Genomic DNA, 57,671 nt, shown 5'->3' with positions numbered 1-57,671 from the left:
CGGTGGTCTTGCTTTTATGGTATTGCACAATGGATTGGTGGGAGAGAATAATCTACACATCTACGATGCCGATGGGAACAAGCTTACGACGACGGGTCTCAATGGAATTCTTTCGAATAATGAAATGCAGGTAGTGAAGGTTCCGGGTAAGCAAGATGAGTGGTACGTCATCTATACCAAGTATAGAAGCGGTGCAGGGTGTCCTGATGGCAATGCTGTGTACTGTGCTGCCGACGTAGTCTATTCCAGGATACAGTTAAATACCGATACGCGGCAGTTAACCATCCTTGAAAAGGATAGGTTGCTTGGGTCTGGATACATTCAGGGCAAAGCCGTGTCTCGAACGGTGAATGGAGATGTATCCAAACATTATCTGTACCTGGTGAAGCGCGTGCTGACATTTGGCTATCAAACTGACGCAAATGCAAAAATTCAGATTCACCGTTATACCGTCAGTGAGTCGGGAATTACATTGGGTAGCGAGGGTGTAACCGGAGAGATTAGTCTTCCTTTTTGGAGCTTGTCAATAGCCTCATCTGGAGTTGAGCTTAGTCCGGACGAGACAACGCTTTGTATTTCCAACCGTAACCAGAATAGTAATTTTTACAAGGATATTGTAATTTTTAATCTTGGTGAATTTTCAAGCCCATCTCCCAATCCCAAATTCATTGACCTCACGCAGTTGATGGTCCAACCTGATGGAGCCCTTTTGAATCAAGCGGTTCGTTTACAGGATTTGTATACCCTGAGTGGTTATAAAGATAGGTTTAGTTGCTTCGAGTTTCTCAAGAACAAAATCAGTTTGGTGGAGTTCAGTCCATCGGGACGCTTTTTGTATGCAATAGGAGGAGGATTTCAAGTTGGTCAGGCGAATAACAGATCGTACAATGAATATCTTTTGCAGATCGACCTTGATTCCGATGCAGATGGTACGGAATATAACGTCAGTATTCGTATTCAAAAAGGTTTTGGCGTTGAATCCAGTTGTGTTGGAGGGTCGGTAAGCGACAGCAATCATCATCCGTTTGGCGACATCGAAGCGAGCTACGATGGCAACATCTACTTTACAAAGGGAAATGAAAAACGTCTCTTTGTAATTCCCCATCCGAACGAGATCATGCAACCTGATTTGACACCAAAGCAGGTTGACTTGTCTACCGCCGACGTGCCGAACATCCCGATGCAAGAGAACGCCATCGTCACCACCCTTCCTGAGAACATCGACGGCCTCGACTATATACCGGATGTCAATCTTCCCAATCCATCGTTTGCTTTTTTATCGACAACTGCTGGAACGGGCTCACCGACCACGCTTTTGCTATCGGGCCACAACGCGGGTAATACCTACCAGGTGGCATGGGGCGATGGCACGTTCGACAACCTGAGCACGCAACGGATAGCGCACACATACACAACACCGGGCACATACACCGTTGTGATGAGTGCCACCAATGCGCTGGGTTGTAATCTGAAATCGAATAAGCAACTGGTGGTGGAGGAGCGATGCCCAACCATTGGCACTATGGACTTCTCGGCGTCGACAATACTTTGCTCCACCACCTTTGAGCCATCGGTACAATTTCCAAACACTTGCGTGCCGGTGTCGTATACCTGGAACTTTGGCGACGGCGGCACATCGACACGGCAGTCTCCGCTGCATAGCTTTCGCAATGAGGGCACGTACAACGTCACGCTTAAGCTGCGATACCAATGCGGTGCGTGTAAAGACAGTGTGTCGGTAACAAAGCAGATTACCGTACGCCGTGCCATTGCGCTCATTGATTCGCTGATCACGGTTACCACTGAGTTAAAGACGAACGTCATTCAGACGCAAGCGTCTACCTTTTTTGATGCATGGCCGCTGGACTACACCAACACCGGGTTGTCAAACCTGTCGGGCTATCTCAACGGAAGCGCTGGTGTGTGGCGAAACAATGCCTCCTATGTGTATGATGTGCCGCGGTCACAATCCGACCCTGTCACCATTGCCACCGATGGAACTTTCACTTTGGAGATGTTCAACTGGGAAAGCGCCCAGGCACAGCTTATTCCCCATTGGATCAATGCCACCATCATGACGCGCTATAGCCCTTACAGCTACGAGCTCGAAAATAAAGATGTGCTCGACGTTTATTCTGCCGCACTGTATGACTACGGGGGGCACTTGCCGTCGGCCAATGGCGTGAACATGCGCAACAACGAAATGGCATACACCGGTTTTGAAGGGCCAGGCAAGCGTGCCAGTGGGAACTGGATGCTGAGCAACGATGCCGAACCTACTTACTTGCCGGTGACCGTAACCTACTCAAAGAAAAACATCGCCATTGCGAAGGCGCCGGTTGAAATCTTCGACGGTGTGGAGGCGGTGGACGTTCTGGCGCACCGGTTGTGGTGGCGAATATTTTTCAGGCCTACGATGCTCAGTAAATATATGAGCCAGGTGCCGGTGCTGTGTGTGCAGCAGCATCCGACCGACCGCAATCAGACCATCGTGGTGTTGGAAGACTATCCATTCAAGGACGTATGGTTTGGCATATTGCGCATACGGAACCAGGCGCGTGCAGCCACTGCGGTAACGTTCGACAGCACGATTTATCACACCGGTCGTCGGTCGATCAAGGTAACGACGGCACAAACCTTCGAGCAAAAGTTGCTACGACTCGACTCGGGTAAGAAATATTTTATTAACGCGTGGGCGTTTGTCAGGGATCCACAACGCAAAACGCCTGAGCCTGTGAGCGGTCTTGGCATAGACGGTAGGCTGAAGGCGAAAAACGGAACACTATCCGGCTCGTTTTCCATCGCGCCCAGCGGCCCCGTGATAGAAGGGTGGCAGCAGGTGCGCGGAACCTTTGTGTGTCCTGATGACGGGTTGATGCTGGAAGTCACCTTCAAACCCGGTACAAGCGGGGCGTGGTACGATGACCTGCGATTGCATCCTGACGACGGCAACATGACCAGCTACGTGTACGACTTGCGCGACTACAGGCTTCGTGCCGTGCTGGACGAAGAGAACTTTGCCACGCTCTATTTCTACGACGACGAAGGCAACCTTTACCTCACTAAGAAGGAAACAACCGACGGCATAAAAACTTTAAGCGAAACAGTAAGCTATGTGGTGGAACATTAACAAACGCCGGCTGTGGCTGGTGGTAGCCATTGTGACCTGTTGCTGTGTCCACACGGTGGCACAGGATTTTAAAACGGTGATACGGCAGGTGCATCAACGCTATACTACGCTCGACACCCTGTTTGCCCGCATGCGTCTGGTGACGTATGACAGCGCCGCGACAACGCCACGCACAAGCGAAAAGATCGAGATCAGAAAAGTGGGAAGAAATTTCCTGTACCACTACGGCGACCTGTTGCTGATGCTTAACGGCCAATGCCTGATCGTGATAAATGCCGAGAACAAATTGATACAATATGCGCCGCAGAACAAGGACGCGCTGATGCCCGACATCGCCCGCCAAAACCTGGATAGTCTGCTGAACATGTACGATGAGCCTCTGTTTGTCGATCGCGAAGACGCTGTGGTGCAGTATCGGATTGAACGAAACGCGTCGATCACCATAGACCTGTGGATCGACCTGGAAACGATGTTTATCCGAAGAACGGAGTACCGTTACCCCACGGGTGAACGAGTTACCCTCGCCATTGAGCATTTTGACCCGCATGCATTGCTGGACGCCGGGCTCTTTCGTGAATCGCATTATGTGGTGCGCAATGGAAATGGGTGGAAGCCCGCGCCCGGATACGAAGGATATGAGGTGCAATAGCGCGCCACAACTTGAAAGAGAGATACAAAGTTTGAAAATACAGATTGTGCACTCACGCAATTTTTAAAGACAAATCTATGAAGCGAATATTACCGTTGCTTTTCGCCCTCTTATGCATTGTTTCCCTCCGGACGTGGAGCCATCCGTTTGGCGGTGTCACGTCACAACGCGATACCATTCCAAAAGCAATTCGGGTGAACCCGAATGGAGCCATAGTGTCGGCGCCGTTGGAACTGAGTTACCCGTTGAAAGATCTGGACGCGCAGGAAGTGAATGACGTCTTTCCGTCGCCACCGTGCTTGGAAGGGAAGTACTACGTCGGCTTTCAATTGAACTATGATCTGAGCGATGCGCAAACAGACAAATTGTGGTCGGCCAACGTGTCCGTCAGTCTGCTTGAAGGCAATACGGTGCTTTGGACAAAACCGTTGGTTGTGCGCATGAGTGATCAAACGTTTACCCAAACATTTTTTCATGACGAACCATTGGCGTGTGTGGGTAACTATCGCTTCCGGATTGAGTCAAAGCAAACAACGGCCGATGTGCCGCGCGAAAGCATTTACCTGAAAGTAATTCTCCATCGAAAAACCGAAGACTGGTTTGATCCGGCCATCATGCCAACAGTGCAGGTCACTTCAATAGGAAATCACATGGCAGTTGCCTGGACCGAAATGGGAGAGGGAACCATAGCCTACGATGTGGAGTGGGTGTTTATTGGCGAACACGATGCGTTTGCAGGAACGACCGGCCCCGAGGCATTTGCGTATCGCGAGCCGGCACGTGTTACGGTGAGTGGTTTTTATTTTGAACGGATGGCCTACTATCCCGCGGGCCAACTTTGGTATCGCGTCAGAGCTGTAGGGTTTCATCCCGATCATCCCGGGCATCGCATACCCGGGCAATGGGGATATTCAAGTTCCATCAGGTTGGCAAACAATAGCCCGTCGAAGAACTGGCAAATGCAAACGGTGTATGCTGAAGAAGGCAAGTATAAAACTGTGGTGCAGTACCTCGACCGAACCATGCGGGCACGTCAAAGTGTAACTAATCTCAGCACAACCCAGATGTCGTTGGTGGCCGAGACCTACTATGACTACGAAGGCCGTCAGACGGTAACGACCATGGCGTCGCCGTGGGACAATCCTGCTCTTGACTATAGGCCGAGTTTCAACCGATGGACTGCGATAGACCAAACCGTGCAAACCAACACCGGTACAGCGCGTGAGAAATTTCACTACGACAACGGACGCCTCGAAAACAGCAAACTCTCCGACCAGACCGGCGCCGGCCAATACTATTCGCCCAATGATTTAGTGGGCAAGCTAACGGATCCCTACCGGCCCGATGCCGAAGGATATGCCTACGCCACTACCGAGTATACCAACGACGGTACCGGCCGCATAAGCCGGCAGTCTGGTGTGGGACGCGTGTTTCGTGGCGATAGCACGCTGGCCACGCGGTATTATTATGGAGAAGCTTCACCCACACAGTTGATCCGCCTGTTTGGCCGCAACGTTGGCGAAGCGAGCCACTACAAACGAAACCTCATCGTGGATCCCAATGGCCAGGTGAGCGTAAGTTATCTGGACCAGGAAGGGCGAACCGTAGCCACGGCCCTCGCCGGTATTCCGCCGCAAAACGTGGACATGTTAAAAAGCTACACGGACCTGCCGCGCGATTCAGTGTATGAAAACCTGAATGCTAAAAATAAACAAGCTGCGGGTATTAGTCACACGTCGCACAAGATCATGAATGTGGCGCCCAATGCGGGCTATGCATTTTCGTACGACCTCGCTGCCGTCGCTTCGCAGGTACAGGAGACAGGCTGCGTGGCGTGTGCGTTCGACCTCACCATCACCCTGACCAATCCCGAAGGGAAACGCATGGACCTGGGAGCGATCGCAGGGAACCAGGCCGGTGACCAATTTTCATACGAACGCAAGAACCTGACAGCGACCTTATGCAACACCACGCTGGAAGCATTGCGCATGGTGCGATTCAAGTTGATACTGCCCGAAGTAGGCGACTACACGCTAACCAAAACCCTGGTGCCTCATGAACTTTCGTTTGAAAAACTCGACACACTTGTGCGCGACAAAGCCAGCATACAGCAGGCGATCAACGAAATAAAGATCTCGTATGTGACAGACGCCAGCGTATGCGACTTGTGTGACGAGCAATGCAGCGACGCCAACGACATGATCAATAAAGCTGTGGACGAGATTGCCAGGGAGGATTGCGACAACATACTCCGTCGCATCGAAGCGGACCTGCGCGCGCAACACGATAGCCCCGGCAGCGAGGACGTGTATGAAGTCAGGCAAGAAGACGTGAAGAATCACCGTCTGTATTGTCAGTATCTGTTGTGCCGAAAGAACATCGAGAGCGATAAGTTTGAGAAGAACCTGGGCCGCGTAAAAAATTGGGCTTCGGCCACGGCATACAACACCATTGAAAAAATGTTGACCGCCGACCCGTTTTTTAACGGCGACTCGCTGGCCGGCTTTGGTCACAAAGATGCCATGCGCGATAAGCTCAACGCCATTCAATTGGGTGGCAACGCCAACTATGCCGGCACGCTGTCCGAAGTGACCGATCCAACCAACACCAACTTCTATACGAACTGGGTGAACGACCAATCGAAATCATACCACCTGTTGTATCAGGATCTGATGGACCAACGCTCTACCATGACCGCTACAGAATACGAAGCCAAACTGAGCCATCAGCGTTGGACAATGTACCGCACCCAATACCTGGAAGCAAAACGCAAACTTAAACTGGAGCTCGACGCGATCAAGAGCTGTGCACCCGAACTGGAGCGCCTGCAGCAACAAGACGGCCTGCCCACAATAAAGAACGGGGTCGTCGACAAGGACGGTATTATCAAGCTGGGCGTCGACAACAACCTGATCGATCCGAGCACAACGGCAAGCAATGCCGTGGCTCCATCCATGAGCGACGACGAGCTGAATATGAAACTGCTGATGTTGAGTCGCCATTGCGGTGTGTTTTTCTCCAGGACCGACAGCACACAATTGCGCACCAACCTGGCCGGCTACTTTAACGCAAGCAAGAAAAATTTTCTGCGCGTGTTCCTGCGACATGACTTTGCTGACAACACATTCCTGCAAGCCATCCAAACCACGCTGCGTGCAAACGGCTGTGCCCTTGACGATATGCTGGAGGATGATCCGTTTGTTTGTGAGCGGTCGGTGGAGTCTGTTCAATCGGGCTGCCAGCCCGGCGATCAGCTAAGAAATTTGTTGATGAATCCAACCTTTGAAACTTCAAACCCGGGATGTAATGTAATCTCTGACGATTGTTTTGCGGGTTGGGAAAATGCGAATGGTCAACCGCGTTTACAATCTGGTAGTGTGGCGGCGATGTCTGGCACACGTTGTGGAACGACGAACGATGCTTTGCGCGGAAGTTTTGTTGAAAATCTGAAGCCGGGGAAACAGTATAAACTTTGTTTTTCTTATCGGGTTCTAACGGCCGGAGCACAAGCGAACGCGGCTGTTCCGGTTAGTCCCCAGATCAATTTGGATCGAGACTATTTTTACATGCAGCTTTCTTCTGGAACAGCCTACCGTAATTCAATAGGGTGTTCATTTCCAGGCCCGGTATATGATCGTGTTAAGGTAGATCGCAATGGTAGTATCGTGTCGGATTCCGTCATATGGAAAATTGGTGCGCAGTCTTTCGATACGGAATGGCGCGATGTGTGCGTAACGTTTGCCGCAGAAAGCGCGAGTTCATACTTGTTTCTGTCGATGATGCATACGGGATGGATCAACTACACCACGAATATTTATTATAAAAATTTGGCGATGTGGGAGCTGTGTGATGGTGGAGCGACACCTACTTTCACGCGAGACAACGTTACGGCCTCGTTACTGAACATCAATGACGAACAGCAGTCGCTATTAAAACAGACCCACCGTGAAATGCAGTCGCTGGAAAATGGAATTGTGTCGGAACTTCGTGCCAACGTTCAAAAAAGATCCGGTCATACCACTATACCTACTTCAATGGAGTTTACCGCGTTAATGGATCTGTACGATGCCACGAATGGACCGTCGTGGAAAATGAACCAGGGATGGCGTACGGCAAGTCGAGAACATCCTCAGGACATGTCGTGGTGGACAGGAGTTGTGGTGAATGCAGAAGGTCATGTTGTGGCGCTTCAACTTTCCGACAATGGTCTTAACGGAACGCTTCCGGAAAGTATTGGAGGTCTTTCTGAATTGGAAGTGTTGAATGTTTCCCATAACCAACTGCGTGGATCGTTACCCACTCAGATGTGGCGACTAAGCAGGCTTAAATTTTTGAGCGTATCCGACAATGCCTTAAGCGGTCCAGTTCCCAGTATATTTTTTATGGGCTCTAAACTACAGACCTTTGACGTTAGTAATAACGAACTGAGTGGGGCTATTCCCGACTTGTCCGACGTAGGAACACTTGAAAATGTCTACTTATCCAGCAATAATTTTTCCGGTGAAATACCTTCATCTTTAGGCAGCTTGAGTTTGTTAAAAAATCTCTATCTCAATTCGAATGCGTTAACAGGAAATATTCCCGCCGACTTGGGTAACCTCTCAATGCTCACGACCCTTCATATTTACGACAATCAATTATCAGGCACTATTCCTTCGTCGCTTGCAGGTTTATCAAACCTGAAGCAATTGATGGCGGGAAAGAACGATTTTACTCCGGCACCCATACCGGCTTTTGTTTACAACCTCAATAGATTGAACGTTCTGCACCTGGACGATTGCAACCTCACCGGAAGTATCTCCCCTCAAATTGGCAACCTGCGCGAATTAAATTCCCTCATCCTAAGCCGCAATCAGTTGACAGGGTCGTTGCCAACTGAAATAGGAGATTTAACTAATCTTGTCTCGCTTTGGATAACGACCAACAACCTGGAAGGCGAGATTCCTTCGAGCATCGCGCAACTCTCCAAGCTGGAAAGTCTTGCGCTTTCTGAAAATCAGCTGACCGGCGCGTTTCCTCAAATAGGCTCGCTAACCCGCCTCCAGTCGGTGGACCTTGATAATAATAGAATGTCAGGGGCCATTCCATCATTCCTCTCTAATTTGACTGCCCTGAAGGTATTGTCAGTTAGCGGCAATAAGTTTAGCGGCGAGCTTCCAAATCAGCTTTCGTTGTTGTCTGGAATACAGTTTCTTAGGCTACGGAATAACAAATTTTATGGCAACATTCCGTCGGGACTTCGTGTTTCCAATCAACTTTTGATTGATGGAAATGAGTTTACGTTCACAAATGTATTACCGGCTCGCCCTTCGTTGTCGGGAGTTCTCTTCCTCTATTCACCGCAAGACTCCGTAGGCGTGCGCCAAACTGTTCACGGTACAAAAAATAGATCGCTTACGCTTGAAGCTTCAATAGACTGTAATACAAACCCCGCATCGAAGTTTCAGTGGTTTCGCCGAGACGGTAGTAGTAGAAGCACGCCCTTACAAGCAACCGCCACCGAGGCAGGCTATACCTACCAATTCAACCCGCTCACCGATGCCGCCGCCGGCAATTATTATTACGAGATCACAAACCCCGGCGCAACGTCACTAAAACTTACCAGCCGCATGATCAAGCTGGTTGTGGACAAACCGGCTGACAGCCTATGCATAAAATATGACAGTGCTGCCGCGGCCGTCTTCACGGTGGTGGTTGACCTGGATGCGTACAAACGCGCCTGTCTTAAACGGCTGGAGAAGCAAGATTCCATTATTGTGGCCCATGCCATAGAAGAATTTATTGCATCAGAGATCACGGCGCTGCGTGAGGAATATCAAACAAATTGTCTGAAAAATGTACGCGAAGATTTTTCATATAAACATGTCAATGCCGAATACCACTACACGCTGTATTACTACGACCAAGGCGGCAACCTCGTGCAAACCATACCACCAACCGGTGTAAAGCCGCTGTCAGCTACAGGAGTTACAGCCTTTCTCGCCGGCGACCGTCGGGACCCGCTGCACGAATTGTCGACGCGATATCGTTATTCGTCACTCAATGCTGTTACGTTGCAGCAAAGTCCCGATGCAGGCATCGCGAAAACGTGGTACAACGCCAAAACGCAAGTACGCCTGTCGCAAAGCGCGCAACAGCTTGTGGACAACCTGTACAGCTTTACGCGCTATGACAAATTGGGTCGCGCCGTAGAGGTTGGCGAGATTGACCTGCAAGGCACACTTTCGTTTTCAACTCTACAGGATTCCATTCAAACCCTGAATTTTCCGAATGCCGCGTATTGGATATCACTGCCCGCAACATCGCATAAGCTTATTCTTTCTGATGTGACTCGCACGCACTACGATGCCGCTGCTGCGCCAAATAAACACAACCATGGTTTTACACAAACATATTTGCGCACACGCGTGTCATGGGTTGAAGTGCTGGACAAGAACAGCGCCGACACTACGGCCACATACTACAGCTACGATGTGCACGGCAACGTGCACGCGCTGCTGCAACAACTGCCCGGCTTGTCATCAAAACGTATCGACTACCAGTACGACCTGGTGAGCGGCAAAGTCAACTATGTATTTTATCAATATGGCAAGCACGACCAACTCATCCACCGCTATGCCTACGACAGCGACAACCGGATAACCGACGTGTACACAAGCACCGATGCTTACCTGTGGACTCATGAGGCCGCCTACTTCTATTATTTCCATGGCCCCTTGGCCCGGATAGAGCTTGGGCAACACCGGGTGCAAGGTTTGGATTATTACTACACCCTTCAAGGCTGGATAAAAGGTGTAAACATGCCGGTGGCCGGCGACCCCGGTGCCGACGGCGCGGCAGGTTCACACGTGGCCCACGATGCGTTTGCTTACACACTCGGCTATTTCAAAGGCGACTACAAACCCATCGGCGGCAACGTAATGGCCGACCATCGCGATAAACTATGGGAGCGCACGCGTGAACTGAATGCACACAAGGGGCTCTACAACGGCAACATCTCGTGGATGATAACCGACCTGCCCAAGCTCGGCAACAAACGCGTGCAGGCCATGGTGTACAAATACGATCAGCTGAACCGTATTACGAAAAGCCAAAGCCTTACGGTGTATGACAAAACCATCGGCTTCACCACTCGCAGTCTTACCACGCCCGGCCCGTACGACGAAACCTTTAGCTACGACGCCAATGGAAACCTGTTGACACTAAAACGCTATGACGAAGCCGCCAAGGTGATGGACGACTTTAGCTATAGCTACTACGCAGGTACCAATCGGCTGAAACAGGTGAAGCCCAACACACGAGACACCACGTACACGGGCGTGATCAATTCGTCAGACGCGATCTATCGTAACATAACAGCTCAGGGTGGTGCGAGAGTAGTAAGTGGAGACCCTGTAAATATGGAGGCCACGAATCGCATTCATTTGAAGTCTGCCTTCCAGGGTCGTCAGGGCGTAGCCTATCGCGGTCACATTGTGCCTGACGATGGTAATTATCGCTACGACCGCAATGGGAACCTGATTGCCGATAAGGAACAGGGTTCGGTGATTTTATGGACGCCCTATGGTAAGGTACGCGAAGTGCATACGCATGATACGGTTAGAACGAGGTATCGATATGATGGCATGGGCAACAGGGTGATGAAGACGGTACAGACGGGTAGCGAAGTTATTACAACACGTTATGTGCGTGATGCTTCTCGGAATGTGATGTCGATATACAGTGATACAACGGTTGTAGAGCAAATTCTTTATGGAAGTGTGCGAATTGGAGCGATGAAAAAACATGAACGAGCTGGTCGGCTTATCCTTGGCAAGCGGGAGTATGAACTGAGCAATCATTTGGGTAACGTGCTGGCCACTATTACCGATAATGTGAAAATGACTGCGGACAGTGTGCTGGTCACCGTGGTGGGCATCAATGACTATCATCCCTTTGGGTTAGAAATGAAAGGGCGGTCGTGGTTGGACAAACAGCACCAGCGCGGTAGGTATGGGTTTAATGGGAAGGAGAAAGATAGCGGGTTTGGTAATGTGAACTATGATTATGGGTTTAGAATTTATGACCCGAGGATAGGGAAGTTCTTGAGTGTTGATCCGTTGACTACATCCTATCCGTGGTTGACCCCCTATCAGTTTGCTTCTAACAGGCCCATAATTGCAACTGATATTGATGGATTGGAAAGCAACGATGAATGTGGTCAAATCATAGAGCCGAACATTCCTAATAAGCCCAACCAATCATATAATAAAAGTTTCATAATTCTTCCTGTTACTAAGCAAGTAACAAAAGAGGTAGTCAAGCGGTCAATAGCAAGGGGCATGCTAGGTAATGTTATAAAGTATAGTGGCTGGATTGCAATGGCGTTTTTAATGCAGGGTGATGCGTCACCGAAGCCTTTAACACCTGATGCAGATCAAGAGAAGTATGAGATGGATTTTTATGAAACACGGCTTCAAAAAGATGGTTCGTTATCAGAGTGGGAATCGGATAGATACTTGGACCTGTTAGCCAAACACAAAGGAATATACATGAACAAAAAGGACTTGATGAATCCAGATTTATTTAAATCCCCAGAAGTTCGTGGCGCACTTGAGAATTTCTTTGAGACAAGAGGAGTTAAAAATGTATCTGAGTTTTACGCTTGGGCGGCAAGGCTGAAATTAGAAGAGAAGATTGTTGAATATCGAATTGCTGGGAGTAAATTTGCTGAAGATAATGGGCTGATAATAAACAGTAGGTTGTCAAAACGCTTTAATCGAGATATTTACTCTGACAAAGACGGTAATCTCTACTCGTTGGATACCCGACATGGGGAGTTTGAAGTATTAAATGCGAAAGGACAACATCAAAAAGTTATTGATTTTAGTGGTCGAACAACGAAAAGTGCTGATAAATCGGGTAAACATAATCTTGAAGACTAATGAACTTGGTTAAGTTAGAAGATATTGATAAGGATAGAAAATTTTGGAAAGGTGAACGCTTTCGGGTTCAAGGAGTGGGAATGACTGTGCCGGATAACGGCATGGATTTTTATGATTACATGTTGGTGGACTTGCCTTGGGAATCCTCGTATCTCTTTTTAATTAACGTGACAAGTGGTAACAATAAGGCGGGAAGTCTAATGGCTGCGGTTGAAACTACTGGTGCGTCAGATACTAAATGTATAAACAGAGAAGGCCTTACCAATGCTATCGGAGAGGTTGGGGTTTTTTACATTGAAGAATAGCATGAAAGATATTTTTGTATGTTGTAATACGTAATATTGCACCTTGCTTTTCTATTTCGCTTTGTCGGTCACCCGCCAGTTGGTCGGCAAGGTCAGCTAGTGCGGCGGTGATTACCCTGTTGCCGATCTCTAGTTTCTCCGCTACTTTGCGCATCAGTTTTTCTACCTGGTTGTCATTATAAAGGTTCCAGGTTGTGACGAAGGCTCAAGTGTTCGACTTGCACTTTTAAGGTGACGCGCATTTCTGTCTAAACCTTCCAGACGGATGGCCCAATGAGTGATGAGGACGCCACCGTATTGGTAGCCGATGTGGTCGGCGTTGGTGATGTCAAGGCTACGACTGGTTTGTGGGGTGTCCATCTTGCGCCAAAAGTTTGATGATAAGCTCTTGGTCGTTCACGATGATCTCTACATGCAAACCTATCTTGAACCCCATTGTGTTCAGGCATACCCCACAGAGGCGGATTTCCGGAGCCGTGCCCTGTACTATACATCACACGCGAAGTGGTTGGCCGGTATTTGGGGTGGATCTTTAACTTATGGATTGGTCATAAAAAATGTTCAAGAAATTCTTTTAAAGAACGGAGAAAAGATTATTGTTACGAATGATCTAAAAATTTTTTTACGAGAAAGAAAGGAGTTGGAGGATCAGAGATTTGGTCTACCAGGTCGGGCCGTTGCTGAAGAGATAATGAGACAGTATCCGCAAAATGGATAATACTATTCACGGAATCATCAAAAAAACTAACAACACTTCTCCCTCCGCCACCGGGCTTTTCTTATCTTAGCAAGCCCCTCTTATGCTCTACCAAAAATTCAAACCCACTGCCTCCCTGCATCCGTTTGTGGAATGTTATTTCGTGTGGCAGGGTGAGGCTGCTCAGGGATTGGAGGTGCAGAGTCCTCCCAATTGTTTTTCGGCTGTGGTGTTTAACTATGCCGATCCCTACCTCGCTTCGCAAAACAACCAGGAGTCGATGCCCGTGCCTCGGGCGTTTGTGTCGGGGCAGTTCACGTCTAATTATCAGCTGTCGCTCCGGGGGAACATTGGCATGGTGGGGGTTGTGTTGAAGCCTTGTGCTGTGCATAATTTTTTTGGGGTCACTATGTCGCACCTGGTCAATTCGCGGGCGCCGCTTTCGTATTTGAAGGGGGTGGCGGAGGATGAACTTTGGGAGGCCGTTCGACACGAATATACCGTGGAAGGGCGCATCAAAATTCTGGAGGACTTTATGTTGGCCTACCTGAATCGGGGGAAGGGCAATGTGTCGATCATTGATGAGTCGGTGGAGTATATCGATGAGTGCAGGGGGTGTGTGACGGTGGACGGCGTAGCCGCGCACCTCGGGATCAGCCGACGTTATCTGGAGAAGAAGTTTTTGGAGAAGGTAGGGTTGTCTCCTAAATACTATGCGCGCCTGAAGCGCTTCGCGCAACTGTCGAACAAAATCGCACATAGCGACAAGATCGACTGGCACGAGATTGTGCATGAATACGGCTTCTATGATCAATCGCACTTGGCAAAGGAGTTTTTGGAATTCAACCGCATGAACCCGTCGCAGTATCATTTGCTGCACCGTGAATTGACACGTTTTGTGAAAACGACATAAAGTCGGGCGCATTTTTACAATGCGTGGTGCGTCGGGCCTTTTACTTTTGAGGCATATTTAAAAGTACGACCCCTCATGAACAAGAAAGTATGTTTAATTTTTATGGTGTTTCAGCTGGCCTTTTCGGCGCAGGCCCAGGAAACAAAATTATGGACGGAAGCCGATCGGAAATACTTGCTCGACAATCTTATCCGCTCACGCGACGAACTGGTGAAAGAAACCAAGGGCCTGTCGAAGGCGCAGTGGGAATTTAAGGAATCGCCCGACCGCTGGTCGATCAACCAGATTGTGGAGCACATTGCCATTTGGGAACTGTTGCTGGACCATGACATCAGCAAGCAGCTTGGCAAAGGACCACAGTGGGAATATGTGAAGACGGCAAAGGCCGACAGCGTTGTGCTGGGATTTATTATGGAGGAAGAGAAACACGTGTCTACCGACTACACCAAACCGTTCACCTACACGCTGCCCATGGGACTGAACGATTTGAAGAACAACGTTGCCTGGTTCCTGAAGATGCGAAACGAGTCGGTCGCCTATGTCACGGGCACACAAGACGATTTGCGTGTCTATTTCCAGATTGGCGGAGGCAGCAACATGCACCAGCGCTACATCACCGTGTTTGGACATACGGACCGCCACCTTCGGCAAATCCGTAAGGTGAAACAACATCCTGGCTATCCGAAGTCCTGATCGTTTCTAAATCGAATTCTTATTGTCAACATAAAAACCCTTTTCACATGAATACTTCAGTTCAAAATCAAGAGCACGTGGATGTGCTTGCCAAAAAAGGCACCTGTATCGAATTTTTCTCAGCCTACCAGGACATGGACGTTGAGCGCATGTTGTCGCTCTGCGATGCCAATGGAACGATTGCCTTTGTGCCGCTGGGCAGTGACTATGCCGGAAAGATCGACTCGGTAGGCAAAGCCGTGTGGTCGGCGTTGATGACGGCCTTTCCAAATCTCGACAACACCGTGAAGAGCCAGCGCTACGACGAAGCGTCCGATGCCGTGGTTTGCCAGGTGGTGATTTTTGGAAAACAAGAAAGTGAATTTGCCGGAATGCCCTCCAAGGGAAACGATTTTGACACGGAACACATTTTTATCTTCCGTTTCAACAAAGCTGGAAAAATAGCAGACATCAATGTCAACTGGGATCATCAAAGCTTTGTGGCGCAGTTGACCAAATAGTCAAATCAATAATAGTCTATAGGAGCGCACGTTCAGGTTGGCTGTTCTCCGGAAAGATCCTCTCCATGCCTCATGCAATATTTTTGCATGGGGCTTTTTTATGCCCGCGGAGCGTTAAGCGCTTCCCAGTTTTCGGAGGTGAATGAGATGCGAAACCACGGCCTTATACATGGATGAATATTCGTTATACAACACGTTAGATTCGCGGCAAGCTTCTTTCACGAGGCGGCTGATGGCCGGGTAGTGAATGTGGCTGACGCGGGGGAAGAGGTGATGTTCGATCTGAAAATTTAATCCGCCCAGCAACCAGTAGAGCGACTTGCTTGAGGTGGCAAAGTTTGCCGTGGATGTGATCTGGTGAATGGCCCATTCCTGCTTCTTTGCGTCATCCTGATGCAGGGCCGAATGAAACGAAGTTCCTTCCACCACGTGCGCCAGTTGGAACACAAGGCTGATGGCAAGGCCGCACACAAAGGTGATGATGAAAAAACCAATCAGCCACCACAGCCATCCCACCATGACAATGGGAACCACAACATAGGCCACCACATACATGATTTTTGTAAACCAGAAGATGCCGCGTTCTTTCAGGGCGAGTTTCTTCCGTTCGGAGTTGGTGGATATTTTTCCGCTGAAGTATTTTTGAAAATCCTCATAGAAGATCCATGCGAGATACGACACACCATAGAGCACCACAAAGTAGACGTGTTGAAAGCGATGATAGCCATGTCGAGGTTGGTCGGCATGCAAACGCATGAAAGGTTTCACGTCAATGTCGGAGTCCATGCCTTCGATGTTGGTGTAGGTGTGGTGATTGACGTTGTGTTTTATTTTCCAGTAATAGGTGATGCCGCCGAGTATGTTGAGAAAGTAGGCCGAAGCATTGTTCATCCATGGGATGCGTGAGAAACTCTGATGGCCGCCTTCGTGCATCACGTTGAAGCCGATCACGGCAAGGTTAAGCCCCAGCAGCAGACACAAAAAAATGGAGACCGGCGCCATTGGCGTGAAGAAGACCAGCACGGTGTAGAGGGCCGATGCGGAAACTATCTGGAGAATGCTTTTGAAATAGAGCTTGCGGTTGCCTGCGGGATGAAGTCGGCTTTCTGTAAAATACCGATCAACTTTTTGCTTGAGGGTTCTGAAGAAGAAACTGCCGTCCGTATCGAACGTGTATTTTAGCATGATGAGAAGGGTTCTACGGTATCAACAAATGTGAGAGGCATTCGTTCAAATTAGTAAAATATACTTGGCGAATCCTCATTTCCGCTCTATAAAGGGTATCTTTGGTTGAGACCATAACTGAGTGAACCGGAATTATAGCCTGCCGTTTGTGTCACCCGCCGGGAATTGAATTCTTCCTTGTGAGACTGTTTAATCGTTACCATCCTTTCTTTTTCCCGACGTTCAGCCACCTTCTAAAAAATGTAACGCCGCTGTGTGTGATGCAGCCTTGAAATCACTTTGTATGAATTTACCCATGCTGTCCATTACGAAAATAATCCTGATTGTTGCAGGGGCGCTGGTGCTAGTGGCATTCGTCTTTACGCGGTGGATGGCGCGTCGTGTGAAACGGAAACATCAGGAGCTCGTGCTTCGGAAATTCAAGACGATGGAGTCGATGCTGCAGCGGCTGTCGTCGGGCGAAGATGTTTCCGCTGATGAAACGCTGGCGCTGGCCAGCGACCCCGCCCTGCGCAATGCAGTTTTTAAATCACTCGACGTCTATGGCCGCCGCGATCTTTTTCCGGACGAGTATTTCACGCACGAGAAGGGGGCTGAAAGTTTCCTTGTGGAATGGCTGGAGTTTCCCACCGAACTGGACAAGGCTCCTGACGAGATTGAGTTTGTGACCAAGGTAACGGTGATGGCACCCGATGTGGTTGACTATTTCGTTTTCCAGTACCGAACGTATGCTCCTCATTGGGCCGCCCGGTATCAATGGATGCTGGGCGTGGCTGGTCCATATCAAACCAACAGCGGGCCCTACGATGTTCCGGTGAAGGTGTTCAGCCGCTTCAACGCTGTTGACACCATCACGCCCGAGGCGGAGGTGGCGTGGGTACATGAACATGTTAACCTCCCGTGAACAGCCAGCCTTGACGGAAAATATAAAGTTTACCTGTTCCTAATGGCAGGCCTGCATTCCAATAGGCAACCTGATTTTAGAATTCAATTTTTTATTGCGTACTTGAAATAGCACCAACGGTGGTGTGGTTTATCTTTCGTGTATGCACATCAGATTCCGGAGGTTTATCAATGTGGCCCTGATCATCGGACCGATGACACTCATTATGGCCTTTGTCGGAGTGATCCGGAACCATGGATTTCAATCAGGCTGGGTCGTGAAGTCGGTGATGACCTGGTTTGTTATGTTTCCGATCGCCTATACCTGCGCGTTGTTTATCATTCCCGTGGCCAACAGACTTACGGGCCGGATAAAATTCAGAGAGTAGGGAAGATGCTTTTGTTATCTCTCAAAATGAAGTAGAACGAAAAATGGGAACCGGTTTGGTTCCCATTTCATATACTGTCGGAATGTGTTGTTGCGGATTAGGCACCAACTTTTTTCGCGATGCGCGACAAGAGATCATGGTTGGCTTTGAGCAGTCCGTTGTTGGCTTTTAGCAGCTTGTTGTTTTCGGCGAGGAACTTGGCATTGCTTTTCAGCACCTTGTTGTTTTCGCGGATGTAGGAGCGGTTCTCCTTGATGGAGCCAGCGTTGCCTTTGAGGATGCCGTTGTTCTGTGTTAACAGCTTGTTGTTTCGGACGAGGATCTTGTTGTTTGCCGATACGAGTGTTGTTACTTCTGCCATAGCGTTAAGGGTTTAATTGTTGGATAGAAACTAAATTAAAATTGAAGACAACCGGAGCAACTGTCCGATTCCCTTTCTATATTTCGTTTAGCTAAACTTCTCCCTATTGAAATCTACGCGAAAATTCTTCGGGAACATACCGGTGCTCTATTTTTTATTTTTGACCATCGTGCTGGTATGCTGGTTTCTATATGCCCAGCACATCGATGTGTTTGATCTCTATGCCAGGCGTTGGCCTGCCGCACTCACCATGGTGTTCGGTTCGTTCATAGCCGGCTCAAGCCCTGAGGGTAGCGCCGCCATTGCCTATCCGGTATTCACGTTGCTGCTCGACATACCGCCTCCGGTGGCGCGCAATTTTGCGTTTGCCATCCAAAGCATCGGCATGACCTCCGCCACACTGCTCATCCTGGGCCTGCACATCAAGGTGGAATGGAACTATATCCGGTTTGTGACCTTGGGTGGAGTGTTTGGACTGGTGTTGGGCACCTATGCCGTGGTGCCGCTGGTGTCGCCGGTAATGGCCAAGTTGTTTTTTGTATCGTTGTGGCTCAGCTTTGGCATTGCCCTATGGCTGGAGAACCGCCGCCCCGAGCGACAGGTGTTTGACGAGATCCGGAACTTCAAACGATCCGACAAAATCAACCTTGTGCTGTTCGGGTTCATTGGAGGCATCATCTCGTCATTGTTCGGCACGGGCATCAACATCTTCACCTATTGCATCATGACCATCTATTACCGCGTGTCTGAAAAAGTGGCCACGCCATCGTCGGTCATCATTATGACGATAGAAACCATTCTTGGATTTTTTATCCACGCCCAGGTGCTTCGCGACTTTCAGCCTGCGGCCTTCGAGATGTGGATTGCGTGTGTGCCGGTGGTGGCTTTCTTTGCGCCGCTGGGTGCGTTTGTCATCAGCAAGCTTCCGCGCAAGAGCATCGCGCAGTTTTTGTATTTCATTCTGGTGGTGCAGTTTTTTGGCGCCATGTGGGTCATCAAGCCGTCGCCGTGGCAACTGGCCATGTGCTCTACAGTGTTGGCCGTGGGGCTGGGCACGTTCACATATCTGGCAAGAGTCCGGCGGGCTTCGTCTACTGAGGGTGCTGCCGGGTCGGGAGGGTAGGGCCGCAGACAATCAAAGATGATTTAATTTTGTGTTCGCTACTTCGACTCAATCGTAAACAAAATTAACTTCTCATCCCTTCCTCTCAAACCGTGTTCGCCCAGAGCTTTCCAATTAAGTGGTGCATGTAGCATTTTTGCCAGCGGTTCCGAAACCAGGATGTCAACCTGAAACGTGTTGCACAGACCCTGGATGCGCGCTGTGGTGTTGAGTACATCGCCTGTGAAGATGATTTCTTTTTTGATTACGCCAATTTCTCCCGTTGTCACCTTGCCCACGTGAAGGCCTCCTTTGAATTCAGGTGAAACCCCGAAGTTCTTGAGATAGTTGTCGCGTTGTTTTTGGAGAGCATCTTTCATGGCAAGGAAACAGTTGATGCAATTGTTGTCGTGCAACCCATTCCTGAGCTTCCACGACACCACCACTTCGTCGCCGACATATTGGTAGATTTCTCCTGAGTGTTGAAGTATAGGATCGGTGAGGTCGGCGAAATATTCCCTTAGCATCTGAAAGTATTTCACATGCCCCATGTTTTCGGCGTGGGTGGTAGACGATTTCATGTCGAGAAACATAAAGATCCGTTCTTCCTCAATGGGCGTGTGATACCTTCCGGTGAAAAAATTCAACAGAACACCCTGCCCAAGATTCTCGCTCACTTCCGCATAGAAAAGTGAAACACCAGTCATGGCCGCGATGTATATCACGACACTCCAAAAAGCAAAGCTGGAGAAAAACGCCCACGTATTGGTCCATGCCGCCCGGCTAAACACGGACTGCTGCAATCCGATGGCGTTTGCCAGCACGGTGAGCGTGAAGAGAAAAAAGATAATGATCGCGAGGTATAGAAATGTTTTGTAAAGGATCTTTTGTGTAAATGTTCGTTGTATAAAAAGTTTATTAAGCGACAGCACTTCCACGGTTCCCAGAATCGTTCCGGTCAACAGCGCGATGGCGGGAGTGATGAGAATCGTTCCGGTGAAACTGTAAGGATTTCCCGTGGCGGGATATTGTGTGAGCTCGCCCAGAAGCCCGCGCTCAAGCAGTGTATATACAATGCTGAAGAAAAACCAGATCAGCCCAAAAGGAATGATGCGGGAGATGTTGTTCCGGGTTTTTGGTCTCAGCATTTGATGCGATCAATATCGATTATGTTATAAACAGGAACGGGATCGTTCATGGTGTTGTCGTTGAAATGCTTCCATAAAATACATCGCCGTATCTTCAAAAGCAAAACGCCCTGGATACGAAATATCCCGGGCGTTCTGTTAAGTATGTCTGGTCACTCTATGCAGGACTGCCCTGCGATCAACCTTCCAAAGCATTTTTGTTTTTGTTCCGGAAGGCGATTTTCGTAATGAACACAAAGAGCACCGGCACCACAAAGATGGCCAGCGAACTTGCCGCAAGCATGCCACCCGCCACAGTCCAGCCGATAGTCTTCCGCGCTTCTGCGCCCGCTCCCGAGGAGAAGGCCAGCGGCAACACGCCGAGGATGAAGGCGAGCGACGTCATGATGATAGGACGCAGACGAAGCTGCACCGCTTCAAGTGTGGCGGCCACGACGTCCATGCCACGGTCCACGCGTTCTTTGGCAAACTCCACAATCAGGATGGCGTTCTTTGCCGCAAGCCCGATGAGGGTAATCAACCCGATCTGCGCATAGATGTTGTTGGTGAGGTTGGGCAGCAACGTGAGCGTGAGGATGGAACCAAACGCACCGATGGGCACAGCAAACAACACCGAGAAAGGAATGGACCAGCTTTCATACAAGGCAGCAAGGAACAGGAACACAAACACAATGGAGGCAGCGAAGATCAAGCCTGTGCTGCTGCCGGCTTTGATTTCCTCGCGGCTCATGCCGGAGAAGTCGTAGCTGTAACCAGTAGGCAAGGTTTGGGCGGCCACTTCGCGCAGGGCGTCGATGGCTTGCCCGCTGCTGAAGCCAGGCCTGGCGTTACCGAGAATTTCGGCTGTGCGATACAGGTTGTAGTGCGACACCACGGCGGGTGTTTCCACAACCTTGCTGGTGATGATGGCGCTGAGCGGAACCATGTTGCCGGCGCTGTTGCGCACGCGATAGTTTCCGACGTCGTTGATGTTTCTTCGGTAGAGCGTATCGGCTTGTGCCACCACGCGGAAGTTGCGGCCATACAAATTGAAGTCGTTCACATAGCTGCTGCCCAGCAGCGTAGCCAGTGTGGCGTAGGCATCCGACACGGAGACGCCGAGTTTTTTCGCGCGCTCTTTGTCAACGTCCACCTGGTAGCTTGGTGTGCGCGATGTGAAGAATGAATAGGCCATCGCGATTTCGGGGCGCTGGTTGGCGGCAGCAAGGAACTTGCGCATCACGCCTTCAAACTGCCGGATGTCGTCGGTGCTGGTGGTTTGTTGCAACTCGAAAGTGAACCCCGACGATTGGCCCAGCCCCGGAATGGCCGGAGGGGATAAAGAAATTATGCGGGCTTCTTTGATGTCGGCCGTGCGCTTTTGGATTTCGGCTATCACAGCGGGCACGCTTTCGGTTTTTGGATCGCGTTCGTCCCAATGCTTCAGGTTCACAAACACGGTACCAGCATTCGACTTGTTCGAGAAGTTGAAGATGTTCAGACCGGCCAGACCACCCACCACGTGCACGGCCGGCATGCTGCGCAAACGCGCTTGAATTTCCTGCATCAAGGCAATGCTTCGGGTAGTGGATGTTCCTTCGGGCAATTCGTAGGTCACCAACACGCGCTTTTCGTCTTCCAGAGGAATGAAGCCCGTGGGTTTGTTCTTAAACATCACAAACAATCCAACAAACAAGCACACCATCATCACCAGCACATAGGGTGTCTTCTTGATCCACGAGTTCACGCCGTGCGTATAGCTGGTAGACAAGCGATTGAACCAGGCGTTGAAGCGGTCGAAGAAGTGATCGAGAAAATTTTTCTCGTCCTCTTTTTTGGCAGGTTTTAGTAACAACATCGACAACGCGGGCGTGAGCGACAAGGCCACAAAGGCCGAGATGATCACTGACACGGCGATGGTGATGGCAAACTGCTGATATAATCTTCCTACAATGCCGGGCACAAATCCCACGGGCACAAACACCGCGGCAAGAATGAGGGCGATGGCGATTACAGGACCGGAAATTTCTTTCATGGCTTTCACCGTCGCGTCCTTAGGCGACAACTTTTCGTGGTCCATGTTGTGTTGAATGGCTTCCACCACCACAATGGCATCATCTACCACAATACCGATGGCGAGCACGAACGCGAACATGGTCAGCGTGTTGATGGTGAACCCAAGCGGAATAAAAAAGATGAACGTTCCAATAAGCGATACCGGAATGGCCAGCACAGGAATGAGCGTGGCACGCCAGTTCTGCAGGAACAGGAACACCACAATGATCACCAACACAAGCGCCTCGATCAAGGTCTTGATCACTTCTTCGATCGACACCTTCACCACCGATGTGGTTTCAAGCGGGATGTTGTAGTCAACATCTTTCGGGAAGCTCTTCTTCATCTCTGCCAAGGCATTCATCACACCTTCGTTGGTGTCGAGAGCATTGGCACCCGGCGCAAGATACAGCAACATGAAGGCACCATGCTTTCCATTCACATAGGGGTTGTTGCCATAGTTGAACTTGGCCAACTCCACGCGAGCGACATCTTTCAAGTAAACCAAATTGCCTTGCGCAGGATTAGTGCGCACCACAATGTTTTCAAAATCTTCCTTCTTGTTGATGCGGCTATTGGTGAGCACATTGTATTCAAACGCCTGCACCGATGGCTGAGGATTTCCGCCAACCGAGCCAGCCGCAATCTGTAAGTTTTGTTCCGACAGGGCGGCGGTAACTTCTGCGGGGGTCATGTTGAGGCTGGCCAGTTTCTCGGGGTTGAGCCAGATGCGCATTCCAAAATCATCGCCGATCGAAACAATGTCGCCCACGCCCTTCACACGCAGCAAAGCATCTTTCAGATAGATGTTGGCGAAGTTTCCGAGGAATGTGGCATCGTGCGTGTCGTTGGGCGAATAGAGCGCCAGCACCAAAAAGATGGTGGGGTTTCTTTTTCGCACGGTCACACCAAGACGGCGCACGATTTCAGGGAGTGTAGGCTCGGCCACGCTTACCCGGTTTTGCACATCCAGGGTGGCAATGTCGATGTTGGTGCCAATGTCAAACGTTACGGTCACCGCGCTTTGACCGCTGCCGGTGCTGTTGCTCGACATGAAGGCCATGCCTGGTGTTCCGTTCACCTGGGTTTCGATGGCGGTGGTAGTGGTTTGCTCCACGGTTTGTGCATCCGCGCCGGTATAAATGCCGCTGATGGAAACCGTGGGGGGCGTGATGTCGGGGTATTGTGAAATGGGCAGCGTGCTCATGGCAATGAGCCCCACCAGCACCAGCACGACGGAGATAACAATCGCCGTGACGGGCCTTTTTATAAAAACATCTGCTATCATATATTCAGAGTGGGATGAGGATGGTCAGTTTATTTAGACGGAGGTGTGGCAGGACTCGGATTGATGACCGAACCTTCACGCAGGTTTTGTACACCTTCCACCACTACCTTTTCATTTTCTTTCAAGCCGCTTTGCACCACGATGTCTTTGCCCACCTGTGTGCCCAGCACCACTTTGCGTTGTGTCACCTTGTTGCTGTCGCCGGCCACATACACAAAGAACTCGCCCAATTGTTCGGTCACTGCCTTGTAGGGAATGATCACCGACTTGGCCGATGACGACAACACGCGCAGCGTCACACTCATGCCCGACCTGAGCATGTGCTGAGGATTGGGGAATGTGAGTCGCATTTTGATGGAGCCGGTCTGAGCATCCACCGCGCGGTCGATCACACTGATGGCGCCGGGAAGCGGATACACTTCTGTGCCCAATGCCAGACGGAAGGTGGAGTCTGCTTTCGAAGTTTTGCCTTTTGCAAAAAGCTGTGTGAAACGGAAAATTTCCTTTTGATCTACCGTGATGTCAACCGCGATAGGATCGTCCGAAGAAATGGTGTTCAGCAACGTTTGTCCTGCCGACACGGCCGCGCCAAGACGCACATTGGAAATGCCGATGGTGCCATCGAACGGCGCCGTGATGGTGGAGTAGCGCACATTGGTTTGCACGCCGCGCACCGAAGCCTTGGCCGCATCCACTTGTTTTTGCGCCGCGGCATAGGTTGCTTCGGCATAGTCTACTTGTTGTTTGGCAATGGCGTCGCTCTTGTTCAGCTCGCGATAACGCTCCACATCTTTTTGTGCTTTGATGAGGTTGGCTTCCTGCACTTGCAGGTTGGCCTGTGCCTGTTGAAACGTGGCCTCATAGGCTTGCTGATCGATGGAGTAAAGCTTCTGACCCTTGTGCACTTTAGAGCCTTCTGTGAAATGCATGGCCGTGATGTAGCCGTTCACCTGTGCGCGAAGCTCCGTTTCGTTAAGGGCTTTCACGATGCCGGGATACTCGTCATAGTAGACAGCGTCCGTTACGCCGGAGTTTTGCAACACCACGTTCACAGGCGGTGGCCCTTGTGGTGCTTGTTGATTCTTCTTTCCGCAGGCGGCCGCGGCAAGCAACAGGCCCAGGGTTGTATAAAGTTGTATTGATCTCAATATCATAAAAGGTGAGCGTTTTGAAATTAATAGTTGATTTGTCCTAAAGCTTTTTGAACGTCCATTTTGCTGGCCAGCACCTGGTAGAGTGCGTTGAAGTAGTTGATGCGTGCCGTGCGCAGATCGGTTTCGGCCACCGTCACATCGAGGTACGCGCGTATGCCGCTCTTGTATTGCAACTGGATCACGGCATACACCTCTTTGGCCAGTTCCACATTTTCTTTCAATGCGAGGTAGGAGGCAAGGTTGCTTTTGTAGGAGGCCAGCGAACGCGTATACTCTGTGCTCAGGCTGCTCTGCAATTGTTTCACGTCCCAATCGGTGCGGCGAAGTGCATACTTTTGCTCTTTAATCTTGGCGATGCGTTTGCCACCCTGGAAGATGGGAAACAGCAACGTGGCTCCCACGTAGGAGTTGGGATATCGCTGATTATAGAGTTCTCCGAAATTGTTGTTCTGATAGTTCAGGATATACGAACCAAACGCGTTAAGCGACGGAATGAATCCCCACCAGGCATACTTCACGTTGGCTTCCTGCAATTCGCGTTGCGTGAACAGCAGTTTGTAGTCGATGTGGTTGGAGTAGCTGATGGTTTGCGTGGTGTCGAGCGCGATTTCATTTTCCATTTGAAGCGTGTCGTAGGCAATGTCCATCGGGCTGTTGGGCGGATAGCCCATCAGTGACTTCAGATACTCTGCCTTGTACGTCAGCATTTCGCGGTTGGTCTTCTGGGTGGCTTTGGCATTGGCCAGAAGAATGGTGGCGCGCTTGTAGTCTGTTTTATCGGCCACACCGGCGTTGTATTGGCTGGTGGCGTCTTTCAGGCTTCGCTCGAGGCGGATGATGTCTTCTTCGCCTACTTTGATCTGCTGCGTAGTCGCCAGCACATCATAGAACGCTTTGGTCACATTCACCACCACATCGATTTTGTTGCGGCTGGTGTTTTGCGTGGATTGAATCCTCACTTTGGAAGCCGTGCTTCTGGCCAACAACACATCCCTGTTAAAGATGGTTTGCGTGGCGTTGAACTGGGCTGCCGACGTGTTATTTACGCCAAACTTAATGGGGTTGCCACCGATGATGCTGGTTTGCAAATCGATGTTGCGTTGATAGTTGTAAACAAAGTTGATCTGCGGATACCAGTCCGCCAGTTTTCCCTGAATCATTTTTTCCGTGATGGCTTCGTCGAGTATCGATTGCTGCACGAGCGGCTGATGTTCCAGGGCATAAGTCACCACCTTGTCGAGGGTGGGGTTGGTCAGAAGGCTGTCGCCCGGTTGTTGCTGTGCCCTCGCGGTCGAGGTGAGGAGCAACGCGGCAAGGCTGAGCCAGAGTAGTGAGCGTTGTGTTCTTCGGGTAGAGTGCATACGATGATTATTCTTTCTTTTGTTCTGCTGTTTTCTTTATGGAGTGGACTTCTGCGGAATGTTCTTCTTTACGAAGAATGCCGGGTGCAGTTTCATTAAACAACGTTTGATAAATAATATCTTTTCGATCCTGTAAGAATTTCCGATACGCCGTGTCACTCATGCCATGCATGTTCTGCACCACCGTTTTGGCCAGCAACGGGTAGTTGCAAAGCGACAACAGGTTGATGATGAAATGTTCGGCCGACACCGGTTGGATCAATCCCTTTTGAATTTCTTCGTCCAGATCTTTGCGGATCATGTCGCTTGACTTCACCCGGTCTTTCGGACATAGGATCTTCATTTTGTCAGGGTGTCGCGCGGTTTCTGTGATGATAAAATTTTCGAGGTGCGGGTACTTCAGACCTTGATCTACGACAGCATCTATATAGAGTAGAATTTTTTCACGGAACGGTCGTTCGGACGCCAGGATGGAGCGGATGCGATCTCGCTTTTCGTTGACGGCTTCTTCCAGCAGCGTGTCCACCAGCAATTCGCGCGACCGGAAATAGTAGTGGATGAGCGCCCGGTTAACACCGGCTTCGTCGGCAATTTCCTGCGTGGTTGCGTTTAAAACGCCTTTTTGAAAGAATAACGCCTTGGCCGTATCCTTGATCAGCGACTCAGTTTGAACTTCGGGAATACCCACTTATCTTTTATGTTTAACAAAATTGTTAAACGAAGGTAGGCGCATTGCGTTGTCCTTTCCTAGTGCACAAATCGTGTATTTTTGTGAATGGTAATTAATCTGCGCCCAAAGGTGGCGCACACGTTTTCTGACGGTGTTTAAAAATTCAGCAGGGTAGAAGTATCACCCTTCGTAGATAAGATCTTTTTCGTGTGCCACCGGTTCATCCTCTTCTTCATCGTGGTGTTTCTTGGTGCGTGAGAAGAATGAATAGAGAGCCGGGATCACAAACAGGGTGAGAACAAGCGAGAAGATAACACCGCCCACAATCACCAGGCCCAAAGGAACACGGCTGCTCGATGCCGCACCCAGCGACAGGGCCAGTGGCAACGACCCCAATGCCATAGCCAGGCTCGTCATCAGGATGGGACGCAGACGAAGCTTTGACGCTTCAATCACCGCGTCGCGTTTCGACAGTCCTTCTTCCTGTTTCTGATTGGCAAACTCCACGATGAGGATGCCGTTCTTCGTCACCAACCCAATGAGCATGATGATGCCGATCTCCGAAAAGATGTTGATGGTTTGGCCGAAGATGAACAATGCGAGGAAGGCGCCCGTCACCGCCAAGGGAACCGTGACCATGATAACAAGCGGGTCGATGTAGCTCTCAAATTGCGCGGCCAGCAGGAGGTAGATCAACACCAGCGCCAGCACAAAGGCAAACGAAGTGTTGCTGGAACTCTCAGCAAAGTCGCGCGACGAACCGCTGAGGGATGTGGTGAATGTATCGTCCAACATTTCCGCGGCAATTTCCTGCATCGCCTTCACGCCGTCGCCAATGGTTTTGCCGTTGGCCAGGCCCGACGAGATGGTGGCGGAGCGGTAGCGATTAAAGTGATAGAGGGCCGGCGGTGTTGTTGATTCCTCGATGTTCACCAGATTGTCTAATGAGATCAGTTCACCAGACCCCGTGCGCACATACAAACGTTTCAAATCGTCGGGCTCATCGCGGTTGATGCGGTCCACCTGGCCGATCACCTGATATTGCTTGCCTTCTTTGGTGAAATAGCCAAAGCGCAAATTGCTATAAGCCAACCGCAGTGTCTCCGAAATGTCGGCCACGCTCACGCCAAGCTCGGTTGCCTTCAGACGATTGATGACGATGCGCAGTTCGGGCTTATTGAACTTGAGGTCGGTGTCAACACCTTGCAACACGGGGTGGTTGCTGGCAGCTTCGAGAAAGCGGGGCAAGGCCTCTTTCAATTTTTCGAAGTTATTGTTCTGAATAACAAACTGTACGGGTTGTCCCGCGCGGCGATTGGTGGAGATAGTTTGCTCCTGCAGGGCCGATGCTTTGCCTGCCGAAAAGCGCGGAAGATTTTTGTTCACCATCGTCACAATCTCCTGCTGCGAACGGAGGCGTTCGTTGGGATCGTTAAGAAACACGCGCACAAAGCCGCCATTCACACCAGAGCCACCGGAATTAGACGAGCCGGCCAGCGAGTAGATGATGTTGGCTTCCGGCACAGAGTCCATCACAAACTCCGTGATGTCGTCAATATACGTTTCCATAAAATCGAACGACATGCCTTCGGGTGCTGAGACCTGCAACCTGAACTGATTGCGATCTTCCAATGGCGCCAACTCGGCCGGCAACACTTTTGCAATGAGAACCGAGGCCACCACACAAGCGATCACAATAACAAACGCCACCCAGCGAACTTTCATAAACGCCGTGAGCATGTTGCGATAGCCCGTCTCCATGCCGACAAAGAACGACTCTGTGACCAGATAAAATTTTGACTTCTTCCGATGATCGCGTGTTAACTTAACACTCAGCACCGGTGTGAGCGTGAGCGACACAAAGCACGAAATCAACACCGCGCCGGCTACTACAAATCCAAACTCGCGAAACAGTCGCCCCACAAAGCCTTGTAAAAAGATGATCGGCAAAAACACCACGGCCAGCGTGATGGACGTGGAGATAACAGCAAAATAAATTTCTTTCGATCCTTCGCGGGCTGCCTGAAACTTGTTCATGCCGCCTTCCAATTTCTTATAAATGTTTTCCGTCACAACAATACCATCGTCCACCACAAGGCCGGTGGCCAGCACGATGCCCAGCATGGTGAGCACGTTGATGGAGAAGCCCGCCACATACATAATAAAGAACGTAGCAATGAGTGAAACCGGGATGTCGATGAGCGGGCGGATGGCGATAATGAAATCGCGGAAGAAGAGAAACACTATGAGCACCACCAGCAGGAACGACAGGATGAGTGTTTCTTCCACTTCAAAAATGGAGCGCTTGATAAACACCGTCTGGTCGGTGGCCACCGTGAGGGTGATGTCTTCGGGTACTTCTTTTTTGATTTTTTCGAGACGCTTGTAGAACTCGTCGGCGATCTCCACATAGTTTGATCCGGGCAAGGGAATGAGCGCGATGCTGATCATGGGCACTAGCCGGCCCTTCAAAATCGTCTCTTCGTTTTCGGGACCGAGCACGGCGGTGCCCACATCGCGCAGGCGGATGGAGCCGACGGTGCGGGTTTTGATGCGCACGTTATTGAAGTCTTCTTCGCTAAAAAGTTTTCCGAAGGTGCGTACGGTAAGCTCCGTGGCATTGCCGGCAATTTTTCCCGAAGGCAGTTCCACATTCTCTTTGTTGAGCGCGTCCAGCACGTCGAGGGGCGTGAGGCTGTAGGCCGTGAGTTTGCTGGGGTCGAGCCAGATGCGCATCGCATATTTTTTCTCGCCCAGAATGCGGATGTTGCTCACACCGGGAATGGTCTGAAACCGCTCCATGAGAATGTTGGTGGCATATTCCGTAAGGTCCAGCTGATTGCGCGCGTTGCTCTGCACGGTCAGCGATATAATATAGTCCGAGCTGGCATCGGCCTTCGACACTTCGGGTGGAGCATCCAAGTCCTGCGGCAATTGGCGCGAGGCCTGCGATACTTTATCGCGCACATCGTTGGCCGCCGCCTCCAGATCAACGCCCAGATCGAACTCGATGTTGATGCTGCTGGAACCCTGGCTGGAAGTGGATGAGATATTTTTGATGCCGGCGATGCCGTTGATGGATTTCTCGAGCGGCTCGGTGATTTGTGACTCTACAATGTCGGCGTTTGCGCCCGAGTAGGATGTGCGCACACTGATGTTGGGCGGATCAATCGCAGGATAGTCGCGCACCCCCAGGAAGGAAAAACCAATGGCGCCGAAAATCACGATAATGACGTTCATCACCACGGCCAGCACCGGTCGCTTTAAACTTAGCTCGGAAATATTCATCGGTAAAAAAGTAAAATTACAGGTGGCGAGGTAAAGTTAATCCATTTATTATATGAAAGGACATCACGAGAAAGTCGGGCGCGGAAGATCGCCGTTGCCTACTTTTGAAGGATGCAAGAGGCCCTTTTGAAAAACATTTACGGATTGGTTTTGTCAGGCGGTAAAAGCACGCGCATGGGCAAAGACAAAGGCCTCATTTTGTATCACGACGGGAAACCCCAGCGCCAGCACGTATTCGACTTGTTGTCGGGCTGTTGTGAAAACGTATACATTTCCTGTCGCCCCGAGCAGCGGGTGGCCGAAGCGCTTCAACCGCTGGAAGATCACTATGCGTTTGACGGGCCCATCAATGGAATTCTGAGCGCGTTTCACCGGCACCCCGACAAGGCGTGGCTGGTCATGGCCATCGACCTCCCCAACATCACGGCGGCGACCCTCCAAATCCTGCTGTCACACCGCAACCCAACCCGGCTGGCAACGTGCTTCCTGGACGTTAAAGCCGGCGCCCCGGAGCCCATGCTGGCCCTCTGGGAACCAGCCGCGTTTCCACGCTTGTTAAAAAATGCCAAGGCAGGAAACATCAGCCCACGCGCCTTCCTGAAAACAGAAGACGTGACCCGCATCGAATCGCAGGACGAGAACTTGTTTCTGAATGTGAATTATCCGGAGCAGATGAAGGAGGCTGGGGGATCTTAAGTTCTCCACCGCCGGAACAAAGGGACTTTTATAGGGGGAAAAGAGGCCTTAAACCAATTCAAACTCCTCCAACGCCTTCTGAAAGTTCTTGTGCTCATGCCCGCCGCTACTCAGTTTCAGCAACGCGAACCGCTGCAGCACCGACAAACGTTGCCATTGCAGAAGAGAAATGGTTTGATTGACTTCACTGAGTTTCGCCGACAGCAACTCCGGCAACGTCGACAGCACCGACCACGCCGGATTGGCCTGCACCTGCAGGGGAGTAGCCTCCTGACCGGTGCGATGCCACACGAGGTGTTTCAGGTAGCGCTGATAGATCGAAATTTCTTCTTCCGTTTCACAGGAAAGGGTGGCGAGGCGTTCGCGCTCGTGGGGTGTCATCTTGCTCCATTCGGCCAGTTTCAGTTTCACGCCCGCGGCGTCGAGTTTGAAACGCACAATCATGGGAATGCAGCGCACGTTGTCTTCTACAAAGTCTTCTTCGAAGCGAAAGTATTCGATGATGTTTCGGTTGATGGTCATGGTCGTTTACGATTTCAAAGTTAGACAATATTCCGACGCGTAGGCGAGGGCCTGGGGCAGGCGTTGCTCAGCCACCACGTTGCCGATCACAATCACGGCCGGCGCACCAATGCCCTGGCGGGCGGCATCGTCAACAATAGTATGAGCACGGCCCGTCACGTGCTGCTGCCCGGTCCAGGTCGCTTGTTGAATTACGGCCATGGGTTCATGCGGCGAACGTTCGCGCGAAATCAGGGCGGCAATCTCTGCCAGGTGCGACATGCCCATCAGCACGATGACCGTGGCCGAAGACTGTGCCGCCAAAAACAGATCCTTCCCGATCTCACCCGAAGCCAGCGTGCCGGTGACCACCCAAAAGCTCTCGTTCACACCACGCTTGGTCACGGGAATGCCCACCGCTGCCGGCGCCGCCAAGGCACTGGATATGCCTGGAATGATTTCGACGTTCAGCCCGCGGTGCGCGGCATACTCCAACTCTTCATGCCCCCGTCCGAACACAAACGGATCGCCACCTTTCAAACGCACCACACAGTTGTAGCGACCGGCATAGAATACAAGAAGCTGGTTGATCTCTTCCTGCGAAAATTCCTTTTTGCCTTTCCGCTTTCCCACAAACACACGCTTGCACTCCGGCGAAGTGTGGTCCAGAATTTCGGATGCGACCAGGGCATCATACAACACCACGTCGGCTTGCTGCAAGGCTTTCATTCCTTTAATAGAGAGCAATTCCGGATCGCCGGGACCGGCGCCGAGCAAAATGATACGATTTTGGTTCGATGACATAGGCTTAAAATATTTACGTAATTATACGTAAAAACATTTGCTTTGAAGAAGATTATTTACGTATAATTACGTAATATTTACCCGTTTATTACTTAAATCGTTTGCAATGAAGCGTATCATCGTCGTAGGAAATGGAATGGTCGGCTACAAGTTCTGTGAGAAGCTACGTAAGCAGTCGGTAGCCGCCGAAGTCATTGTATATGGTGAAGAACCGCGGCCTGCCTATGACCGCGTGCACCTCAGCAGCTACTTCTCGGGCAAGACCGCCGAAGATTTGCTGATGGCCCCGGCGTCGTGGTATGCGGAGCACAACATTGTGCTGCACCTCGGCGAACTGGTGACGGAGATTAACCGCGACGCAAAAACCATCCGCACCCACACGGGCAAAACGGATCACTACGACTACCTCGTGCTGGCTACCGGCTCCAGTCCGTTTGTGCCGGCCATCGAAGGTGTGGAACGCGACGGTGTGTTTGTGTATCGCACCATTGAAGACCTGAACCAGATCATTGACTATGGAAAGAAAATAAAATGCGCAGCCGTGATGGGCGGTGGCTTGCTGGGACTCGAAGCCGGCAAGGCACTGATCGACCTGGGTCTGCAAACCCACGTGGTTGAATTTGCCTCGCGCCTCATGCCCCGGCAACTCGACGAAGCGGGCTCCAACATTCTGCTCCACAAGCTTTCGCAGCTGGGCATCACGGTGCACCTCAACAAAAGCACAAAACGCATCGCCGGCAACGGCAAGCTTGAAGGACTGGAATTTGCCGACGCTTCGTTTCTGCCGGTGGAAATGCTGGTGATCTCTGCCGGCATTCGTCCCCGCGACGAGGTGGCGAAGGCCAGTGGATTGGAAGTGCACGCCCGTGGCGGTGTGCTGGTAAATGACTTTTTGCAAACCAGCGACGAAAACATCTTTGCCATTGGCGAAGTGGCGGTGCACAGCAACATGGTGTATGGCCTCGTGGCGCCCGGCTATGAAATGGCCGACATTGTGGTGCGCCAGATTGCCGGCGACTTCTCCAAACTGTTTCAAGGCTTCGACATGTCTACCAAGCTGAAGCTGATGGGCGTTGATGTGGGAAGCTTTGGCGATGCCCTGGGAGAAACGCCCGGAAGCATTCCCATTGCCTTTCAGGACAAACACAACGGTGTCTATAAGCGCATAAACATCTCGGCCGACGGAAAGCTCCTGCTGGGTGGCATCCTGGTGGGCGACGCCAGCCAGTACAACCTCTTTCATCAAATGGTGATGAACCGCATGGCCCTGCCCGCACAACCCGAGTCGCTTATCATTGGCGCACCCGGCAAGGGCGAAGAAGGTGCCGGTGTGAAAAGCCTTCCCGACAGCGCGCAGATTTGTGCCTGCGAGAACATCACCAAAGGCGACCTCGTGCTTCAGATCACCGAGAAGGGTGTGAAGACGCTCGACGACCTGAAGAAGTCAACCAAAGCCTGCACCGGATGTGGCGGATGCACGCCCATGGTGAACGACATCCTTAAACTCACATTGGAATCGATGGGAGTGACCGTGAAGAAATCGCTGTGCGAACACTTCGACTTCACCCGTCAGGAACTCTACGACATCATCAAGGTGAAAGGACTGAAATCCTATGAAGACGTGCTTGAACAGCATGGCAAAGGTCATGGCTGCGAGGTGTGCCAGCCCGCGGTGGCTTCGTTGCTGGCCAGCATCTGGAATGAGCCCATCCTGAACCAATCAACCATTCAAGACACCAACGACAGGTTCCTGGCAAACATTCAACGCGGGGGCACCTACTCGGTGGTGCCGCGCATTGCCGGGGGAGAAATCACACCCGAAAAACTGATCGCCATCGGCCGCATTGCCAAGGCGTATGGACTGTATACCAAGATCACCGGTGGCCAACGCATCGACATGTTTGGCGCCCGTGTGGAGCAGCTTCCTGAAATTTGGGAAGAGCTGATTGCCGAAGGTTTTGAAAGCGGTCATGCCTATGGAAAAGCCTTGCGCACCATCAAAAGTTGTGTAGGCTCCACGTGGTGTCGTTTCGGTGTTCAGGATTCGGTGGCGTTTGCCATCTTCATCGAAGATCGCTACAAAGGACTGCGTGCGCCGCACAAACTGAAAGGCGCTGTGTCGGGATGTATTCGCGAATGTGCCGAAGCCCAATCGAAAGACTTTGGCATCATCGCCACAGAAAAAGGCTGGAACCTCTATGTGTGTGGCAATGGCGGTTCGCGTCCGCAGCACGCCAAACTGTTGGTGACCGATGTGGACACCGACACCTGCGTGAAACTCATCGATCGCTTCCTCATGTTCTACATCAAAACGGCCGACCCGCTCACGCGCACGGCCACTTGGCTCAACAAAATGGAAGGCGGTCTCGAATACCTCTACGATGTGGTGGTGAACGATTCACTGGGCATTGGGGAGGAATTGGAGAAAGACATGCAGGCACTCATTGCCAACTATCACTGCGAATGGAAAAAAGTGGTGGAAGATCCTGCACAACGCGCACAATTCAAACACTTCATAAACGACGACAGCAGCGACTCCACCTTGTCATTTGTGGAGATGCGTGGACAGAAATTTCCGGAAGACTGGAACAAAAAATAAAATTCACTATGGAAATATTGAACGACATCAGGTCCCTGGCAACGGTGGACAACGACATCAAAGTTTGGTTCAAAGCAGCGCGTGCCTCCGACTTTCCCGAGAACGGCGGCGCCTGTGTGAAATATAAAGACCAGCAAATTGCCGTCTTCAATTTCGCACGTCGCAGCGAGTGGTATGCCTGCCAGAATTTATGTCCACACAAAATGCAAATGGTACTGTCGCGTGGCATAATCGGTTCGGTTTCGGAAGAGCCGAAGGTGGCATGTCCCTTTCACAAGAAAACATTTTCCCTGCGCAACGGCGAATGCCTCAATGCCACGGAAGAAAAACTGGCCGTCTTCCCCGTAAAAATTGAAGACGGTTTTGTTTACATCGGATTCGCCCGATAAATGCCGTTGTAGTTTTAGGATAGGGAACGTTAGGGTAGGTGCCATGCTGAGGAGCATGGCACCTTTTTGTTATCGGCCGTTCTTGATCCAGGCAATTACTTACCAATCCCGCGACGAAATACCCAATCAAACTACGTATATCCGGCATATTTTGCGTAAATTGCTACGTATATGGACTTAAAATTCAACCCCGAACACAAGCCAACCCTGAAATTCAGTCGTTTGGGCACGTGGTATATCCTGGCGTTGAGTGCCATCGCCATTGTTTCGGTGGTGGGGCAGGTGCTGGTGCAGCAACATTTGCGCGACCAGTTCAGCGACTCGCAGGTGGTGAACGTGGCGGGGAGACAACGGATGCTCAGTCAAAAAATCAGCAAGACCGTTTTGTTTTTGAAAGACGGGCAGTCTCTGGAAAAACGGAGTGCTATTCGCGAAGACCTTTGGCGCGCCACACAACTCTGGAAACTGTCGCAGGAGGGATTGCAAAATGGCAACGACAGCCTTCATCTTCCCGGTCACAACAGCGCCACGGTGATAGCCTTGTTCAGCGAAATCTCAGATCCGTTTCTCAACATTCACAAAAGTGCTGAACGCATTGTGGCGCAACTAAAAAAAGATCTACAGGCCCCGATGCCACTGCTGGATGCCGATGTGCAAACCATACTGCAGCACGAAGGCCGCTTTCTCATGGGCATGGATGCGCTGGTTCGTCAATATGCCAAGGAAGCAAACGAGAAAATTGATTCGCTCCGGCGCATGGAATATCTGCTGCTCTTCATCTCGTTGTTTGTCATTACGCTTGAGGTGGTCTTCATCTTCCGGCCCACGGCCATTCAGGTGAGCCGCACGGTGAACAAGCTCAGGGCGTCGGAAAAAAATTCGCGTAAGCTGCTCACCGAGGTAGGCGCGCTGTATGCGTCGCTCGAAAAATCATACGAACAACTCTCCGTCATCAACAAGCCGGTGGAAAATCCACGCCTGTTTGCGAAAGCCGACAAAGGCGGCAACGTCACATTCGTGTCGGAAGCGTTCGCGCCATTAACAGAACATCACGACGGCAAAGGCATGCGCATTGCCGAACTGTTCAGCGGCATGGTGTTGCCCGACGACTGGATGGATGAAGTGGTGGAAACCGTAGCCGATGGAAACGCATGGCAGGGCGAACTCAGGTTTCTCGATACAACAAAAAAGGAATGCTGGGTTTCGCTGATCATTCAACCTGTCTATGATGCACAGGGCGATGTTGACGAACTGCTGGTGCTGGGGTCGAACATGACCGAGCGCAAGTTAGCCGAACAAAACATGAACCGGAAGAACCGCGCCGAAATAGAGAAGATGATTAACCAGCAGAAGTTCCGGTCGGTGCTGATCCTGGAAGGGCAGGAGGAAGAACGCAAACGCATTGCCATGGACATTCACGACGGCATCGGGCAGATGCTCACCTCGCTGAAATACCAGATCGAATCCATCGATGTGAAGGAAAGCAAAAATGCTAGTCAGAAAATTTCGGAAGTCGATCATTTGATAAAGGATGTGATCAAGGAAGTACGTCGCGTCACATTCAACCTCAAGCCGACGGTGTTGGGTGACTATGGATTGCAGGCAGCGTTGAAAGTGTTTATCCACGAAATCGCGAAGCTCACCGACATCCGCCTTGTCTATAAAACTGCAGGCGAGATGGAACGACTGCCACAGAAAATTGAGAACAACATCTTCCGCATCATCCAGGAGGCCATCAACAATGCCATTAAATATTCCGGCGCCGACGCCATTGAAGTGGTGTTGCAGCACAACGACAGTCAATTGCTCATTGTGGTGAAAGACGAAGGCCGCGGCTTTGATGCGAAAATTGTGGAAGCCCGCAGCGTGAACATTGAATCGGGCCGCGGATTTTTCAACATGTATGAACGCACCGAATACGTGAACGGGAAACTCGACATCCAGTCAGCGCCCGGGCAAGGCACTACGGTGGCGCTGACGGTGCCCATCCGAAACCCGGTGCTGGTAGAAGAAGCATAAGCAACAAACAGACAACCCCCACATATCCATGAGTAAAATCAACATAGTGCTTGCCGACGACCACGTGCTGGTGCGCAATGGCATCAAAGCCATGCTGGAATCGGAAAACGACATCCGCGTTATTGGTGAAGCCGGCGATGGCAACGAAGCCCTCGAAACCGCCAAGACCTTGAAGCCCGATATCGTTGTGCTCGACATCCGCATGCCCAACATGACAGGCTTGGAGGCTGCGGCCAAACTGAAAAGCTATTCGCCCGGCAGCAAGGCCGTGATCCTTTCCATGCACGATTCGGAGGAGTATGTATTGCAGGCTTTGGATGCGGGAGCCTATGGCTATCTGCTGAAAGACACCGACAAGAATGAATTTATCAAAGCCCTGAAACAAATTCACGGGGGAACAAAATACTTTAGCGGCGGCGTTTCCAACGTGCTGGCCAATCGCCTCCTGCACACGAAGCCTTACACGTCTGCCCCAGCACCGACGCAGAAGGACGATCAGTACCACCTCACCAAACGGGAGAAGGAAATTCTTGGGCTGGTTATCGACGGAAAACACAACAAGGAAATTGCCGACTCATTGAGCAAAAGCGTGCGCACCATCGAGACCCACCGGTTCAACATCATGAAGAAACTGGAGGTGAACAACGCGGTGGATATGGTGAACAAGGCTGTGAAGGAAAATCTGCTCTAAAAACTACGTAGTCCTGCAATCGATTTTCGAAGCCCTGCACACGATTAAGTAAATAAATTAAGTATAAATACGTAAAATACTTAGCTATTTACTTATTTTTATTACGTACAAAATACGTAATAAAATGAATGCACTAACCCCAGCTTCCAAAATCAACCTGCTTGATTTCAAGAGTGTGCCCATGCGCACGTTCCACCTCACGTGGATTACGTTTTTCCTTTGCTTCTTCGGATGGTTCGGCATTGCGCCGCTCATGCCCGTGGTGCGAGAAGACCTGGGCCTCACCAAAGGCCAGATCGGTAACATCATCATTGCTTCGGTGGCTATCACCATTTTTGCCCGTCTGTTGTTCGGGTGGCTGTGCGACAAGATCGGGCCGCGCATTTCCTACTCGGCGTTGTTGCTGTTGGGATCGTTGCCCGTCATGTTCATCGGGTTCAGCAACAGCTATGAATCGTTTCTGCTTTTTCGCCTGGCCATTGGGGTGATCGGCGCTTCGTTTGTGATCACGCAATATCACACCTCTGTGATGTTTGCGCCCAACGTGGTAGGTACTGCGAATGCTACCGCCGCGGGCTGGGGCAACATGGGCGGGGGCGTTACCCTCATCGTGATGCCGCTGGTATTTGGCGCGTTCATCGGCATGGGCTATCTCGATGCCACCGCGTGGCGCTATAGCATGGTGGTGCCGGGGCTGGCGTTGTTCATTATGGGGTTTGTCTATTATTTCTTCACGCAAGACACACCTGCCGGAAACCTGGCCGACTTGCGCAAGAACGATCCAAACTATCAGGCCAAAACCAAAAGCAGCGAAAGCTTCTGGACCATCTGCAAAGACTATCGCGTGTGGGGTCTGTTTCTCGCCTATGGTGCCTGCTTTGGCATTGAGATCACCATCGACAACATTGCTACGCTCTACTTCGTCGACAATTTTCATTTGGGATTGAAAGAGGCCGGCATCATTGCGGGCTTGTTTGGTATGATGAACATTTTTGCACGCGCCCTGGGCGGCATCTTCGGCGACAAGGCCGGAAAAAAATTCGGGTTGAAAGGACGCATCGTTATTCTGAGCGCTTTCCTGCTGTTGGAAGGACTGGGGTTGATGTTGTTCTCGGCCATTGAAGTGCTTCCGCTGGCCATTGCCGCCATGCTGGGCTTCGCGTTGTTTTTGAAAATGTCGAACGGCGCAACCTATTCTGTCGTGCCCTTCATTAACAAGCGCGCCATCGGCATGGTGTCGGGCATTGTGGGCGCGGGTGGAAACGTGGGTGCGGTGCTGGCCGGATTTCTGTTCAAGTCGGAAGGTCTTTCGTATCGCGAAAGTTTGTTCATCATAGGTGTTGCAGTTGTGGCAGTGTCGGTCATTTCCTTCCTGCTGAGCCTTCCGAAAGAAACCGTAGAGGTTCAAAATGCCGAGTTGCAACCTGCCTACGAAAAGGTGAACGCCTGAGACCCTCCAAATCCTTACCCTATGAAAAATCAATACCGAATATACTTCCTCGTCGCCTGTGGTCTTTTTGTTACCTCAGGGCTACACGCACAGCTTACGATTTCGGGCCAGTTGCGCACGCGCACCGAAGTGCGCGACGGCCAGGGCAGTCCCTCCGTGCGCGACACGGTGCCGGCTGTGTTCACCTCGCAGCGCACACGCATCAACATTGGCTATGCAGGCTACCGCTTCAAAGTCTACGCATCGTTGCAGGACGTGCGCGTGTGGGGCCAGGACGCGTCAACCATTAACCGCACCACCACCGATGCCTACGACGGCTTCATGGTGCACGAGGCCTGGGGCGAGATCAGCCTCGTGGATACGGGCAAAGTGGTGAAAAACTTTTCACTCAAAATCGGCCGTCAGGAGTTGGTATACGACGACGTGCGCCTGCTGGGCAACCTCGACTGGCTGCAACAGGCCCGCCGCCACGACGCCGCCCTGCTGAAATTTGAACACAACGGCTGGACCGCCCACCTCGGTGCCGCATTCAATCAGAATGCAGAACGTAAATCAAACACAGCCTACAACGGCATCCCTACCGGCTATACCGCAGGCACCAACGGCATTGGTGCGATGTATAAATCCATGCAATTTCTCTATGCCGCCAAAAAGTTGAAGTTCGGAACCATTTCGGCCCTGGCGTTCAAAGACGACTTCAGTAAATTTCATTTTGCACCGACCGACACCGACAAAAAAACTCCGATCTACGACCAGGGCGTGTGGAGCCGCTTCACCGTGGGCAGTCACTTTGTGGGCACGGCCCTGAAGAAAATTGCGCTGACGGCCGACGGATTTTATCAGGGTGGCCACTATCGTGAAGGAACATCGCTGGATGAATACTTCCTGTCGTTGTCCGCATTGTATGCCGTCACGCCGAAGTTCAGCGTTGGTCCCGGAGTGGACCTCACCTCGGGCAACAACGGATCGGACCCTGCTGCAAAATATCAGCGCTTCGATCCGCTCTATGGCACTCCGCACAAGTTCTGGGGATATATGGATTACTTTTATGTAGCCGATGGCTTTGGCCCCAGCGGCTTGCTTGACACCTATGTGAAGTCGCGCTACAAAGTGAAAGACAATTTCACACTCACGCTCGACGTGCACCGGTTTGCATTGCCCCATGCCGTGACCGACGAAAGCGGCGTTCTGCTCTCGAAAACACTGGGCACCGAAGTGGATTTTACATTCAACTATGCGCTCACCAAAATCATTACCATCGAAGGCGGCTATTCGTTCACGGCGTCGACGCAAACCCTGTCGTCGGTGCATGTGAAGAACATCAAAAACGCCGATCGCTTTTCGCAATGGGGCTATGTGATGCTGGCCATCCGCCCCGAAGCGGTGTTGGGAGGAAAGTTGAAATGACAAACAGATAACAGAGGTCGGAACATTGACAACGCGCTAACGCTTTCACGATGCAGAACGAACACCACACCAGCTATAAAACCACATGCTCCTACTGCGGCGTAGGCTGTGGCATGACGGTGAAGAAAGACCGGAAAGACAACCTTGTGCTGGAAGGCGACAAAGAGCACCCGGTGAACCGCGGCATGTTGTGTTCCAAAGGCATGAACCTGCAGTATGCCATGGGCGACCTGAGCGACCGGCTGCTGTATCCGGAAATGCGCCGAAGCAAAAGTCATCCGCTGGAGCGTGTGTCGTGGGACGTTGCCATGCAGCGCGCCGCGGCCGTGTTTGCCTCACTCATCAAAACCTACGGACCCGACTCCGTAGGCTTTTATGTTTCCGGGCAGTGCCTCACAGAAGAATACTATGTGGCCAACAAACTGGTGAAAGGTTTTCTGGGCACCAACAACATCGACACCAACTCGCGCCTGTGCATGAGCAGCGCCGTGGCCGCCTACACCAACATGCTGGGCGAAGATGCCGTGCCCGTGTCGTATGAAGACATTGAACTGGCCGACTGTTTTTTGATTGCCGGCGCCAACCCGGCATGGTGTCATCCCATTTTGTTCCGCCGCATCGAAGCGCACAAACAAAACAATCCGGACGTAAAACTCATCATCGTCGATCCGCGCAAAACGCAAACGGTGGCCAACGCCGACCTGCATTTGCAATTGTTGCCCGGCACCGACATCTATCTCTACAATGCCATTGCCCGTGTGCTCATCGAAAATGGGGACGTAGACTACACCTTCATTCAACAACACACCGAAGCCTTTGAAGATTATCGCGCGTCCGTGTTTCAATACACGGTGGCCGAAGCGGCGAAGCATTGCGAAGTGGCCGAAAGCGACATCCGCCTGGCCGCGTCCTACATCGCTGCGTCGAAGGGATTTCTCACGTTGTGGGCCATGGGATTGAATCAGAGCGTGATTGGCGTGAAGAAGAACTTTTCACTGATCAGCCTAAACCTCATCACCGGCCACATCGGCAAACCCGGCTCAGGTCCGTTCTCGCTCACGGGCCAGCCCAACGCCATGGGTGGACGCGAAGTGGGCGGGCTGGCCACCATGCTAGCCGCACACCGCAGCATCGCCAATCCAAAACATCGCGAAGAGGTGGCCACGTTCTGGGGCGTGAATTCTATTTCGGACAAGCCCGGCTACACGGCCACGCAAATGATTGAAGCGTTGGAGCGTGGCGACCTGAAAGCGGTGTGGATTATCTGCACCAATCCGATGGTGAGCTTGCCCGACCTGAAGCGCGCCGAAGCGGCCATGAAGAATGCACGCTTCGTGGTGGTGCAGGATATTTCGCGCCGCTCGGACACCTTGCAGTTTGCCGACCTCATTCTTCCCGCGGCCGGTCACTTCGAGAAGGAGGGGACCATGACTAACTCCGAGCGACGTATCAGTCACCTCAGCAAAATTGTTGCTCCTCCCGGCGAAGCACGTGCCGACGCCGAGATCCTTTGCAGGTTTGCAAAAGCCATGGGCTTTGCAGGATTTGATTATGCATCGCCCGCTGAAATTTTTGCCGAACACACACGCCTCACCAAGGGCACCAACATCGACATCAGTGGTTTGACCTACGATCGATTGAAGGCCGAGGGCACGGTGCAATGGCCAGTGCCTTCGCCCGGTCACAAAGGCACGTCGCGTCTTTTCACAGATCATACATTCTATACCACTTCGGGCAAAGCGAAATTTTTTCCGCTTGGCGCACCCGAAAATTTATCGGAGCCGGTCACCGAAGACTATCCGCTCATTCTCACCACGGGGCGGATACGCGACCAATGGCACACCATGACGAAGACGGGCAAAGTGAATCGCCTGCGTCAACACATCGACAAACCCTTTCTGGAAATACATCCCTACGACGCCACCGCGCGCAACATTCGGAATGGTGACCCCGTGGTGATCCGGAACGCGCGCGGCGAAACACGGGTGTGCGCCAGAATCACCGATGAAATAAAACAGGGCGTCGTGTTTTTGCCCATGCACTGGGGACGCAACATGACCAATGATCTGGCACGCGCCAACAACGTGACCAGCTCGCTTGTTGATCCGATTTCCAAGGAACCTGACTTCAAATTTTCCGCGGTCGCGGTGGAGGCTTATCGAAAACCAGTAGAAAGAATTTTAGTGGTCGGCGCCGGTGCAGCAGCCTATCGTTTCATTTGCACCTATCGCGGACTGAATCTGGAAGACGAGATCGTGGTCATATCGAAAGAAAAAGACGCCTTCTACAACCGCGTGTTGTTGCCCGAATATGTGAATGAAAACCTGACGTGGGAAAAGCTTCAGAAATTTCAGGCCGGTGAGTTTGAAGCATTGAATGTTTCGATACACCTGGAGAATGAAATTGTTGAACTGAATCGAAAAGACAAAGTTGCCATCGATCGCTATGGAGAAGCGCATCCCTACGACAAACTTATACTGGCCACCGGCACACGCGCGCACGTGCCCAACGATGCGCCCATCAAATTGCCTGGCGTGTTCACCATGCGCACGCGCAACGATGCCGACCGGCTGAAGAGTCATGTGAAGCGAAACGGCCATGTGCTCATCATCGGCGGTGGATTGCTGGGATTGGAACTGGCCGCGTCGTTGCGCGAGATGGATGTTTCGGTTTCCATTCTTCAGTTGGGGAGCCGCCTCATGGAACGGCAGATTGATCGTGTGGCAGGAGAGCTGCTGCTCGACTTTGTGGAAGAAAGCGACATCGCCGTCTACATCAACGACCAGGTGCAATCGGTGTTGTTCGACGAGCAAACCGAGAAGCTGGTGACGCACCTGCGCAGCGGCAAAACAATTCTGGTGGACGCGCTGGTCTATGCTGTGGGCACACGCCCCAACATTGAATTTGCCATGGAGGCCGGCATCGAATCGGCACGCGGCATCCTGGTGAACGACTATCTTCAAACCAGCGACCCCGATGTTTTTGCCGTGGGCGAAATTGCAGAACATTGTGGCAAAACGTTGGGCATCACCTCCGCCGCCGAGAAGCAGGCCGATGTGCTGGCCCGTTTCCTTTATGGTGACGCACAAAGCCAATACGACGGCGCCGTGCCCATGAACATTTTGAAATTGTCGGGACTGGATCTGTGCTCCATCGGGCTTGCCGAAATTCCGGCAAACGAAAAAGGCTACGACGAAATTTTATTCATCGACAAGTCGCTGCGCTATTATAAAAAGTGTATCATTAAAGACGACCGCCTGGTAGGTGCCATCCTTATTGGCGACAAGCGTGAGTTTGCAGAGTTTAAGTCGCTCATCGAGAATGGAACGGAGTTGTCGGAGCGGCGCATGCAGTTGCTTCGGTCGGGCAAGGCGGCGGAGCCGGTCATTGGCAAACTGGTGTGCTCTTGCAACCAGGTGGGAGCGGGCAACCTGCAAACGTTGATGAATGCCGGATGCGACACATTGAACGAGCTTTGTCAACGTTCCGGTGCAGGGTTGGGATGCGGCAGTTGCAAACCCGAGATTCAGCAAATGCTGAAGGCGGCGAAAGTGAAGGCATGACAATGGAATTACGAAACGAATATTTTAATATCGGGGCAGGAAACTGACAATGGCACAACCCAACGAAAAAAGCGATCTCATCCGGGCCTTTGTGAAAGGTGGTTTTCTCTCGCCGGCGGCGCTGCTCAAGATCATGGAGCTGTCGAAGAGCCTGGGCAACAAGTATGTGTTGTTTGGTTCGCGCCAGGACATCATGTTTCCCCGCAACAACGCCACCCAAGCCCAGCTCGACACGGTGTTCAACACCATCAAGATCGAACATGAGCTGTCGGGCGACCAGTCTATTCACCAGAACATTGTGAGCAGCTATGTGGCCGTGAACGTGGTGGAAACGACGCGGTGGGTAAAAGAAGATACCTACAACGTGCTGATCGACGCATTTGAATTTACACCACGGCTAAAGATCAACATCGTCGATCCCCTGCAAAGCCTGGTGCCGTTGTTTTCGGGTGAGCTTAACTTCATTGCCTCGCAGGAAGAAAACTATTGGTATCTCTATATCCGCGATCCCCGCAAGGGCAACGTGCTGGAGTGCTGGCCCAAGCTCATCTTCGGGCAGGATATCCCCAAAATTGCGCGTGAAATCGAAAAGATATTCCTGGAGTTTTTGCCCTTCACCACAGAAGAATTGTTCCGCGTGTTGAAGAACAACTACGTGCGCATCAACTACCGGCCCATTGCCGAAAAGCTGAAGCTTCACGACACGGCCTTTCCCTATTACGAAGGGTTGAATGCCATGCAGAACAACCAGTACTGGCTGGGGCTGTATTGGCGCAACAATCAATACGACATCGAGTTCATGAGCGCCGCCTGCAAGCTGTGTCAGGAAACCAACATCAGCAAAATCAACATCATTCCGTGGAAAGCTTTTATCGTGAAAGGCATCAAGGCCAGCGACCGGTTGCGCTGGCAGAAGGCGATGGGCAAGTTCGGGATCAACGAACGGCATTCTTCGCTGGAGCTGAACTGGCACCTGCCGGTGATCGACACGGAGGCGCTGGAGTTGAAGCGTTTCCTCGTGCGCGAGCTCGACCAACAGGACATCAGCATACACGGCCTCACGTTCACCATCAAAACCAACCGCGAGAGTTTTCTGTTTACGTCGATCGTGATCGAGAAAAGCAAGGGAGCGTCGGCCGAGCATTACGGTATTCTCTACGCCAAGGATTTTAATCCCAACACCATCACGTATCTCACGTATGCACGGCAGGTGCGGAAGGAATTGATTCCGGCATTGTTGATTGAGCTGAGTAAGTTATACTTCCGTCAACTTAATCCGGAGAAAGAACCCGCAAACGAAATTCGCCCCGAGCCTGCACTCAATGGCCACACCGATTCCATTTATCAATGCAGCAATTGTCTTACCGTCTACGATGCGAAGTATGGCGACACCGTGGTGGGGATTGCGGCAGGCACGGCCTTTGGCGATTTGCCCGACACCTACAGATGCCATGTGTGCGACAGCGAGAAAAAATATTTCACGCCCATTGCCGGATAGCAGCGCTACCCGCGCCTTCGTTCACCAGGGTCATAAACACATCAACGTCGAATGGTTTGAGGATGACATTCCGGAAGCCTGCCTGCAATAGCTTTTGTCGACGCTGGGGTTCGGAATGGCATGTGCACGCCAGGGCGAGAAAAGTTTCGGGTTGGATCACCTTGAGTGCCCGGAGCAGATCGATGCCGTCGAGGTCGGTGCGGAGCATGGCATTGAGCAAGGCCACATCGAAGGCGTGGCTCTGCGCGAAGGCAACGGCTTCGCGGGCCGACGAGAGGGTGGTGACCGTGTAGTGAGGCTTCAGCAATTTCTTGATGATGAACCGGTCTTCCTGCCGGTCGTCGACCACGAGTACGTGCATAGCATTCTTTTACGCCACAAAAGTAGCGCGTCCCTCCCTGAAACATGTTATGCGTGCATAAACAATAGATGAAGAATGGCCACTGCGCCCGAAATTAAAGTCGTCGCCAGTTGCAAAAGGTCGTTCCCTTTGCTAACATTGATTCAGGAGCCCATCGCCCACTCGCCCCCGAGTGGACGATGGGCTTTTTCATAAACCTCAACCATCGCGATACGCCCAACCCAACCCCTGCATGAACGCCCTTCTGAAACAGCAAATGGACAACACCCTTCAACGCATGAAGGACCGCGAAACCATCCGCAACCAACACCTGCGCATGATTGCCGAACACCGCTATTTCGACATCGACTCACCCGCACGCGTGAAAAAGTTTTTGACACGTCGCGGCGTTTCCTCGCTCGACACACGCGAAATACTAAACACGCCCAAGGGAATGCCCGAACTTATCCAACCCCTGCGCACCAACGATGAAATCATCAGCCTGGAACGCATCATGGGCACCAACGACCTGGTGGGAGTGTCGTTTCTGCGCGAAGCACTGGGCATCTCCAACTCCGTGGGCCGCATCTGGATTTGTTCCAGCGCCGGCAACGTGGTGGGCTATGGCACGGGCTTCATGGTGTCGCCAAGACTGGCCCTCACCAATCACCACGTGTTGCCCGACGCGGGCGTGGCGCGTTTTGCCAAGATCGAGTTTGGCTATGAGCTCGACGGCGACAGCAACCTGTTGCCTTCCGATATCTTCACGTTCGAACCGGATACGTTCTATCTTTCAGACGAAGGCCTCGACTTTGCCCTTGTGGCCGTAAGTCCCGTGAACACTGCGCGCAAGGAAGTGGACGCCATCGGCTGGAACCGCCTGCTGCGCGAAGAAGGCAAGACCATTATCTCGCAATGGCTCAACATCATTCAACATCCCAACGGCATGCCGAAACAATTGGGGATTCGCGAAAATCAGTTGATCGACGTGCTCGACAATTTCATTCATTATAAAACCGATACAGCACCCGGTTCGTCCGGATCGCCGGTCTACAACGAACGGTGGGAGGTGGTGGGCCTGCATCACTCCAGCGTGTATGCCAAAGACGACGATGGTCACATTCTTACACAGGCCGGAGGAAAGTGGGATGCCAGCATGAGCGACGACAAAATAAAATGGATCGCCAACGAAGGCATTCGCGTGAGCACCATCCTGAAATTTCTCGACAACCAACGCTTCACCAAAGAGCAGGCAAAACTATACGACGAGTTGCTGACGGCGAAACCCACGACCAAGCCACAGGCACCGTCGCCACGCCCTGCCACCGAAAGCACCCCCGTGGCCACGCTGCAACCCGACGGCCACATGACGGTGACGTTGCCCTTAACCATCTCGTTTAAACTTGGCGGCGATGCTCTCCCTATTCTGGTAAACGCAACCCCGGTGGTGAAAACGGATGACCTGGGTAGCACAGTGAATGACGATGTGGGGCCCGCCGCCGCATTGATAAAAGCCAAGCAGGCGTTGCAAGGCCGTGAAGACGTGCTGAACGTGCGCATGGGTTATGTGTTCCGCAACGGGTGGATCACCCGCGAACGCGCCATCGTAGTGACGGTGCCTCAAAAAAAATCGATCGCAGAACTGAAAACCGAAAACACATCGCCCTTGCCCGACACATTTATGGGCTATCCGGTGGAAGTGACGGGCCCGACCTTCATGGACCTCATTGCCCTGCACCGTGGCGACGACACAGCCGAACGCCTCGTGCATGCTTTTGAAGTGCAGGCCCAGGAGATCAAATACTTTCCACCCGCCGGCGTGAAGCTGAAGACGGTGAAAGAAAAAATGAAAGTTACCGCCCACGTGAGTCCCGAGGAAGGATGGAAAAACCTCAGCCCGTTTTTCTCGAACGTGAAGAAAACGCTGACCGTGGGTATGTATGATTTTGGTGCCCCGCACATTTTGAAACGTGTGGAGCATGTCACCGTGCAATCTACCTTTCGCAAGTTCACCTTAGCCTTGCAGTCGGGCGAGAGCGTGGGAGAGGGCACAAAAGCCGACGACTTGAAAGACGCCGATGTGGTGGATGAACTGAAGAAAAAACTAAAGTCAAAATTTCAGAATGCCTGGGTGAAAATCGGGTCTGTGAATGGCTGGGTGTCGTCGTCATATCACATCAAGGTGGCGGTGAAGGATAGCAAGGCCTTCTGGTTATCGAGTGGAAACTGGCAATCATCAAACCAACCCAACATTCCGAAACTGACCAACAAGACACAGGCGTATTTGTTGAAGACCTACAACCGCGAGTGGCACGCCATTGTGGAGCATCCCGGGTTGTCGAAGACTTATGAAGAGTTTATTCTCAACGACTTTAACAACAACAAAGCGCCGGCGGTGACTGAGGCGTTTGCGGAAAATCTAAACTTTCTTTTGCCCGAAGTCACCTTTGGCGAAGAAGCCTCGACAGTGCCCTATCAGGCGTTCAAGCCCTTTGAAGAAGACCGTCCGTTTAAAGTGACGCCGTTATTGACGCCCGACAATTTTTATGACGAGGTGATCAAGCTGGTGAAGAGTGCCAAACACGAACTGCTCATCCAAAACCAAACCTTTAATGCGCCCAAAGACGGGCAGGACAAACTAAAGGGACTTATCCAGGCGGTGCTCGACAAACAAAAAGCCGGTGTGAATGTGAAGATCATTTTCCGCGTGGTTATTGCTTCGGTGGCCCGCGAAAACCTGGAGAAACTGGTGGACATGGGGTTTGATGCCACGGCCATAAAGCTACAGGTGAATTGTCACACCAAAGGCGTGATTGTGGATGGCAAGACGGTGATGCTCGGCAGCCAGAACTGGTCCAACGACGGCGTGTCGGTGAACCGCGATGCCAGCCTGTTGTTCTACGACAAAGAACTGGCGCAGTATTTCCGCAAGATCTTCCTGCACGACTGGACGATGCTGGCCAAACAAAGCATCGGGCACGAAACAGTTTCGCCAACCTTGGCCGAGAGCACTGAGGTTATTCCCACAGGCATGCGTTTGTTCACGTGGTCGGAGATCCGGGAAATGCTCTAGAGATGCCGTTGTGAAGCGCGTGTCGTTGGTGTGAGTTGTAGCGTGGAAGAAGTCTTGATGAAAATTGCCGCAAATGGTGTTAGGCTTATGAAGCCAAAATGTCGTGAAGGTTGAGGTGCAAAGCCGTATCTTTCATCACCACAGAAACCACATGCTATGCCACGCTTCAGTTTTGTTTTGCTTTTTGTTTTGGGAATGATGCCTGCGATGATGGCGCAGCCAAAGCCCTATGCGCACAACGGCGCATTACCACAGCCGCGCATCTTTGCTGAAGGCATCGTTAGCACCGGCGACTATGAATCGCACGCAGAGTTTTCTCCAACCGGCGACACGCTCTATTTTGTGAAGAGCGGTCCCGATGTGAGCAAGTGGACCATTTGTGTTTCCTATTTCAAAAAGAACGCGTGGACCAAACCCGTGGTCGCGCCGTTTTCCGGGCAATACATGGACGCCGATCCCTTCTTCACCAAAGACGGCAAAACGCTCTACTTCATTTCCAACCGCCCGTTGAAAGAGGGCGATCCCGCAAAAGCCGACATGGACATCTGGAAAATGCAGCGCACATCCGCCGGCTGGGGCAAACCCACACGACTCGACGACACCATCAACAGCGACAAAAGCGAATATTATCCAACCTTGACCAGCACCGGCACTCTATACTTTGGATCGCGCAGGGAAGGAGGGAGGGGCGGGTCTGACCTCTATCGCAGCGTATTGGTAGATGGGAAATATCAAACACCCGAAAACCTGGGCGATGCCATCAACACCGACGGAAGCGAGTATGAGCCGTTTGTTTTTCCGGACGAGAGGGTACTCATCTTCCTGGCAGCACGTCCCGACCACCTCGACAATGCCGACTTTTTCATCAGCTACAACCAGGACGGCAAATGGTCGCCAGCCGAAAAGTTGCCCGAGCCATTCAATTCGCCGGTCACCGAATTTTCGCCCAAGGTGACACGCGACGGGAAATATTTTTTCTTTGCGAGTTCCCGCAATCGCAATCCCGCTGCATCTCCCAGGCCCGAAACCGAAGCCGACATGGACAAACGCCTGCACAGCGCAGGGAATGGCCTGTGCGACGTATATCAGGTGGACATTTCTGCTTTACTTACTCGGAAGACGGAGAACACTGAACATTAAGACGGCGACGTTGTTTGTATGTTGACGCGTAACATTCCAAGGATTCGGTTGGACTGCGCAGCTTGTGTTACGAATGTTTAAATCCCTTTATGGAAGCCTCCATGCTCCACAGTGCCGTTCCTGTTATCGCATCCGACGATGTGCGGAAGAGCATGGCCTACTACGTTGACGTGTTGGGGTTCGCAAACGATTTTGAATATGGCGATCCCGTGACCTATGGCGGCGTGAACTGGGGAGAAGTGGAAGTGTATTTCACCTACGATCCCGGCCTCTGCACGGTGCTGCGGGAAAGCGAATATCACGCTGAAATTTTTATCTGGGTGATCGATGCGAACGCCCTCTACGAAGAACACCGGACCCGGGGTGCTGAAATTATTGAAGCGCTAAACGACCGCCCCTGGAATGCGCGGCAATATGTGGTCCGCGACATCCACGGCTATCATCTCAAATTTGCCCAACCGACCTGACGCGCGAACACTGTTTTAAGTTGTTCGCCCAAATCGCTTACCTTTGGCCCTTAACGTAAATGGGCGACGTGCAACTCTTAACCTATATATTGGGTGCGACCGTGCTGGGACTTGCTGTGCTGACGGCATATCTCTGGCGCAGGGCAAATCACGCCGAGCGAAGGCGCAAAGAAATTCTGGCGCAGTTCGCCGTGCTGGAAGGCAAAGTGAATGGCTTGCAACTGGAAACCCTGGAATCAAAACTCAACCCACACCTGCTGCGAAACATCCTGAACTCCATTCAGTCGCATGCCTACCAGACCTACTTCTCGCTACACAAACTGTCGAACGTGCTCGACTATTTGTTGTATGAAACACGCAACCGCTATGTGACCCCGAAAGAAGAAATTGAATTTGCCCTGAACCTGATCGAGATCAACAAAATAAAAGTAAGCCCACTGTTCGAGCTGAAAGTTAAAACCAAGATCGACGAAACCGATCCGCTCTACACGCAACGTTTGCTTGCACCACTGATTTCCGTGGACCTCATCGAAAATGCGTTCAAGCATGCCGACCTTCAGCGCGCCGATTCGTTTATCTCCATCGTGTTTGAATGGAAGAACAGCGCGTTCTCGCTCACGGTGTCCAACAAGATCTCATCCAAACCCAGCATGGCGCAAGAAAAGGGAGGGTTTGGATCGGAAACGTTGGCCCACCGCCTACGCATTCTCTACCACGATCACTTCACGCTCGACCGCTTTGTGGAAAACGATACGTACATTGCCCACCTGAAAATAGACTTGCTTGAACACCACGCTAAAATGCTTGCTGCTCGATGACGAGCTTCCCGGGTTGACTTACCTCAAGCTGCTGTGCGAGCAAATTCCGGAGCTCGATGTGGTGAAAGCCTATAACCACCCGGAAACGTTCCTCGCCGAAGTTCCCACCGCAGACTTTGACCTCTGCATTCTCGACATCGAAATGCCTGCGCTCAACGGTTTGCAGGTAGCCGCAGCGTTGAAAGGAAAACTCGTGATCTTCGCCACCGCCTACAAAGAGTTTGCCGCCGAAGCGTTCGACCTCGACGCGGTAGACTATTTGCGCAAGCCCATCACCAAAGAACGCCTGCAACAAGCCGTTCAAAAAGCCCTGCAACGCAAAGAAAAAACACCCGCCCGGAATTTTGTGCAGTTGAATACCGACAAAGGAAAGTCACTGATCTTTTTCGACACCATCGCCTACATCGAATCGGCACCCCAGGACAGTCGCGACAAAGTGGCCCAGTTGCTTGACGGTCAGGAGCTGACATTAAAAAACATATCGTTCGAAAAACTGGAAAGCCTGTTGCCATCGGCGGAGTTTTGTCGCATCAACAAAAAGCAGATGGTGGCGTTGAAAAGCATCCACCATTTCTCACACGACCAGATCGTGACCACACATCTTCCTCCTGAAGGAAAGGCCCAGGTGCTGATCCTCAACGAAACCTATCGGGGCGAATTTGTGAAGAAGATGAAAATGTGATTTTTCATTACATATTTTTTCCCACTCATTACATTTTGTCGTGCTTCGCGGGTACACTTTCCCTCAATTTTTCATCTTTGCCCTCGAAAACCTTGCCGCGTTGGCGGAGGAAGGATTTTAACGGTGAAGACTGAACGAAGACATGAAGAAATATAAAAACCTTTTTTTCTACATCGCCATCATGGGCGTGTTTTCCGCGCTGATGTATTGGATTGTGGTGATGGGCAAGACGAAGGAAGCCGGACGCAACATTGTAGCTGCTGCTGCCGACCACAACGCCTGGCAGCAGTTCACGGAAGGGCTGGTGCATAGCCTGCAACATCCGCTGGCCATCTTGCTGGCACAGATTGTCACCATCATTCTGGCAGCCCGGCTGTTTGGATGGGTTTGTAAAAAAATCGGCCAGCCTTCGGTGGTGGGCGAGATCATTGCCGGCATCGTGCTGGGGCCCTCGCTGGTGGGCATGTACTTCCCGGAATTTTCTACGGCGTTGTTTCCCAAAGCATCGTTGGGCAACATCCAGTTTCTTAGCCAGATCGGTCTCATCCTGTTCATGTTTGTGGTGGGCATGGAGCTTGACCTGAAAGTGCTGCGCAACAAAGCGCACGACGCGGTGGTGGTGAGCCATGCCAGCATCATCATCCCCTTTGCTATGGGCTTGGTGCTTGCCTATTTTATCTACCAGTCGTTTGCGCCAGAGGGCATCGCCTTTTCCTCGTTCGGATTGTTCCTGGGCATATCGATGAGCATCACGGCCTTTCCGGTGTTGGCGCGCATCGTGCAGGAGCGAGGCATCCAGAAAACACGGTTGGGCACGGTGGTGATCACTTGCGCTGCTGCCGACGACATCACGGCGTGGTGCATTCTGGCGGCCGTCATCGCCATTGTGAAGGCGGGGTCGTTCACCAGTTCACTCTACATCATGGCGCTGTCTATCGGATACGTCTTTGTGATGCTCAAAGTGATCCGCCCATTCCTGAAACGTGTGGGCGACTTGCACGCATCGCGCGAAAACCTGAGCAAGCCCGTGGTGGCCATCTTCTTTCTGATGATGGTGCTGTCGGCCTACGCCACAGAAGTGATCGGCATTCATGCATTGTTTGGCGCGTTCATGGCCGGTGCAGTGATGCCCGAGAATATGAAGTTCAGAAACATCTTTATCGAAAAAATAGACGACGTGGCGGTGGTGTTGTTGCTGCCGTTGTTTTTTGTGTTCACCGGATTGCGTACACAGATCGGACTATTGAACGACCCCTACCTGTGGGCAGTCACGGGTGTGATTATTCTGGTGGCCGTTACCGGAAAATTTGCGGGCAGTGCGTTGGCTGCAAAGTTTGTGGGCCAGAGCTGGAAAGACAGCCTCACCATCGGCGCACTCATGAACACACGGGGACTGATGGAATTGATTGTGCTCAACATCGGCTACGACCTCGGTGTGCTCACACCCCAGGTATTTGCCATGATGGTGATTATGGCGCTGGTGACCACCTGCATGACCGGCCCCGCGTTGGATCTGATCAACTACCTGTTCCGTTCAAAAGAAAAGGTAGTGCCGGGCGAGATCAGCCAGATCAGCAAATTCAAAATTCTGGTTTCCTTTGGCAATCCCGATCGCGGCAGATCACTGTTGCGCCTCGCCAACAGCCTCACGCGCAAGCTCAATGGCAACGCGGCCATCACGGCCATGCACTTGTCGCCAAGCAACGAGCTGAATCAATACAACGTGGAAGAATACGAGAAAGAAAGCTTCACCCCTGTGGTGGAAGAATCGCACCGGCTGCAGCAAAAGATCACCACATTGTTCAAAGCCTCAAACGACATCGATGCAGAGATTGCCGAAGTGGCCAACCGCGGCGACTACGACCTGTTGCTGGTGGGCGTGGGTCAATCAATTTTCGAAGGCAGCTTACTGGGCAAAGTGCTGGGCTTCACCACCCGCATCATCAACCCCAACCGCCTGCTCGGCACCGTGACGGGAAAGGAAAGGCTGTTTGATAACACTACCTTCGACGAGCGCACGCGTTCCATTCTTTCGCGCAGCCATGTGCCTGTTGGCATTTTGATAGACAAGCACCTGGAGAAGACCGACCGTGTAATCATCCCGTTGGTGGATGCCCGCGACAAGTTTCTCATTCAATATGCCCAGCGCCTCATTCACAATGCCGAAGCGCAGGTGACCGTGCTCGACCTGAACGACATTGTGAAAGGCGATGCCGAAATCCGCGAGGCGCTGCGGGCCCTCGAACAAAATGTGCCCCAGCACATCAGCGTGTTGCAAAACAAGACGATGGACAGTGCCCTACTCGCACAACAAGACCTCGTGCTGATCAGCCTCGACAGCTGGAAAAAGCTGATGGAAGTGCACAGCGAATGGCTCGACCACGAATCGTCGGTGCTGATCCTGAAAGATTAAAATTATTTTGGAATGATGGTAAGGAAGGGTTATCCGTAGATGCGGATAACCTTTCCTGTTTCTACACCTTCGATACTTTTGAGATAGCCCATCACCACACGCTCCATAGGCACGGGAATGTGACCAGGAAACGCCGCGCCCAAAGCACTTGCTGAATCTTCCACCAGTCCGGGGCTCACGGCGTTGATGCGCACGCCGCGTTGCAACTCTACCGATGCGCCCAGCACAAATCCATTCACGGCGTTGTTCACCATGGTGAGGGCTACGCCGTTGCGAATGGGATCTTCGGATAATATGCCCGAGGTGAGTGAGAATGAGCCGTTGTCGCGAATAGACTTCTTGCCCGCCATCACCAGGTTGATCTGTCCCATCATTTTGGAACGGATGCCTTTATACAAATCTTCTTCCGTCATCGCCTCGAACGATCCGAAATAGGCCGAGCCCACCACGCTCACCAGCGCGTCGAACGGACCAACGGTTTTATACATGGCCTCAATGGAGGCGAGGGAGGTGATGTCGACTTTGATATCGCTTTTGGAATGGCTGACCGGCACCACATCGTGGCGTTGTGAAAGGTTTTTGAAAAGCGTGCGGCCAATGGTGCCCGTGGCACCCACAAGGATAATTTTCATAGTGTTGTTAAATAAGAAAATAAAGATAACACCCGCTTTTCGAAATTGGGTAGATTTACTTTGAAACGCTTTCAAGATGAAAATCCACACCATAAATTTTTCTTCCTGCGTCACCTACCTCGAATTGCCGCAGGCCATGCTGGAGCAATTACAGGAAGGCGACACGCTTGCCATCAACTGGGACGCATTTAAAAAGCACAACCCCGCGTTTGTCGAGCCGGGCCCCTACAACCTGTCGCGCACCGACATGGCCATTGTGATGGACGCTCTCGACAACGGGCTAAAAGTTTTGTTGGAAATCAATTTCGAACTTAAGCGCTTTCTCTTAACTTCCGTGAAGCCCATGGGAGCCGAAAACCTGCAAGGCTAAAATCACCCAAACCCAGAACCACAAAACTACCCCCGACCTATGAAACGCAGCACATTTATCCGTCAGACCGCCCTCGCATCTATGGCCAGCCTCACCCTGACCCGCGATCTGATGGCCCGCGCAACGGCCCCCGTATACGGCCACGGCAACATGAAATATACCCTGGACACAAAATGGAGCAAGGCCGATCCCCTGAAAAACCCCGTGAACGACTGCCACGAAATGGTGCAGGACGCCTCCGGAAAAATTCTGCTCCTCACCAACGAAACCAAAAACAACGTGATGGTCTTCAACACGTCGGGCAAACTGCTGAACACCTGGGGACATGAATTTCCCGGCGCCCACGGCCTCACCCTGGCCGGCGACACGCTCTTCATCACCGACACTGCGAAACACCAGGTATACAAAGCCAGTCTGAAAGGAGAGGTGTTGCTCACCATCGATCCACCCCAGGAAGACAACCTCTATCCCAAGGCCGACCAGTTTGTTCCCACCGAAGTGGCCGTGCTCGACAACGGCGACTTTTATATTGCCGACGGCTACGGCTCACAATACATTCTGCAATACGACGCGGCGGGCAAACTGAAAGGATATTTTGGAGGCAGGGGAGAAGGCGACGAAAAACTTGACAACGCTCACGGCATTGTGGTTGACAAACGCAAAGGCGAGCCCACGTTGCTGGTGACGGACCGTACCCGCAATTGTTTTAAACGCTTCACGCTCGACGGCAAACTGATTGAGATCATTCAACTTCCCGGCGCGTGCGTGTGCCGCCCCGTCATCAAGGGCGATCATCTGTATGCGGCGGTGTTGCGCTCACCCAACCTCAACACCGAGGGCACAGGCTTCATCACCATTCTCGACAAAGACAACAAAGTGGTTTCCAACATTGGCGGCACCGCCCCAACCTATGTCGACGGCAAGCTTCAGCCCATGGCCCAGGCCGAAAAACTTTTCATCCATCCCCACGACGTTTGCATAGACAGAGACGACAATTTATATGTGGCGCAGTGGGCTTCGGGGAAAGTGTATCCTTATAAGTTGAATAGGGTGTAGGCCTGCGTGATTCCCGCAGGTTTCGGATGACGCGATCGGGGATGGAAAAGAATGATTGGAACGTTTGTCGGTTACCGTCTACGCCGCTTCTTTGGCGCAGCCTTTCCAGAGCCCGAATCAAAAATAACCCCGATCGAAAATTCCAGTCCGGTTAAATCAATCTTGGCATCGTCATACGACACCGCGCGTGTTTCCAGGGTTGTGTTGCCACCGGTGTAGCTTCCTTTCATGGGGAATTTAGATTGGCCCATCAGGTAGTTTGTTTCCAGCGAGATGCCCACCTGCTGTGTCACATAAACCGTGAGTTCTGCACCGGCGTGGTAGCCCCAGCCCGGTTTGTTTTGGAACGTGAAGTCGCTGTTCACCACTTGCCAGTCCAGGTCTTTGCGT

General features: G+C 51.7%; 41 protein-coding genes (2 of these 41 running past the window's edge). 28 read left to right on the top strand and 13 right to left on the bottom strand.

What is annotated here, in order from left to right:
• From JI741_RS26415 to JI741_RS26385, 8 genes are all read left to right on the top strand, one after another.
• Nucleotides 1-3,130, top strand: partial view of a PKD domain-containing protein gene (locus JI741_RS26415; protein WP_202014695.1) — the 3' portion only. The gene continues 605 nt to the left of window position 1, outside the view; the window shows 3,130 of its 3,735 coding nt (coding positions 606-3,735); its start codon lies beyond the left edge, outside the window; its stop codon occupies nt 3,128-3,130.
• A complete protein-coding gene (locus JI741_RS26410) occupies nt 3,114-3,779 on the top strand; it encodes a LolA family protein (RefSeq protein ID WP_202014693.1) in 666 nt (221 codons plus the stop codon). The genes JI741_RS26415 and JI741_RS26410 overlap by 17 nt, the downstream gene beginning before the upstream one ends.
• A gap of 77 nt (nt 3,780-3,856) precedes the next feature.
• A complete protein-coding gene (locus JI741_RS26405; protein ID WP_202014691.1) occupies nt 3,857-12,703 on the top strand; it encodes a leucine-rich repeat domain-containing protein in 8,847 nt (2,948 codons plus the stop codon).
• Nucleotides 12,703-13,008, top strand: a complete 306-nt coding sequence (locus tag JI741_RS26400) for a hypothetical protein (protein WP_202014689.1) — start codon at nt 12,703-12,705, stop codon at nt 13,006-13,008. The genes JI741_RS26405 and JI741_RS26400 overlap by 1 nt, the downstream gene beginning before the upstream one ends.
• 412 nt (nt 13,009-13,420) lie before the next feature.
• Nucleotides 13,421-13,726: a hypothetical protein gene (locus JI741_RS32655; protein ID WP_236676284.1), complete on the top strand. Its 306-nt coding sequence runs from the start codon at nt 13,421-13,423 to the stop codon at nt 13,724-13,726.
• 82 nt (nt 13,727-13,808) lie between these two features.
• Nucleotides 13,809-14,618, top strand: coding sequence for a DUF6597 domain-containing transcriptional factor (locus JI741_RS26395; RefSeq protein ID WP_202014687.1), 810 nt, complete (start codon nt 13,809-13,811; stop codon nt 14,616-14,618).
• 75 nt (nt 14,619-14,693) lie between these two features.
• Nucleotides 14,694-15,311: a DinB family protein gene (locus JI741_RS26390; RefSeq protein WP_202014685.1), complete on the top strand. Its 618-nt coding sequence runs from the start codon at nt 14,694-14,696 to the stop codon at nt 15,309-15,311.
• A 47-nt stretch (nt 15,312-15,358) separates the two neighbouring features.
• On the top strand, nt 15,359-15,811 hold the full coding sequence (locus tag JI741_RS26385) for an ester cyclase (RefSeq protein WP_202014683.1): 453 nt from the start codon (nt 15,359-15,361) through the stop codon (nt 15,809-15,811).
• Between the two features lie 114 nt (nt 15,812-15,925).
• Here the strand turns inward: JI741_RS26385 and JI741_RS26380 are convergent, their stop codons facing one another.
• The gene (locus tag JI741_RS26380) at nt 15,926-16,996 is read right to left on the bottom strand and encodes a fatty acid desaturase family protein (protein WP_202014681.1); all 1,071 of its coding nucleotides are present in this window, start codon (nt 16,994-16,996) and stop codon (nt 15,926-15,928) included.
• 283 nt (nt 16,997-17,279) lie between these two features.
• Here JI741_RS26380 and JI741_RS26375 point away from each other — a divergent pair, with 283 nt between their 5' ends.
• Together JI741_RS26375 and JI741_RS26370 are read left to right on the top strand one after the other, a co-directional pair.
• Nucleotides 17,280-17,900, top strand: coding sequence for a hypothetical protein (locus JI741_RS26375; protein ID WP_202014679.1), 621 nt, complete (start codon nt 17,280-17,282; stop codon nt 17,898-17,900).
• A 142-nt stretch (nt 17,901-18,042) separates the two neighbouring features.
• Nucleotides 18,043-18,267, top strand: a complete 225-nt coding sequence (locus JI741_RS26370) for a DUF2798 domain-containing protein (protein WP_202014677.1) — start codon at nt 18,043-18,045, stop codon at nt 18,265-18,267.
• 97 nt (nt 18,268-18,364) lie between these two features.
• Here JI741_RS26370 and JI741_RS26365 read toward each other — a convergent pair whose 3' ends face one another.
• The gene (locus JI741_RS26365; RefSeq protein WP_202014675.1) at nt 18,365-18,628 is read right to left on the bottom strand and encodes a hypothetical protein; all 264 of its coding nucleotides are present in this window, start codon (nt 18,626-18,628) and stop codon (nt 18,365-18,367) included.
• 106 nt (nt 18,629-18,734) lie between these two features.
• Here JI741_RS26365 and JI741_RS26360 point away from each other — a divergent pair, with 106 nt between their 5' ends.
• Complete coding sequence (locus tag JI741_RS26360) at nt 18,735-19,751, top strand: sulfite exporter TauE/SafE family protein (protein WP_236676283.1); 1,017 nt, start codon at nt 18,735-18,737, stop codon at nt 19,749-19,751.
• Nucleotides 19,752-19,789: 38 nt separating this feature from the next.
• On the opposite strand, the gene JI741_RS26355 is transcribed toward JI741_RS26360, so the two are convergent.
• The 6 genes from JI741_RS26355 to JI741_RS26330 form a co-directional block, all read right to left on the bottom strand.
• Complete coding sequence (locus JI741_RS26355) at nt 19,790-20,878, bottom strand: adenylate/guanylate cyclase domain-containing protein (RefSeq protein WP_202014673.1); 1,089 nt, start codon at nt 20,876-20,878, stop codon at nt 19,790-19,792.
• Between the two features lie 178 nt (nt 20,879-21,056).
• Nucleotides 21,057-24,200, bottom strand: a complete 3,144-nt coding sequence (locus JI741_RS26350; RefSeq protein ID WP_202014671.1) for an efflux RND transporter permease subunit — start codon at nt 24,198-24,200, stop codon at nt 21,057-21,059.
• A gap of 29 nt (nt 24,201-24,229) precedes the next feature.
• Nucleotides 24,230-25,354 carry an efflux RND transporter periplasmic adaptor subunit gene (locus tag JI741_RS26345; protein WP_202014669.1) on the bottom strand — a complete coding sequence of 375 codons (1,125 nt, stop codon included), beginning with the start codon at nt 25,352-25,354 and terminating at the stop codon, nt 24,230-24,232.
• A 20-nt stretch (nt 25,355-25,374) separates the two neighbouring features.
• A complete protein-coding gene (locus JI741_RS26340) occupies nt 25,375-26,715 on the bottom strand; it encodes a TolC family protein (RefSeq protein ID WP_202014667.1) in 1,341 nt (446 codons plus the stop codon).
• Nucleotides 26,716-26,722: 7 nt separating this feature from the next.
• On the bottom strand, nt 26,723-27,403 hold the full coding sequence (locus tag JI741_RS26335) for a TetR/AcrR family transcriptional regulator (RefSeq protein WP_202014665.1): 681 nt from the start codon (nt 27,401-27,403) through the stop codon (nt 26,723-26,725).
• A gap of 162 nt (nt 27,404-27,565) precedes the next feature.
• On the bottom strand, nt 27,566-30,673 hold the full coding sequence (locus JI741_RS26330) for an efflux RND transporter permease subunit (protein WP_202014662.1): 3,108 nt from the start codon (nt 30,671-30,673) through the stop codon (nt 27,566-27,568).
• Between the two features lie 150 nt (nt 30,674-30,823).
• Between JI741_RS26330 and JI741_RS26325 the strand changes: the two genes are divergently transcribed.
• The gene (locus JI741_RS26325; protein ID WP_202014660.1) at nt 30,824-31,369 is read left to right on the top strand and encodes an NTP transferase domain-containing protein; all 546 of its coding nucleotides are present in this window, start codon (nt 30,824-30,826) and stop codon (nt 31,367-31,369) included.
• A 48-nt stretch (nt 31,370-31,417) separates the two neighbouring features.
• On the opposite strand, the gene JI741_RS26320 is transcribed toward JI741_RS26325, so the two are convergent.
• Both JI741_RS26320 and cobA read right to left on the bottom strand, forming a co-directional pair.
• On the bottom strand, nt 31,418-31,891 hold the full coding sequence (locus tag JI741_RS26320; protein WP_202014658.1) for a nitrate reductase associated protein: 474 nt from the start codon (nt 31,889-31,891) through the stop codon (nt 31,418-31,420).
• 6 nt (nt 31,892-31,897) lie between these two features.
• Complete coding sequence (gene cobA, locus JI741_RS26315; protein ID WP_202014656.1) at nt 31,898-32,674, bottom strand: uroporphyrinogen-III C-methyltransferase; 777 nt, start codon at nt 32,672-32,674, stop codon at nt 31,898-31,900.
• Between the two features lie 106 nt (nt 32,675-32,780).
• On the opposite strand from cobA, the gene nirB reads away from it, so the two are divergent.
• From nirB to JI741_RS26275, 8 genes are all read left to right on the top strand, one after another.
• Nucleotides 32,781-35,273, top strand: coding sequence for a nitrite reductase large subunit NirB (nirB, locus tag JI741_RS26310; RefSeq protein ID WP_202014654.1), 2,493 nt, complete (start codon nt 32,781-32,783; stop codon nt 35,271-35,273).
• Nucleotides 35,274-35,281: 8 nt separating this feature from the next.
• Nucleotides 35,282-35,662 (top strand): nitrite reductase small subunit NirD, encoded by a 381-nt coding sequence (gene nirD, locus JI741_RS26305; protein WP_202014652.1) that lies wholly within the window; start codon nt 35,282-35,284, stop codon nt 35,660-35,662.
• 171 nt (nt 35,663-35,833) lie between these two features.
• Nucleotides 35,834-37,681, top strand: a complete 1,848-nt coding sequence (locus JI741_RS26300; protein ID WP_202014651.1) for a sensor histidine kinase — start codon at nt 35,834-35,836, stop codon at nt 37,679-37,681.
• Between the two features lie 28 nt (nt 37,682-37,709).
• On the top strand, nt 37,710-38,372 hold the full coding sequence (locus tag JI741_RS26295; RefSeq protein ID WP_202014649.1) for a response regulator transcription factor: 663 nt from the start codon (nt 37,710-37,712) through the stop codon (nt 38,370-38,372).
• 124 nt (nt 38,373-38,496) lie between these two features.
• Complete coding sequence (locus tag JI741_RS26290) at nt 38,497-39,822, top strand: MFS transporter (RefSeq protein WP_202014647.1); 1,326 nt, start codon at nt 38,497-38,499, stop codon at nt 39,820-39,822.
• Between the two features lie 21 nt (nt 39,823-39,843).
• Complete coding sequence (locus tag JI741_RS26285; RefSeq protein ID WP_202014645.1) at nt 39,844-41,229, top strand: alginate export family protein; 1,386 nt, start codon at nt 39,844-39,846, stop codon at nt 41,227-41,229.
• 50 nt (nt 41,230-41,279) lie between these two features.
• On the top strand, nt 41,280-44,792 hold the full coding sequence (locus JI741_RS26280; RefSeq protein ID WP_202014643.1) for a nitrate reductase: 3,513 nt from the start codon (nt 41,280-41,282) through the stop codon (nt 44,790-44,792).
• Between the two features lie 49 nt (nt 44,793-44,841).
• A complete protein-coding gene (locus JI741_RS26275; RefSeq protein ID WP_202014641.1) occupies nt 44,842-46,290 on the top strand; it encodes a rubredoxin in 1,449 nt (482 codons plus the stop codon).
• Here JI741_RS26275 and JI741_RS26270 read toward each other — a convergent pair.
• Nucleotides 46,271-46,651 carry a response regulator gene (locus JI741_RS26270; protein WP_202014639.1) on the bottom strand — a complete coding sequence of 127 codons (381 nt, stop codon included), beginning with the start codon at nt 46,649-46,651 and terminating at the stop codon, nt 46,271-46,273. The genes JI741_RS26275 and JI741_RS26270 overlap by 20 nt on opposite strands.
• A gap of 232 nt (nt 46,652-46,883) precedes the next feature.
• On the opposite strand from JI741_RS26270, the gene JI741_RS26265 reads away from it, so the two are divergent.
• The 6 genes from JI741_RS26265 to JI741_RS26240 all read left to right on the top strand — a co-directional run bounded on the left by JI741_RS26265 (nt 46,884) and on the right by JI741_RS26240 (nt 55,223).
• Nucleotides 46,884-49,703 carry a phospholipase D-like domain-containing protein gene (locus JI741_RS26265; protein ID WP_202014637.1) on the top strand — a complete coding sequence of 940 codons (2,820 nt, stop codon included), beginning with the start codon at nt 46,884-46,886 and terminating at the stop codon, nt 49,701-49,703.
• Between the two features lie 156 nt (nt 49,704-49,859).
• Nucleotides 49,860-50,843: a TolB-like translocation protein gene (locus JI741_RS26260; RefSeq protein WP_202014635.1), complete on the top strand. Its 984-nt coding sequence runs from the start codon at nt 49,860-49,862 to the stop codon at nt 50,841-50,843.
• Nucleotides 50,844-50,932: 89 nt separating this feature from the next.
• Nucleotides 50,933-51,310, top strand: coding sequence for a VOC family protein (locus JI741_RS26255; protein ID WP_202014633.1), 378 nt, complete (start codon nt 50,933-50,935; stop codon nt 51,308-51,310).
• 68 nt (nt 51,311-51,378) lie between these two features.
• On the top strand, nt 51,379-52,128 hold the full coding sequence (locus JI741_RS26250) for a sensor histidine kinase (protein WP_369411861.1): 750 nt from the start codon (nt 51,379-51,381) through the stop codon (nt 52,126-52,128).
• Nucleotides 52,094-52,810, top strand: coding sequence for a LytR/AlgR family response regulator transcription factor (locus JI741_RS26245; RefSeq protein WP_202014629.1), 717 nt, complete (start codon nt 52,094-52,096; stop codon nt 52,808-52,810). The genes JI741_RS26250 and JI741_RS26245 overlap by 35 nt, the downstream gene beginning before the upstream one ends.
• Before the next feature lie 142 nt (nt 52,811-52,952).
• Nucleotides 52,953-55,223, top strand: a complete 2,271-nt coding sequence (locus JI741_RS26240; protein ID WP_202014627.1) for a cation:proton antiporter domain-containing protein — start codon at nt 52,953-52,955, stop codon at nt 55,221-55,223.
• Between the two features lie 29 nt (nt 55,224-55,252).
• Here JI741_RS26240 and JI741_RS26235 read toward each other — a convergent pair whose 3' ends face one another.
• Nucleotides 55,253-55,855 carry a short chain dehydrogenase gene (locus JI741_RS26235; protein WP_202014625.1) on the bottom strand — a complete coding sequence of 201 codons (603 nt, stop codon included), beginning with the start codon at nt 55,853-55,855 and terminating at the stop codon, nt 55,253-55,255.
• Nucleotides 55,856-55,931: 76 nt separating this feature from the next.
• Here JI741_RS26235 and JI741_RS26230 point away from each other — a divergent pair, with 76 nt between their 5' ends.
• Both JI741_RS26230 and JI741_RS26225 read left to right on the top strand, forming a co-directional pair.
• Entirely contained in the window at nt 55,932-56,225 is a 294-nt protein-coding gene (locus JI741_RS26230) for a hypothetical protein (protein WP_202014623.1), read from the top strand.
• 39 nt (nt 56,226-56,264) lie between these two features.
• Nucleotides 56,265-57,281, top strand: coding sequence for an NHL repeat-containing protein (locus tag JI741_RS26225; RefSeq protein ID WP_202014621.1), 1,017 nt, complete (start codon nt 56,265-56,267; stop codon nt 57,279-57,281).
• Nucleotides 57,282-57,352: 71 nt separating this feature from the next.
• On the opposite strand, the gene JI741_RS26220 is transcribed toward JI741_RS26225, so the two are convergent.
• Nucleotides 57,353-57,671, bottom strand: the end of a protein-coding gene (locus JI741_RS26220; RefSeq protein ID WP_202014619.1) for a hypothetical protein. Its footprint extends 398 nt past the window's final position; 319 of the gene's 717 nt are visible here — the last part of the coding sequence; its start codon lies beyond the right edge, outside the window; the stop codon is at nt 57,353-57,355.

The organism is Chryseolinea lacunae (assembly GCF_016735595.1).
Taxonomy (GTDB): Bacteria; Bacteroidota; Bacteroidia; order Cytophagales; family Cyclobacteriaceae; genus Chryseolinea; species Chryseolinea lacunae.
This window is presented reverse-complemented; position numbering and strand designations above follow the sequence as displayed.

Coding starts and splice junctions, on each gene's coding strand:
- JI741_RS26410 (WP_202014693.1), top strand. CDS start 3,114: ATGTGGTGGAACATTAACAAACGCCGGCTGTGGCTGGTGGTAGCCATT.
- JI741_RS26405 (WP_202014691.1), top strand. CDS start 3,857: ATGAAGCGAATATTACCGTTGCTTTTCGCCCTCTTATGCATTGTTTCC.
- JI741_RS26400 (WP_202014689.1), top strand. CDS start 12,703: ATGAACTTGGTTAAGTTAGAAGATATTGATAAGGATAGAAAATTTTGG.
- JI741_RS32655 (WP_236676284.1), top strand. CDS start 13,421: ATGCAAACCTATCTTGAACCCCATTGTGTTCAGGCATACCCCACAGAG.
- JI741_RS26395 (WP_202014687.1), top strand. CDS start 13,809: ATGCTCTACCAAAAATTCAAACCCACTGCCTCCCTGCATCCGTTTGTG.
- JI741_RS26390 (WP_202014685.1), top strand. CDS start 14,694: ATGAACAAGAAAGTATGTTTAATTTTTATGGTGTTTCAGCTGGCCTTT.
- JI741_RS26385 (WP_202014683.1), top strand. CDS start 15,359: ATGAATACTTCAGTTCAAAATCAAGAGCACGTGGATGTGCTTGCCAAA.
- JI741_RS26380 (WP_202014681.1), bottom strand. CDS start 16,996: ATGCTAAAATACACGTTCGATACGGACGGCAGTTTCTTCTTCAGAACC.
- JI741_RS26375 (WP_202014679.1), top strand. CDS start 17,280: ATGAATTTACCCATGCTGTCCATTACGAAAATAATCCTGATTGTTGCA.
- JI741_RS26370 (WP_202014677.1), top strand. CDS start 18,043: ATGCACATCAGATTCCGGAGGTTTATCAATGTGGCCCTGATCATCGGA.
- JI741_RS26365 (WP_202014675.1), bottom strand. CDS start 18,628: ATGGCAGAAGTAACAACACTCGTATCGGCAAACAACAAGATCCTCGTC.
- JI741_RS26355 (WP_202014673.1), bottom strand. CDS start 20,878: ATGCTGAGACCAAAAACCCGGAACAACATCTCCCGCATCATTCCTTTT.
- JI741_RS26350 (WP_202014671.1), bottom strand. CDS start 24,200: ATGATAGCAGATGTTTTTATAAAAAGGCCCGTCACGGCGATTGTTATC.
- JI741_RS26345 (WP_202014669.1), bottom strand. CDS start 25,354: ATGATATTGAGATCAATACAACTTTATACAACCCTGGGCCTGTTGCTT.
- JI741_RS26340 (WP_202014667.1), bottom strand. CDS start 26,715: ATGCACTCTACCCGAAGAACACAACGCTCACTACTCTGGCTCAGCCTT.
- JI741_RS26330 (WP_202014662.1), bottom strand. CDS start 30,673: ATGAATATTTCCGAGCTAAGTTTAAAGCGACCGGTGCTGGCCGTGGTG.
- JI741_RS26320 (WP_202014658.1), bottom strand. CDS start 31,891: ATGACCATCAACCGAAACATCATCGAATACTTTCGCTTCGAAGAAGAC.
- cobA (WP_202014656.1), bottom strand. CDS start 32,674: ATGTCATCGAACCAAAATCGTATCATTTTGCTCGGCGCCGGTCCCGGC.
- nirB (WP_202014654.1), top strand. CDS start 32,781: ATGAAGCGTATCATCGTCGTAGGAAATGGAATGGTCGGCTACAAGTTC.
- nirD (WP_202014652.1), top strand. CDS start 35,282: ATGGAAATATTGAACGACATCAGGTCCCTGGCAACGGTGGACAACGAC.
- JI741_RS26300 (WP_202014651.1), top strand. CDS start 35,834: ATGGACTTAAAATTCAACCCCGAACACAAGCCAACCCTGAAATTCAGT.
- JI741_RS26295 (WP_202014649.1), top strand. CDS start 37,710: ATGAGTAAAATCAACATAGTGCTTGCCGACGACCACGTGCTGGTGCGC.
- JI741_RS26290 (WP_202014647.1), top strand. CDS start 38,497: ATGAATGCACTAACCCCAGCTTCCAAAATCAACCTGCTTGATTTCAAG.
- JI741_RS26285 (WP_202014645.1), top strand. CDS start 39,844: ATGAAAAATCAATACCGAATATACTTCCTCGTCGCCTGTGGTCTTTTT.
- JI741_RS26280 (WP_202014643.1), top strand. CDS start 41,280: ATGCAGAACGAACACCACACCAGCTATAAAACCACATGCTCCTACTGC.
- JI741_RS26275 (WP_202014641.1), top strand. CDS start 44,842: ATGGCACAACCCAACGAAAAAAGCGATCTCATCCGGGCCTTTGTGAAA.
- JI741_RS26270 (WP_202014639.1), bottom strand. CDS start 46,651: ATGCACGTACTCGTGGTCGACGACCGGCAGGAAGACCGGTTCATCATC.
- JI741_RS26265 (WP_202014637.1), top strand. CDS start 46,884: ATGAACGCCCTTCTGAAACAGCAAATGGACAACACCCTTCAACGCATG.
- JI741_RS26260 (WP_202014635.1), top strand. CDS start 49,860: ATGCCACGCTTCAGTTTTGTTTTGCTTTTTGTTTTGGGAATGATGCCT.
- JI741_RS26255 (WP_202014633.1), top strand. CDS start 50,933: ATGGAAGCCTCCATGCTCCACAGTGCCGTTCCTGTTATCGCATCCGAC.
- JI741_RS26240 (WP_202014627.1), top strand. CDS start 52,953: ATGAAGAAATATAAAAACCTTTTTTTCTACATCGCCATCATGGGCGTG.
- JI741_RS26235 (WP_202014625.1), bottom strand. CDS start 55,855: ATGAAAATTATCCTTGTGGGTGCCACGGGCACCATTGGCCGCACGCTT.
- JI741_RS26230 (WP_202014623.1), top strand. CDS start 55,932: ATGAAAATCCACACCATAAATTTTTCTTCCTGCGTCACCTACCTCGAA.
- JI741_RS26225 (WP_202014621.1), top strand. CDS start 56,265: ATGAAACGCAGCACATTTATCCGTCAGACCGCCCTCGCATCTATGGCC.